Annotated in this window: 59 protein-coding genes; 25 read left to right on the plus strand and 34 right to left on the minus strand. The window is 66.3% G+C overall.

Annotated features, from left to right (window positions below):
• Window positions 1-119 precede the first annotated feature (119 nt).
• The gene (locus NFC73_RS18775) at window positions 120-446 is read right to left on the minus strand and encodes an MmcQ/YjbR family DNA-binding protein (protein ID WP_254752708.1); all 327 of its coding nucleotides are present in this window, start codon (window positions 444-446) and stop codon (window positions 120-122) included.
• A gap of 5 nt (window positions 447-451) precedes the next feature.
• Window positions 452-1,231 (minus strand): phosphatase PAP2 family protein, encoded by a 780-nt coding sequence (locus NFC73_RS18780; RefSeq protein WP_254752710.1) that lies wholly within the window; start codon window positions 1,229-1,231, stop codon window positions 452-454.
• Window positions 1,232-1,382: 151 nt separating this feature from the next.
• Here NFC73_RS18780 and NFC73_RS18785 point away from each other — a divergent pair, with 151 nt between their 5' ends.
• The 3 genes from NFC73_RS18785 (at window position 1,383) to NFC73_RS21105 (ending at window position 4,255) form a co-directional block, all read left to right on the plus strand.
• Complete coding sequence (locus NFC73_RS18785; RefSeq protein ID WP_254752712.1) at window positions 1,383-2,504, plus strand: DNA alkylation repair protein; 1,122 nt, start codon at window positions 1,383-1,385, stop codon at window positions 2,502-2,504.
• A 119-nt stretch (window positions 2,505-2,623) separates the two neighbouring features.
• Window positions 2,624-3,661: a zinc-dependent alcohol dehydrogenase family protein gene (locus NFC73_RS18790; protein WP_254752714.1), complete on the plus strand. Its 1,038-nt coding sequence runs from the start codon at window positions 2,624-2,626 to the stop codon at window positions 3,659-3,661.
• 45 nt (window positions 3,662-3,706) lie between these two features.
• A complete protein-coding gene (locus tag NFC73_RS21105; RefSeq protein WP_504967625.1) occupies window positions 3,707-4,255 on the plus strand; it encodes an SDR family NAD(P)-dependent oxidoreductase in 549 nt (182 codons plus the stop codon).
• A gap of 334 nt (window positions 4,256-4,589) precedes the next feature.
• Here the strand turns inward: NFC73_RS21105 and NFC73_RS18800 are convergent, their stop codons facing one another.
• The 7 genes from NFC73_RS18800 to NFC73_RS18830 form a co-directional block, all read right to left on the minus strand.
• Window positions 4,590-5,498, minus strand: coding sequence for a helix-turn-helix transcriptional regulator (locus NFC73_RS18800; RefSeq protein WP_254752716.1), 909 nt, complete (start codon window positions 5,496-5,498; stop codon window positions 4,590-4,592).
• Between the two features lie 148 nt (window positions 5,499-5,646).
• Window positions 5,647-6,630 carry a sugar kinase gene (locus NFC73_RS18805; protein ID WP_254752718.1) on the minus strand — a complete coding sequence of 328 codons (984 nt, stop codon included), beginning with the start codon at window positions 6,628-6,630 and terminating at the stop codon, window positions 5,647-5,649.
• Window positions 6,627-7,349, minus strand: coding sequence for a bifunctional 4-hydroxy-2-oxoglutarate aldolase/2-dehydro-3-deoxy-phosphogluconate aldolase (locus NFC73_RS18810; RefSeq protein WP_254752720.1), 723 nt, complete (start codon window positions 7,347-7,349; stop codon window positions 6,627-6,629). Before NFC73_RS18810 ends, NFC73_RS18805 begins: the two co-directional genes overlap by 4 nt.
• Before the next feature lie 5 nt (window positions 7,350-7,354).
• Entirely contained in the window at window positions 7,355-8,503 is a 1,149-nt protein-coding gene (dgoD, locus tag NFC73_RS18815) for a galactonate dehydratase (protein WP_254752722.1), read from the minus strand.
• Between the two features lie 7 nt (window positions 8,504-8,510).
• Window positions 8,511-9,428 carry a carbohydrate ABC transporter permease gene (locus tag NFC73_RS18820; RefSeq protein ID WP_254752724.1) on the minus strand — a complete coding sequence of 306 codons (918 nt, stop codon included), beginning with the start codon at window positions 9,426-9,428 and terminating at the stop codon, window positions 8,511-8,513.
• Window positions 9,425-10,366: a carbohydrate ABC transporter permease gene (locus NFC73_RS18825; RefSeq protein ID WP_254752726.1), complete on the minus strand. Its 942-nt coding sequence runs from the start codon at window positions 10,364-10,366 to the stop codon at window positions 9,425-9,427. Before NFC73_RS18825 ends, NFC73_RS18820 begins: the two co-directional genes overlap by 4 nt.
• A 132-nt stretch (window positions 10,367-10,498) precedes the next feature.
• Complete coding sequence (locus tag NFC73_RS18830; protein WP_254752728.1) at window positions 10,499-11,794, minus strand: ABC transporter substrate-binding protein; 1,296 nt, start codon at window positions 11,792-11,794, stop codon at window positions 10,499-10,501.
• A gap of 135 nt (window positions 11,795-11,929) precedes the next feature.
• On the opposite strand from NFC73_RS18830, the gene NFC73_RS18835 reads away from it, so the two are divergent.
• Entirely contained in the window at window positions 11,930-12,763 is an 834-nt protein-coding gene (locus tag NFC73_RS18835; protein WP_254752730.1) for a FadR/GntR family transcriptional regulator, read from the plus strand.
• Here NFC73_RS18835 and NFC73_RS18840 read toward each other — a convergent pair.
• The 7 genes from NFC73_RS18840 to NFC73_RS18870 all read right to left on the minus strand — a co-directional run bounded on the left by NFC73_RS18840 (window position 12,760) and on the right by NFC73_RS18870 (window position 19,601).
• Window positions 12,760-14,613 carry a S8 family serine peptidase gene (locus NFC73_RS18840; RefSeq protein ID WP_254752732.1) on the minus strand — a complete coding sequence of 618 codons (1,854 nt, stop codon included), beginning with the start codon at window positions 14,611-14,613 and terminating at the stop codon, window positions 12,760-12,762. The genes NFC73_RS18835 and NFC73_RS18840 overlap by 4 nt on opposite strands.
• A gap of 191 nt (window positions 14,614-14,804) precedes the next feature.
• Window positions 14,805-15,677, minus strand: coding sequence for an NAD-dependent epimerase/dehydratase family protein (locus NFC73_RS18845; RefSeq protein WP_254752734.1), 873 nt, complete (start codon window positions 15,675-15,677; stop codon window positions 14,805-14,807).
• Complete coding sequence (locus tag NFC73_RS18850) at window positions 15,674-16,264, minus strand: adenylate kinase (protein ID WP_254752736.1); 591 nt, start codon at window positions 16,262-16,264, stop codon at window positions 15,674-15,676. Before NFC73_RS18850 ends, NFC73_RS18845 begins: the two co-directional genes overlap by 4 nt.
• 145 nt (window positions 16,265-16,409) lie before the next feature.
• On the minus strand, window positions 16,410-17,696 hold the full coding sequence (locus NFC73_RS18855; RefSeq protein ID WP_254752738.1) for a hypothetical protein: 1,287 nt from the start codon (window positions 17,694-17,696) through the stop codon (window positions 16,410-16,412).
• Window positions 17,693-18,205, minus strand: coding sequence for a hypothetical protein (locus NFC73_RS18860; protein ID WP_254752740.1), 513 nt, complete (start codon window positions 18,203-18,205; stop codon window positions 17,693-17,695). The genes NFC73_RS18855 and NFC73_RS18860 overlap by 4 nt, the downstream gene beginning before the upstream one ends.
• A gap of 1 nt (window position 18,206) precedes the next feature.
• Window positions 18,207-19,049: a hypothetical protein gene (locus NFC73_RS18865; RefSeq protein ID WP_254752742.1), complete on the minus strand. Its 843-nt coding sequence runs from the start codon at window positions 19,047-19,049 to the stop codon at window positions 18,207-18,209.
• Window positions 19,050-19,142: 93 nt separating this feature from the next.
• Complete coding sequence (locus NFC73_RS18870) at window positions 19,143-19,601, minus strand: hypothetical protein (RefSeq protein ID WP_254752743.1); 459 nt, start codon at window positions 19,599-19,601, stop codon at window positions 19,143-19,145.
• 542 nt (window positions 19,602-20,143) lie between these two features.
• Between NFC73_RS18870 and NFC73_RS18875 the strand changes: the two genes are divergently transcribed.
• The 4 genes from NFC73_RS18875 to NFC73_RS18890 all read left to right on the plus strand — a co-directional run bounded on the left by NFC73_RS18875 (window position 20,144) and on the right by NFC73_RS18890 (window position 23,667).
• Complete coding sequence (locus NFC73_RS18875; protein WP_254752817.1) at window positions 20,144-20,887, plus strand: ANTAR domain-containing protein; 744 nt, start codon at window positions 20,144-20,146, stop codon at window positions 20,885-20,887.
• A gap of 134 nt (window positions 20,888-21,021) precedes the next feature.
• The gene (locus NFC73_RS18880) at window positions 21,022-21,429 is read left to right on the plus strand and encodes a response regulator transcription factor (RefSeq protein WP_254752745.1); all 408 of its coding nucleotides are present in this window, start codon (window positions 21,022-21,024) and stop codon (window positions 21,427-21,429) included.
• Window positions 21,430-21,577: 148 nt separating this feature from the next.
• Window positions 21,578-22,570, plus strand: a complete 993-nt coding sequence (locus tag NFC73_RS18885) for a phosphodiester glycosidase family protein (protein ID WP_254752749.1) — start codon at window positions 21,578-21,580, stop codon at window positions 22,568-22,570.
• Window positions 22,567-23,667: a GtrA family protein gene (locus NFC73_RS18890; RefSeq protein WP_254752751.1), complete on the plus strand. Its 1,101-nt coding sequence runs from the start codon at window positions 22,567-22,569 to the stop codon at window positions 23,665-23,667. Before NFC73_RS18885 ends, NFC73_RS18890 begins: the two co-directional genes overlap by 4 nt.
• 8 nt (window positions 23,668-23,675) lie before the next feature.
• Here NFC73_RS18890 and NFC73_RS18895 read toward each other — a convergent pair whose 3' ends face one another.
• Window positions 23,676-24,428, minus strand: a complete 753-nt coding sequence (locus tag NFC73_RS18895) for a lytic transglycosylase domain-containing protein (protein WP_254752753.1) — start codon at window positions 24,426-24,428, stop codon at window positions 23,676-23,678.
• A 179-nt stretch (window positions 24,429-24,607) separates the two neighbouring features.
• Here NFC73_RS18895 and NFC73_RS18900 point away from each other — a divergent pair, with 179 nt between their 5' ends.
• From NFC73_RS18900 to NFC73_RS18920, 5 genes are all read left to right on the plus strand, one after another.
• Complete coding sequence (locus NFC73_RS18900) at window positions 24,608-25,342, plus strand: DUF4956 domain-containing protein (protein WP_254752755.1); 735 nt, start codon at window positions 24,608-24,610, stop codon at window positions 25,340-25,342.
• 23 nt (window positions 25,343-25,365) lie between these two features.
• The gene (locus NFC73_RS18905) at window positions 25,366-26,127 is read left to right on the plus strand and encodes a polyphosphate polymerase domain-containing protein (RefSeq protein ID WP_254752757.1); all 762 of its coding nucleotides are present in this window, start codon (window positions 25,366-25,368) and stop codon (window positions 26,125-26,127) included.
• Window positions 26,128-26,160: 33 nt separating this feature from the next.
• Window positions 26,161-27,759: a carbohydrate-binding domain-containing protein gene (locus NFC73_RS18910; protein ID WP_254752759.1), complete on the plus strand. Its 1,599-nt coding sequence runs from the start codon at window positions 26,161-26,163 to the stop codon at window positions 27,757-27,759.
• A gap of 186 nt (window positions 27,760-27,945) precedes the next feature.
• The gene (locus tag NFC73_RS18915) at window positions 27,946-28,143 is read left to right on the plus strand and encodes a hypothetical protein (RefSeq protein WP_254752761.1); all 198 of its coding nucleotides are present in this window, start codon (window positions 27,946-27,948) and stop codon (window positions 28,141-28,143) included.
• 106 nt (window positions 28,144-28,249) lie between these two features.
• A complete protein-coding gene (locus NFC73_RS18920) occupies window positions 28,250-29,095 on the plus strand; it encodes an alpha/beta fold hydrolase (protein WP_254752763.1) in 846 nt (281 codons plus the stop codon).
• Between the two features lie 63 nt (window positions 29,096-29,158).
• Here the strand turns inward: NFC73_RS18920 and NFC73_RS18925 are convergent, their stop codons facing one another.
• The 4 genes from NFC73_RS18925 to NFC73_RS18940 all read right to left on the minus strand — a co-directional run bounded on the left by NFC73_RS18925 (window position 29,159) and on the right by NFC73_RS18940 (window position 32,928).
• On the minus strand, window positions 29,159-30,343 hold the full coding sequence (locus tag NFC73_RS18925; protein WP_254752765.1) for a fatty acid desaturase family protein: 1,185 nt from the start codon (window positions 30,341-30,343) through the stop codon (window positions 29,159-29,161).
• Window positions 30,344-30,356: 13 nt separating this feature from the next.
• Window positions 30,357-31,454: a ferredoxin reductase gene (locus tag NFC73_RS18930; RefSeq protein WP_058931257.1), complete on the minus strand. Its 1,098-nt coding sequence runs from the start codon at window positions 31,452-31,454 to the stop codon at window positions 30,357-30,359.
• Window positions 31,455-31,587: 133 nt separating this feature from the next.
• Window positions 31,588-31,791 carry a hypothetical protein gene (locus NFC73_RS18935; protein ID WP_141141640.1) on the minus strand — a complete coding sequence of 68 codons (204 nt, stop codon included), beginning with the start codon at window positions 31,789-31,791 and terminating at the stop codon, window positions 31,588-31,590.
• A 102-nt stretch (window positions 31,792-31,893) separates the two neighbouring features.
• On the minus strand, window positions 31,894-32,928 hold the full coding sequence (locus NFC73_RS18940) for an LLM class flavin-dependent oxidoreductase (protein WP_254752767.1): 1,035 nt from the start codon (window positions 32,926-32,928) through the stop codon (window positions 31,894-31,896).
• A 75-nt stretch (window positions 32,929-33,003) separates the two neighbouring features.
• Between NFC73_RS18940 and NFC73_RS18945 the strand changes: the two genes are divergently transcribed.
• The 4 genes from NFC73_RS18945 (at window position 33,004) to NFC73_RS18960 (ending at window position 35,112) form a co-directional block, all read left to right on the plus strand.
• On the plus strand, window positions 33,004-33,342 hold the full coding sequence (locus tag NFC73_RS18945; protein WP_252570602.1) for a YnfA family protein: 339 nt from the start codon (window positions 33,004-33,006) through the stop codon (window positions 33,340-33,342).
• 103 nt (window positions 33,343-33,445) lie between these two features.
• Window positions 33,446-34,339 (plus strand): hypothetical protein, encoded by an 894-nt coding sequence (locus NFC73_RS18950; RefSeq protein WP_254752771.1) that lies wholly within the window; start codon window positions 33,446-33,448, stop codon window positions 34,337-34,339.
• 22 nt (window positions 34,340-34,361) lie between these two features.
• Window positions 34,362-34,766, plus strand: coding sequence for a YidH family protein (locus NFC73_RS18955; RefSeq protein WP_254752773.1), 405 nt, complete (start codon window positions 34,362-34,364; stop codon window positions 34,764-34,766).
• Window positions 34,767-34,770: 4 nt separating this feature from the next.
• Window positions 34,771-35,112, plus strand: a complete 342-nt coding sequence (locus NFC73_RS18960; RefSeq protein ID WP_254752775.1) for a DUF202 domain-containing protein — start codon at window positions 34,771-34,773, stop codon at window positions 35,110-35,112.
• A gap of 15 nt (window positions 35,113-35,127) precedes the next feature.
• Here NFC73_RS18960 and NFC73_RS18965 read toward each other — a convergent pair whose 3' ends face one another.
• Together NFC73_RS18965 and NFC73_RS18970 are read right to left on the minus strand one after the other, a co-directional pair.
• Window positions 35,128-35,526 (minus strand): DUF3592 domain-containing protein, encoded by a 399-nt coding sequence (locus NFC73_RS18965; RefSeq protein ID WP_254752777.1) that lies wholly within the window; start codon window positions 35,524-35,526, stop codon window positions 35,128-35,130.
• Window positions 35,527-35,579: 53 nt separating this feature from the next.
• The gene (locus NFC73_RS18970; RefSeq protein WP_254752779.1) at window positions 35,580-36,266 is read right to left on the minus strand and encodes a DUF2848 domain-containing protein; all 687 of its coding nucleotides are present in this window, start codon (window positions 36,264-36,266) and stop codon (window positions 35,580-35,582) included.
• A 150-nt stretch (window positions 36,267-36,416) separates the two neighbouring features.
• On the opposite strand from NFC73_RS18970, the gene NFC73_RS18975 reads away from it, so the two are divergent.
• On the plus strand, window positions 36,417-37,808 hold the full coding sequence (locus NFC73_RS18975) for an MFS transporter (protein WP_254752781.1): 1,392 nt from the start codon (window positions 36,417-36,419) through the stop codon (window positions 37,806-37,808).
• Between the two features lie 90 nt (window positions 37,809-37,898).
• Here the strand turns inward: NFC73_RS18975 and NFC73_RS18980 are convergent, their stop codons facing one another.
• Window positions 37,899-38,555: a GntR family transcriptional regulator gene (locus NFC73_RS18980; protein WP_254752783.1), complete on the minus strand. Its 657-nt coding sequence runs from the start codon at window positions 38,553-38,555 to the stop codon at window positions 37,899-37,901.
• Window positions 38,556-38,587: 32 nt separating this feature from the next.
• Between NFC73_RS18980 and NFC73_RS18985 the strand changes: the two genes are divergently transcribed.
• On the plus strand, window positions 38,588-39,382 hold the full coding sequence (locus tag NFC73_RS18985; RefSeq protein WP_254752785.1) for a carbon-nitrogen hydrolase family protein: 795 nt from the start codon (window positions 38,588-38,590) through the stop codon (window positions 39,380-39,382).
• A 62-nt stretch (window positions 39,383-39,444) separates the two neighbouring features.
• Here the strand turns inward: NFC73_RS18985 and NFC73_RS18990 are convergent, their stop codons facing one another.
• Complete coding sequence (locus NFC73_RS18990) at window positions 39,445-40,239, minus strand: alpha/beta fold hydrolase (protein ID WP_254752787.1); 795 nt, start codon at window positions 40,237-40,239, stop codon at window positions 39,445-39,447.
• Window positions 40,240-40,592: 353 nt separating this feature from the next.
• On the opposite strand from NFC73_RS18990, the gene NFC73_RS18995 reads away from it, so the two are divergent.
• The gene (locus NFC73_RS18995; RefSeq protein WP_254752789.1) at window positions 40,593-41,894 is read left to right on the plus strand and encodes an ammonium transporter; all 1,302 of its coding nucleotides are present in this window, start codon (window positions 40,593-40,595) and stop codon (window positions 41,892-41,894) included.
• Window positions 41,895-41,916: 22 nt separating this feature from the next.
• Here NFC73_RS18995 and NFC73_RS19000 read toward each other — a convergent pair whose 3' ends face one another.
• Window positions 41,917-42,558 (minus strand): PadR family transcriptional regulator, encoded by a 642-nt coding sequence (locus tag NFC73_RS19000; protein WP_254752791.1) that lies wholly within the window; start codon window positions 42,556-42,558, stop codon window positions 41,917-41,919.
• Window positions 42,559-42,788: 230 nt separating this feature from the next.
• Here NFC73_RS19000 and NFC73_RS19005 point away from each other — a divergent pair, with 230 nt between their 5' ends.
• Window positions 42,789-45,146, plus strand: coding sequence for a transglycosylase domain-containing protein (locus tag NFC73_RS19005; protein WP_254752793.1), 2,358 nt, complete (start codon window positions 42,789-42,791; stop codon window positions 45,144-45,146).
• 88 nt (window positions 45,147-45,234) lie between these two features.
• Here NFC73_RS19005 and NFC73_RS19010 read toward each other — a convergent pair whose 3' ends face one another.
• Both NFC73_RS19010 and NFC73_RS19015 read right to left on the minus strand, forming a co-directional pair.
• Window positions 45,235-45,828, minus strand: a complete 594-nt coding sequence (locus NFC73_RS19010; RefSeq protein WP_254752795.1) for a DnaJ family domain-containing protein — start codon at window positions 45,826-45,828, stop codon at window positions 45,235-45,237.
• A gap of 105 nt (window positions 45,829-45,933) precedes the next feature.
• On the minus strand, window positions 45,934-46,971 hold the full coding sequence (locus NFC73_RS19015; RefSeq protein ID WP_254752819.1) for an Lrp/AsnC family transcriptional regulator: 1,038 nt from the start codon (window positions 46,969-46,971) through the stop codon (window positions 45,934-45,936).
• A 145-nt stretch (window positions 46,972-47,116) separates the two neighbouring features.
• Here NFC73_RS19015 and NFC73_RS19020 point away from each other — a divergent pair, with 145 nt between their 5' ends.
• Window positions 47,117-48,337 (plus strand): M20 metallopeptidase family protein, encoded by a 1,221-nt coding sequence (locus tag NFC73_RS19020; protein ID WP_254752797.1) that lies wholly within the window; start codon window positions 47,117-47,119, stop codon window positions 48,335-48,337.
• A 26-nt stretch (window positions 48,338-48,363) separates the two neighbouring features.
• Window positions 48,364-49,656, plus strand: coding sequence for an MFS transporter (locus NFC73_RS19025; RefSeq protein ID WP_254752799.1), 1,293 nt, complete (start codon window positions 48,364-48,366; stop codon window positions 49,654-49,656).
• Between the two features lie 121 nt (window positions 49,657-49,777).
• Here the strand turns inward: NFC73_RS19025 and NFC73_RS19030 are convergent, their stop codons facing one another.
• Complete coding sequence (locus NFC73_RS19030) at window positions 49,778-50,275, minus strand: SRPBCC family protein (RefSeq protein WP_254752801.1); 498 nt, start codon at window positions 50,273-50,275, stop codon at window positions 49,778-49,780.
• A 12-nt stretch (window positions 50,276-50,287) separates the two neighbouring features.
• A complete protein-coding gene (locus NFC73_RS19035; protein ID WP_254752803.1) occupies window positions 50,288-50,620 on the minus strand; it encodes an ArsR/SmtB family transcription factor in 333 nt (110 codons plus the stop codon).
• Window positions 50,621-50,716: 96 nt separating this feature from the next.
• Between NFC73_RS19035 and NFC73_RS19040 the strand changes: the two genes are divergently transcribed.
• Both NFC73_RS19040 and NFC73_RS19045 read left to right on the plus strand, forming a co-directional pair.
• Window positions 50,717-51,259, plus strand: coding sequence for a TspO/MBR family protein (locus NFC73_RS19040; protein WP_254752805.1), 543 nt, complete (start codon window positions 50,717-50,719; stop codon window positions 51,257-51,259).
• A 185-nt stretch (window positions 51,260-51,444) separates the two neighbouring features.
• Window positions 51,445-51,642: a hypothetical protein gene (locus tag NFC73_RS19045; RefSeq protein ID WP_254752807.1), complete on the plus strand. Its 198-nt coding sequence runs from the start codon at window positions 51,445-51,447 to the stop codon at window positions 51,640-51,642.
• 85 nt (window positions 51,643-51,727) lie between these two features.
• On the opposite strand, the gene NFC73_RS19050 is transcribed toward NFC73_RS19045, so the two are convergent.
• The 4 genes from NFC73_RS19050 to NFC73_RS19065 form a co-directional block, all read right to left on the minus strand.
• Window positions 51,728-52,411 (minus strand): DNA alkylation repair protein, encoded by a 684-nt coding sequence (locus tag NFC73_RS19050; RefSeq protein WP_254752809.1) that lies wholly within the window; start codon window positions 52,409-52,411, stop codon window positions 51,728-51,730.
• 63 nt (window positions 52,412-52,474) lie between these two features.
• Window positions 52,475-53,044 (minus strand): GNAT family N-acetyltransferase, encoded by a 570-nt coding sequence (locus NFC73_RS19055; RefSeq protein WP_254752811.1) that lies wholly within the window; start codon window positions 53,042-53,044, stop codon window positions 52,475-52,477.
• Between the two features lie 64 nt (window positions 53,045-53,108).
• Window positions 53,109-53,288: a hypothetical protein gene (locus NFC73_RS19060; RefSeq protein ID WP_160674609.1), complete on the minus strand. Its 180-nt coding sequence runs from the start codon at window positions 53,286-53,288 to the stop codon at window positions 53,109-53,111.
• A 44-nt stretch (window positions 53,289-53,332) separates the two neighbouring features.
• Entirely contained in the window at window positions 53,333-54,106 is a 774-nt protein-coding gene (locus tag NFC73_RS19065; protein WP_254752813.1) for an oxygenase MpaB family protein, read from the minus strand.
• Window positions 54,107-54,116 lie beyond the last annotated feature (10 nt).

A 54,116-nucleotide genomic window follows, 5' to 3' on the forward strand; every position in this document is an offset into this window, starting at 1 on the left:
CTCCCCGACGTAATTCTCCAGCTCGACCCGCAGCCCAGTCTCTTCCATTCCCACGCAACGAAATTAACAGGTCAGGCCCGCGATTAAAAGCCCCTCGCCGAAAACCTAACAAAGTACTACTAGTGTCCTGCTGCTCGTGCGGATCCATGCCCGCCCGCCAGCCGGTAGGACTCCTCCAGCAGTTCTCCGAGTTCCTCTGTGCCGACTCGGGCCAGCCGGACGAGCACCAGCTGCGGCGACCGCTCATGGTGCGGGGTCCAGAAATACGTGTCGGGTTCCGTGCCGGCCAGCGCTTCCCGCTCGGCGCTCTTCACCGTCAGCACGCCGTCCTCCCAGATGCGCGCCATCAGGGTTTTCGCGAACCAGGCGGGCTGGTCCCAGCTGCTGCGTTCGGTGACACCGGGCAGGGCGAGGCACATGCTGCGGACCTCCGACTCGGTTGCCATCGCGGCTAGTCCCCCGGCGCGTCCGCTTTGGAGAGCTCGCCCGTGATCCGTTCGCCGGGGATCCGGGCGGTCCGCCACGTATCCAGGGCGATGACGGCACCGAGGATCAGCAGAGAGAGGGAGACAGAAGCCATGGCGTCGCTGAGCCAGTGGTAGCCGAGGTACAGGCGGCTCAGCGCGGCCAGGGCAACGCCACTGCCCGCACCCACGAAGGCGAAGACGGCCGACCTCGGATTTTTCCGCCGCGAGAACACCAGGAAGGTGGTCACCAGCAGAAAGTCACAGGCACCCAGCACGTGGCCGGACGGAAATGAGTACGTGTGGTCGGCGCCGAACAGCATCAGTTCCACCGGCGGCCGCGAGCGCTGGACGATCGCCAGGATGATCTGGGATATCACGACGCCGGTGAGCATCGCGGCGGCGAGCACGATGGGCCGCCAGGCGTGCTTCGCCGCGAACCCCCAGAGCACCGTCACCACCAGCACGATGATGGGCAGGGCCACGGGACCGAAGACCACCGCGAGGAAGATCATCACGGCAGTGAGGGTCTCAGACCGCAGCGAGAGCAGCCAGTCGCGGATGGGTTCGTCGGCACCCCACGGGCCGGTGTTGCTCTGCAGGACGCCCACCAGCATCGCGATAAACAGCAGGGCTCCCACGGCGACAAGGACCAGCGCCGTCCGGTAGAGAGCCGTGCGTGCGGCCGGTTCCATGAAGCGTTCCTCCACCACGAACTTGTCATGGAAGGTCCGCCAAAGACTGTTCTTGCCTGCCTGCTCTGCCATTGTGTGTCCGTCCGTGCGCCGTTGCGGAGTGCTTAGGGTGAAGATTATCCCTTGTGGGCGGAGTTGGCCGTGCTCCGCACGGCGTTCGCGCCGCTCTTCCCGGCGTTGGCCCGCCCCCGGGCATGTCAGTCCGCCGGGGTAGCCTGACTCAATGGGCGCGATGAATGAGCTGATCAACCGGCAGGGCGTGGACGCACTGGCCCGGATCCTGGCTGAGGCCGCTACGGGAACGGACTGGCCGCACGTCGCCGCTGCCGCGTCAGACTTGGACGATTTGAGCCTGCGCGGCCGGACAGATGCGGTGAGCAGCGCACTGCTGGCGGACGTGCGGCAGCTTCCGGATCCGGGATATCCGACGGCGGCGCGCATCTTCCGGAGCGCCCTTTCCGGCGTCGGTTTCACGGGGTGGATCCTCTGGCCGGTGTCCGAGACCGCCGTCACGCTGGCTCTGGAACCAGGCTCCGGATCCGATCCCGGCCCCGACTTTGAAGACTGCCTGGCCCTCCTGGCCGAACTGACCCCCAGGCTCACCCGCGAGTTCGCCATCCGCCGTCTGCTGGCGGCGGACCTGGCGCGTTCCCTCGGGATCATCCAGGGCTGGACCGGGCATCCGGACGAGCATGTCCGCCGCCTGGCCTCCGAAGGCACCCGGCCGTACCTCCCCTGGGCGGTGCGGGTACCCGCCGTCGTGCTTCACCCCGAGGCGTCCCTCCCGATTCTGGACGCCCTGTACCGCGACCCTTCGGAGTACGTGCGGCGCTCGGTGGCAAACCACCTCAACGACGTGGCGCGGCACGCGCCCGCCCTGGTGGTGGCAACGGCGGCTCGCTGGCTGGCCGCGCCGGACGCCAACACCTCATGGGTGGTCAGGCATGGCCTGCGGACCCTGATCAAGAAGGCGCACCCCGGTGCGCTCGCATTGCAGGGGTTCACACCGGCGTCGGTGGCTGTCACGGGGCCCACGCTGGACCGGAACTCGGTGGCCATACCGGGTGAACTGGCTTTCGACTTCGCGATCGCCAACACCGGGAACTACGATGCCAAGCTCGCCGTGGACTACGTGGTCCACTACGTCAAAGCCAACGGCACGCAATCGGCCAAGGTCTTCAAGATCGCGGCGCTCACCCTCGCCGCCGGTGAGACCCGCACACTCTCGAAGCGCCATGCCTTCCGGCAGATGACCACCCGGGTGCATCACCCGGGCGTCCACGCCCTGGAGCTGCAGATCAACGGGATCCGGCACGGACACACGGAGTTTGAGCTGCACGTCTGAGCTGGGGGGCACTGCGGGTACCTGTATCAACAGCCACTCCCACACATGGGGAATGTGCGGTTGGCTAATAAAAGGAACACCCGGGCTCCGGCCCCTGACGAAGTGATGAGGAAACGAAAATGCGAGCAACCATGATGTATGGCGCCGGCGACGTGCGCGTGGAGAACGTGCCCGACCCCGTCATCCAGAATCCGACCGACGCCATCGTGCGGATCGTCAATTCCTGTATCTGCGGCTCCGACCTGCACCCCTACCACGGCATGCCCGCGTCCCGGCAGGGCAGCCCCATGGGCCACGAGTTCATCGGCGTCGTCGAGGAAACGGGCAGGGACGTGTCCACCCTGAAGAAGGGCGACTTCGTCATCGCCCCGTTTGCCTGGTCCGACGGTACCTGCGATTTCTGCCGTGAGGGCCTGCAGACGTCCTGCCGCCACGGCGGGTTCTGGGCCTCCGGCGGAATCGGCGGCGCCCAGGCCGAGGCCGTCCGCGTCCCGTTCGCCGACGGCACCCTGGTCAAGGCCCCCGTGGGTGAGGACAGCGAGCTGCTGCCGTCGCTGCTGACCCTCTCCGACGTCTATGGCACCGGCTACCACGCCGCGATCAAGGCCGGCGTCAACGCCCGGACCACAGTCACGGTCATCGGTGACGGCGCCGTCGGGCTGATGGCGGTGCTGTCCGCCAAGCAGCTCGGTGCCGAGCAGATCATCCTGATGGGCCGGCACAAAGCCCGCACCGACCTGGGCATCGAATACGGCGCCACCGACGTCGTCGCCGAACGCGGTGAGGCCGGCATCGAGAAGGTGCGCGAGCTCAGCGGCGGCGACGGAACCCACACCGTCCTTGAGTGCGTGGGGCACCGGCCGGCGTACGACCAGGCCCTCGGCGTCATCCGTCCCGGCGGCGTTATCAGCCGCGTGGGCGTCCCCCAGTACGAGGACGCTCCGATCGGCTTCGGCTCCATGTTCGGCCCGAACATCACACTCACCGGCGGCCCGGCCCCGGTGCGCGCCTACATCGAGACATTGCTGCCCGGCGTCCTTGACGGCAGCGTAAACCCCGGCAAGGTCTTCGACCGCACCATCAGCCTGAACGACGTGCCCGACGGCTACCGCGCCATGGATTCCCGCGAAGCCCTGAAAGTCCTCGTCCGCCCGTAGCGCCACTTTCGAAAGGCCTGCCATGGCTACCTGGCTCATCACAGGGTGCTCCACCGGACTCGGCCGCGCACTCGCCCAAACCGTGCTGGCGCACGGCCACAACGCCGTCGTCACAGCACGAAGCGTCACCGCTGTGGAAGACATCGCGGCCGCCTACCCGGACACCGGATCTCACCGGCCGGATCCGGATACTACCCCGCAAGCAAGGCAGCGCTGGAGTGCCTGTCCGGATCCCTCCACAAGGAACTGCAGCCAGTCGGGATCAACGTCACCGTCATCGAACCCGGCGCGTTCCGGACCGACTTCGCCGGCCGCTCACTGACCCAGTCTGCGACGCCGATCGAGGACTACGCTGAGACAGCCGGGAAACGCCGCAAGGAGAACGACACCATGCACGGCACGCAGCCGGGCGACCCGGCCAAGGCGGGGGATGCCATCCTGGCGGTCGCCGAAAGCCCCAACCCGCCGTCCTTCCTGGTGCTCGGCAGCGACGCCTTCAACGCATTTGCCGCCGTAGCCAATGCACAGCGCACCGAACTGGACCAATGGCGGGACGTCAGCCTCAGCACGGACAGCGGAGGAGAACGACCATGAGCACGCAGAGGCAACCGAAAACTCCCACCGTCAAAGGACCCGAGGAGTGGTTTACCGGCGACGTCTACTTCAACGCGTACTACTCCGGCCAGCAACCGTCCCGTGCCCGGCTAAATCTGGTTCGCTTCGCCCCCGGCGCGCACACCGCCTGGCACAAGCACGCCGTCGGTCAGACCCTGCACGTCACGGAAGGCATCGGTTATGTGCAATCGCGTGGGGAAGAGCTTTCACCTGCTGACGGGGCGCATAATGGCAGGCTTGGGTGCGTCGGATGCGCAAGAAGAAACCCCGGCAAGCAGCATGCCCGCAACCATGTAAGACACTTTCGGCTTGTTCATTCCGTTGACCTCCCTGGCTGCGGGTGCTTTGCCGTTGGTCCCGGTTCGGCGAACTCGTCATCGTGCGTGGCAGCCCAGGAGGCCAAAAGCTGCAAGGCATCAGCCGTCGGGGAGCCCGCAGGCGCGGTGTACACGTTCAGCACCAGGCCCGGCTCACTGGGCAGCTCCATGGACTGGTAGTTCAAGTCGAGGTCACCCACCACCGGATGATGCAGCCGCTTGAGCCCGCTGCGGTGGAAGACGACGTCCCGGGAAGCCCACCGGTCCCTGAACAGCTCGCTTTGCGTCGACAGCTCGCCAACGAGCCGGATCAGGTCGGGATCGTGCGGATGGCGGCCTGCTTCAAGCCGCAGCATCGCCGCGGCATCGTTGGCGATCTGATCGTAATCGCGCCAGAACTCCCGGGCCGCCGGGTCAAGGTACGTAAACCGGGTGGTGTTCACGGGCCGGTGCGCGCTTTTGAACACGGGTGCGTAAAGGGCCCTGCCCATCCGGTTGGCCGCCAGGATGTCATGGCGGCCGTTGCGGACCCACGCCGGCGCGTCAGCCATTGCATCGAGGACCTGCTGGACTTCGGGCCGGACAGTACCGGACGGCTTGCTGCGGTTCCTGCGCGCCGGCCCGGCGGCGCGGGCGAGGTCAAAAAGATGCTCCCGCTCGGCTTCGTCCAGCTTCAGCGTGCGTGCGAGCGCATCCAGCACGCTTTCGGACGCCCCTGCAAGGTTGCCGCGCTCCAGGCGGACATAGTAGTCCACTGACACACCGGCCAGCATCGCCACTTCCTCACGGCGCAGGCCGGCGACCCGCCGGTTCCCGCCGTACGCAGGCAACCCGGCTTCCTCGGGCGAAATCCGCGCCCGCCTGGAACTTAGGAACTCCTTGATGTCCGCGCGCACGTCTCCCATACCCCTACGGTAAGCGCCAGCGGTCCCGGGCGGCAGGCACTGTCAGTACCTGCCTGCCCGGCGCCCAAGGAATGGAGGCCCAGGAATGCACGCCCAGACGCCGGGTTTCGACAGGCTCAACCACCGGGAGCAGTCTCAACCACCGGCGCTACCGCTGGGTGGTTCCGCTGGCGGTGGCGCCCAGCATGGCGAGTTCGGCCCGGCTGGGCAGGCCCTCCCAGTCACCGGCCGTGCTGACGGCGAAGGCCCCCGTAACGGCGCCGCGCTGCAGGCGGCCGGCAACGTCCTCGCCGTCGAGCAGTGCGGAGAGGTAGCCGGCGGTGAAGGCGTCCCCCGCGCCCACGGTATCAATGCTGGTCACCGCGACGGCGGGCGCCTCGAACCGTCCGGAGGCGGTGTGGACGCCGGCGCCGGCGGATCCCCGCTTGACCACGACTTCCCCAACCCCCTGCTCCAGCAACGAGGCAGCGAGCGCTGTTTCGGCGTCGTCGTACGCCAGGGAATCGGAGCCACTCAAGGCGGCGGACGCCACGAGGTCCAGTTCGTCGTCGGACGCTATCAGGATGCTGGCGTGCCGCGCGATGGGGCCCAGCACGGCGCGGGCCTCGTCCCGGGTCCAGAGCCGTCCGCGGTAATTGACGTCGAGGGAGACCGCCACTCCGTCGGCTGCGGCGCGCTCGGCAGCGTATTCAAACGCCTTCCGGGCTTCCGGGCTGAGCGCGGGGGTGATGCCGGTCAGGTGCAGCACGCGCGGGCCGGCAGCGAGGGCACTGTCCACGTCGTCCCGGCTGACGGTGGAACCGGCCGAACCGGCGCGGTAGTAGAAGGCCCGGGTGACGTCCGCGGTCCGCTGTTCGAGGAACATCACGCCCGTGCTGCGGGACGGATCCACCCGGCACTGCGTCCCGATGCCCTCGGAGCGGAGCTGGCGCAGGATGAATTCGCCGTGCGGATCGGCGCCAACCGCACCGGCCCACGTGACGGTGTGGCCCAGCCGCGCGACCCCCACGGCGACGTTCGATTCGGCACCGGCCACGTGCATGGCCAGGCTTCCGCCGGCGGACAGCGGCCCGGCGGACCGCAGCGACACCATGGATTCGCCGAAGGTCAGAAGGTCGACGGCGGCGCTCACCGCACGCCCGCGGCGGCGGTTGCTGCGGCGGTCGCTACGGTCGCCGCGGCCGTCCGGCGGGCAAAGGAGTCCGCCAGGTCCACAAACGCGCGGGCACGCCCGCGCATCGGGGCCAGGTCACCGCCGGAGCCGGCATCGCCGAACAGCGGTCCGCCGAGTCCGACGGCGATCGCGCCGGCTTCCCAGTAGCCCGCGGCTTCGTCGAGGCCCACGCCGCCCACGGCGATGAACGGGATCCCGGGGAAGGGATCGCGCAGCGCCTTGAGGTAGCCGGGGCCTCCGATGGAGGCGGGGAACAGCTTGATGGCTGTGGCCCCGCGGTTCATCGCTTCATACGCCTCGCTGGGCGTCAGGGCACCGGCCAGCACCGGGATTCCCCGCCGCGCCGATTCCTGGATGGATGCGGCCAGGGACGGCGTGACCATAAACTGGCCGCCGGCCTCGGCGACGTTGTCCACGTCCTGCACCGTCAGGACGGTTCCGCCGCCGACGTAGCAGCCCGCCGGCGCGGCGGCACGGACCTCGCGGATGGCATCCAGCGCCCCCGGCGTGGTCAGGGCGATCTCGACGAACGTGAACCCTTCCGCCATCGCGGCGAGGGCGGCCTGCGCCGCGGCCTTGCCGTCGGTGCCGCGCACGATTCCCACGAGCCGCGACTCCCGGATTCCGGCCAGCAGGCTTTCGGGCGTGATGTCAGCGCTGTCAGAAACGTCAGTCATGTTGTTTACCATTCTGCAAATGCTCCGTCTGCGTGGCGCCAGACCGGCCCGCGCCAGGCGTGGCCGCGCTTGTCCGCCGCGCGGACCACGGCCTCGTCGATTTCAATGCCGAGGCCGGGACCGGTCAGCCGTTCGATGTGGCCGTCCACGAACTTCAGCGGGGACTTGTCCACCACGTAGTCCAGGACTTCGGCGCCCTTGTTGTAGTGGATGCCGATGCTCTGTTCCTGGATCAGGAAGTTGGGCGTCGCGAAGCCCACCTGCAGGCACGCTGCCAGGGCGAGCGGCCCCAGCGGGCAGTGCGGGGCCAGCTGGACGTCGTAGATCTCCGCCAACGAGGCGATCTTGCGGACCTCGGTGATGCCGCCGGCGTGTGACAGGTCAGGTTGGGCCACGGCAATGCCGGCCTGCAGGGCGGGAAGGAATTCCTGCCGGCTGTAGAGCCGCTCACCGGTGGAAACCGGTGTCGTGGTTGAAGAGGTGAATTCGCGCAGCAGGTGCGTGTTTTCCGGAACCACCGGTTCTTCGAGGAAGAACGGCCGGTACGGTTCCAGCAGCGGCGCCACCCGGCGGGCGTTGGCCAGGCTGAAGCGGCCATGGAAGTCCACCGCGACGTCGCGGTGGTCCCCCAGCACCTCGCGGGCCGCGGCAACACGGCGGACGACGCCGTCGATCTCGGCCACCGAGGCGACGGGGCTCATCCGGCCGCTGGCATTCATCTTGACGGCGGTCAGGCCCACCTCGAGCTGGGCGCTGATCTGGTCCGCCACCTCGTTCGGCTCGTCCCCGCCCACCCAGCCGTACATCCGGATCCTGTCGCGGACGTGGCCGCCCAGGAGCTGGTGTACGGGGGTGTTGAAGTGCTTGCCGGCGATGTCCCAGAGGGCCTGGTCCAGCCCGGAGACGGCACTGGCCAGGATGGGTCCGCCGCGGTAGAAGGAACCCTTGGTCATGACCTGCCAGTGGTCTTCGATCCGGAGCGCGTCGTTGCCGATCAGCAGCTCCGAAAGCTGGCCGACGGCGGTGCGGACCGTTTCGCTGCGCCCCTCGCAGGTCGCCTCGCCCCAGCCCACTATCCCGCTCTCGGTCTCGATGCGGACGAACAGCCAGCGCGGCGCGACGAGGAAGGTTTCAATTCTGCTGATGAGTGTCATGCCGGACCTAGCCCTTGGTAGCTCCGGCGGTCATGCCGGAGACGATGTACTTCTGCGTGAAGAGCGCAATGATCATGATGGGGATGGTCACGACGGTGGCGGCCGCCATCAGCCCGCCCCAGTCGATGCTGGCGTAGGAGACGAAGTCGAAGATGGCCACCGGCAGCGTCTTGGTCTTGGACCCGGAGAGCACCAGGGCAAACATGAAGTTGTTCCACGAGAAGATGAAGGACAGGATGCCTGCGGTGGCCATGCCGGCCACGGACAGCGGCAGCGTGATGCGCTGGAACGCGCCGATGGGCGTTAGCCCGTCCACCTGTGCCGATTCCTCCAGCTCCAGCGGAAGCGAATCGAAGTAGCTCATCATGATGTAGACGATCAGCGGCAGGGCAACGAACATGTGGCTCAGGATCAGTACCTCGAACCCGCCCACCATTTTCAGGTTGGAGAACACGTAGTACCAGGGCACCAGCAGGGAGACACCCGGGATGACGCGGGCCATCAGGACCACCAGGGCCGAGCGGTGCATGGTGAAGCGGCTCATGGCGTACGCGGCCGGGACACCGAGCACCAGCGAGAGGGCCGTGGAGACAAAGGCCACCCAGAAGCTGTTGAAGATGAACACGAAGTAGTTGTTGCGCTGCAGCACGTTGGCGTAGTTCTCGAACGTGGGGCTGAAGATGAACGATTTGGCGGTGTCGTAGATGTCAACGTTGGTCTTCAGCGAGGCCAGCAGCATCCAGAACAGCGGTGCCACCAGGAACAGCACCACGGCGATCAGGGCGGCGACGCGGAAGACCTTGTAGGCGCGGGTGCCGAGGGGCTTCTTCGGGCGCCGGACCGGCAAGGACTGCCGGGGCTGCCCGGCGGACGTTTGGGTTTCGGTGTTTTCTGTGTTTTCTGTGTTTTCTGACAGAACGGTCATTTGCTTACCGCTTTCTTGCGCATGGTCAGCAGCCACATGGAGCCGATGATGATCATGAAGAACAGGATCAGCACCGCGGAGGACAGCCCGTACTGGTTGTAGTCGAAGCTGAGGCCGTAGGCGTAGACGTTCAGGGTCTCCACCTCGTGGAAGGACCCGCCGCCCTTGCCCTTGGTGGCGTACAGGATGTCGAAGGTCTTCAGGGCGTCGATGCCCCGGAGCAGGATGGCCACAATCACGGTGGGCATCATCAGGGGCAGCGTGACGAAGAAGAAACGCTGGAACGCGTTGGCGCCGTCCATGCGTGCCGCCTCGTCGGGCTCCTCGGAGAGGGAGGTCAGGCCCGCGAGCAGGATCAGGACCACCATGGGGGTCCACTGCCACACGTCCATGAAGATGGTGGTGCCGAGCGCGGTGTCCTGGCCGGAGAGCCAGGGCTGGGCGGGGATGCCCACAGCGGCGAGCAGCTGGTTCGCGAACCCGATGTTGGGGTCGAAGATCAGCCGCCACATCATGCCGACGGCTACCGGGGTTGCCACGAGCGGCAGCAGGATGGCCACGCGGACCCACTTTTCGCCGCGGAAGGGCCGCCACAGCAGCAGGGCGATGCCCATGCCGAGCGCCACTTCGCAGACCAGGGCAATGCCGGTGAAGGTGAGTGTGCGGCCCACAGCGGGCCAGAAGCGTTCGACGTCGGACAGGACCGTCAGGTAGTTTTCCAGGCCGATGAATTCGGTGGCTGCGCGGACGGAGCCCTGCGAATCGGTGAGGCTCAGGTACAGCGTCCAGGCCAGCGGGAAGATGATCAGGACGCCGACGAAGGCCATCGCCGGGGCTGCGAACAGCCATTTGCGGTGCCGGTTGGCCCAGTCAGAGAATTTTTCGCGGGCACCGGGAGCACGGCCTGCGTTCCGGGCTGCGCTGCGGGGAGGAGTCATGACAGACATGGTTCACCTAAGGAGTCGGGGGGGTGAAGAATGGCCGGGGCGGGACGGCAGCGTCACTGCCGTCCCGCCGGGGCTGTTGCGTGCACCGGGCCTCATTGGCTGAGACCCGGTGCGCCGCGTGCGTTACTTCTTTTCGCTGTCCAGGAACTTCTGGAAGGCCACGTGGGCCGAGTCTGCTGCGGCGGACGCGTCGGCGCCGGTGATGCTGGCGACGATGGGCTCGCCCACGATTTCGCGGGCCTTGCCAACGGTGACTACCTCGGGACGGTCGTGGCCCACACCGTTTTTGGCGCTGGCGGCAATGGCCTCGGCCAGGTCCTTCGGGTAGGTGGAGGTTCCCGCGGAGTCAGCCCAGACGGAGGCGCGGGGTCCGGGGACGCCGGCCTTCTGCGCAGCCAGGGTGCGTTCCTTGCTGGTGGCCCACTGGATGAACTTCCAGCCGTTGTCCTGGTTGCCCGAGGCCTCGTTCACTGCCAGGCCCCAGGACGGGATGTTGTACGGCTTGGAACCGGCGGGACCGGCGGGCAGGGTGGCGAACCCGACAGTCTCGGCCACCTTGGACTTGGCCGGATCGGTGGCGTTCTTGTAGAGCGAGTCCGCCTCGGTGTAGAAGGCGGCCTTGCCCTGTGTGAAGATGGCCATCGCCTCGGGCCAGCTCATGTCGGTGCTGACGTTGGCGGGGCCGTAGTTCTTGATCAGGCCGCCGTAGTACGCGTAGGCCTTTTTGGCAGCGTCCGAGTTGACGGTGGACTTGCCGCTGGAATCGGTGAAGTCGCCGCCGAAGCTGTACAGGAAGCTGGAGAACTGGGTGACGGCGGCGGACTTGCCGGTGCGGGCCACAAAGCCGGCGGTCTCCGGGTTGGATTCCTTGATGGCCTTGGCGGCCGCCTCAAGCTCCTCCATGGTCTTGGGGACCTCAAGGCCGGCGGCCTTCAGCAGGTCCTTGCGGTAGTAGAGGACTTCGCGCTCGGTGATGATGGGGACGCCCACAACCTTGCCGTCAGCGGTGGTGGCCTTGACCGGGCCCTCCTGGTAGTCCTTCCAGTCCCAGCCGGAATCCGCGGAGACCTTGCTGGTCAGGTCCGCGAGGTAGCCGTTCTTCGCGAACGCCCTGCCTTCCTGGAGCGGGCGGTACATCATCACGTCGATCTCGTCGCTGCCTGCGTTGAGCTTGACGTTGTACTGGTCCGAGAGCTGGTCTTCGCCGAGCTGGGTCAGTTCCACCTTGAGCCCCGAGGATTTCTCGAATTCCGGGATGGCGGCCTTGATGCCTTCGGTCCAGACGTGGTTTGCGAGAGTTACCCGGACGATGCCGGATTCCTTGGCGTCGCTGCTGCCGCTGCCGCCGCCGCAGGCGGTGAGCCCCATGGAAAGTGCCGCGGCGACTGCCGCGTACTTCATTACTGAACGTCGCTTCATGACGACTCCCTTGCTTCCAGGCTGACGTCACTGTCCAGCCATCTACAAATGCATCTTTACATCTGCTCTGGAAGAGAGCATAGGTAAATAAGGCAGACTTAAACAACCCCTTTTGGCAACCAGTATGATTTATCTATGAAAACCCCAAAGGCGGAGTCCCCTACTGACCGGCATACTGCGTTGGTCCAGAGGCTGGGACTCGCCATTGCGGAGGGGTCCCTCGCGCCGAATTCGGTAGTGCGGCTGGACGAGCTGGAGGCGCAGCACAAGGTCTCCCGCTCCGTGGTCCGGGAAGCCGCCCGGGTTCTGTCGTCCAAAGGCATGCTGGCATCCCGCAGGCGGTTCGGCACCGTGGTGCAGCCCGAAGAGGCCTGGAACCTTTACGATCCCCAGGTGATCCGCTGGCGGCTGGCCTCGTCCCGGCGTCTGGAGCAGCTGCAGGCCCTCAACGAGCTCCGTGGCGCGATCGAACCGCAGGCTGCCCGGCTCGCCGCCGAACGGGCGTCATGGGATGCCGGCAGCGATCTTGTCTCACTGGCTGCGCGGTTGTGGGCCGCGGGCCAGCGCGGAGCGCAGGAGGAATTCCTCCTGCTGGACGTGGAGTTCCATGCCGCCGTCCTCAACGCATCAGGCAACGCCATGTTTGCGCAGTTCCAGTCACTTGTGACAGAGGTCCTCACCGGCCGGACGGAGCACGGCCTGATGCCACACCTGCCCCACCACGAAGCACTACAGCTGCACGTTGACGTGGCCAGCGCCATCCAGCGCGGTGAGGCCGGCGCCGCCCATGCCGCCATGAGCAGGATCGTGGAACAGTTCGCTGAGGAAGTTGGCTATATCTGGTCCGAGCACAACCATGGCGAGTCGCCGGATGCTTCCCCTCAGCACACAACCCCGCGGCACACACCAGAGGCCGACGGCGCCCCCCAATTGCCGCCGTCGGCCTCCCTTTCCACAACCGACGGCTAGAACGAACCCGTGGTGAACTGCCACGTCTTGGTGGCCAACTGATTGCCTGCGAGGTCGCGGACGGACGTCCCGCCGCCGGTTACGGTCACCGTGTATTTCGTCTTCGCCGCCAGGGTGTTCTGCGGGTCCAGGATCCACTGATTGGTGGTGCCGTTGCGGAAGACGGCGGCTGTGACCACGGCCCCGGTGGCGGCGTTCTTCACCGTGAACGTGGCGGCGCTGACGCCCTGGACCGGCTCACTGAAGGTCACCGAAAGGTTATTGTTCCGCCTGACCAGTTGGGAGTTGCTGCCCGGGGTGAACCCTGTGACTGTAGGCGCCGGGCCGGTGGTGAACGTCCAGCTCGTGCTGGCCAAAGGCGTGCCTGCGGTGTCGCGGATGGCGGTGGCGCCGCCCACCAGCGTCGCCGTGAAGGTGGCATCCACGGGCAGGTTGGCGGACGGATCGAGGGTGGCCGTGTTCGTTGTCGCGTTGTAGCTGACCGTTGCCGGGATGGCCGTGCCGGCGGCGTTCCGGAGCACAAATGTTCCGGCACCAACACCCTGGACGGCCTTGCTGAACGTGGCCGTCACGTTGCTGGCCACGGGTACCGCCATCGACTGTGCTGCGGGTGATTTGGCCGTAACTGTGGGGGCAGGCGCCACGGGAGACGGTGCGGGAGCCGGTGCGGGCGCAGGTGCCGGAGCCGCGGCGTACAGCAGGCGGTTCGGCGTGCCGGTTCCGATGCCGGTGATGGCGCCAGTTGTGGCGTTCGAGGTCAGCGCCGCGGCAACCTGGGCGGGCGTGAGCGCTGGGTTCTGGGACAGCAGCAGCGCCGCGGCGCCGGCCGTGTGGGGCGCTGCCATGGACGTGCCGGACATGGAGGCCGTTGCGGTGGCCGAGCTGTAAGACGCGGAGACAATACCGACGCCGGGTGCATACAGATCCACGCAGGAACCGAAGTTGGAGAAGGAGGCCTGACGGTCGGCGGAATCGCTGGCTGCCACCGTTACCGCTGCCGGGAGCCGCGCCGGCGAGCTCCCGCAGGCGTCCGCGGCAGAGTTGCCGGCGGCAACCACTGCAGCAACGCCGTCGTTAATGACACCCTGGAGCGCCGAATCCACTGCCGCGCTGGCCACTCCGCCCAGGCTCATGTTCACCACGGCGGGAGTTCCCGCGGCGTGGTTGGCGGCGATCCAGTCCAGGCCGGCAACGACGTCGGAGTTGAAGCCGGAGCCGGAGCAGTCCAGCACCCGGACGGGGACGATCGTCGCCGCCTTGGCCACGCCGTACGTGGTCCCGGCCACCGTTCCAGCCACGTGGGTGCCGTGGCCGTTGCAGTCGCCGGCGCCGCGGCCATCGGCCACGGCCGTCCAGCCTGCTGCCACGCGGCCGGCAAACTCTGAGTGTGAGGCGAGCACGCCGGTGTCCACCACGTACGCGTTGACTCCGGCGCCGGCGGCGGTCCAGGTGTAGGAACCCGAAAGGGGCAGGGGCCGCTGGTCCACGCGGTCCAACCCCCATGGCGCGGGCTGCTGCGTTGCGGAGAGCGTGATGGGCGCATCCACCTCTACCGACGCGACGCCCGCCGAGCGGGACAATGCCGCGGCTTGCGCCGGCGTCGCCGTGACCACGGCGCCGCGCAGGGCGTGCGAAAAGGAACGGCCGACGCCGATGCCCTGCGTTTTCAGTCGCGCCGCCTCGGCGGGGACGTCCGTTTCGGCGGCGAAGCGCACCAGGTAGCGGACGCTTGCGTCCTGGCCGCCCGGGGCAAGGGGCGGTGCAGCGGCGGCGGGCAGGCCCGAGGCGGTCAGTGCCACCGCCGAAATCAGCATGCTGGCAGCGGTCAGCACAAAACGGAAGGTGCGCATGGCGGGGTCCTCGTGTGACGGTCTGGATTGATGCTGGCGGCAACAAATCCCCGCCTATCACCAGATTAGGAGCCCGCCACGCGCCGCGGCCGGGAATTGGGCTGATCCTGCGCCAACCTTTCGGCGCCTGCGGAATTCTTGAGGGACCGCCCTCCTCAGAGGCCCGCTTGTCGGGTTCAGCCTTCCGCGATTCAGTCTTCCGTGGGCGTGGTCCTGTTGGAGTGGTAGGTCCGCCACGTGTGTTCAGGTTCGTAGCCCAACAGGCGCCGGGCCTTGTCGATGGACAGCATAGTCTCGTGTTCGCCCAACTCCTTGGTCACGGTGACGTTGGGGAACACCTCCGCTGCGAGGCTGGCGCTGGAACGCGTCATGACAGTGTCCGCGTTCGCGATGATGAAAGCCTGGAACCCGGGCTGGCCGTTTTCCAGCGCACGCGCCACGGCCTGCGCGCCGTCGCGCCCGTCGATGTAGCCCCAGAGGTTCCACTTCCGCGCACTGGCGTCCGAATCGAACGACGGGAACCGTTCGTAGTCCTCAGGATCCATGACGTTGGAGAACCGCAGGCCCGCAATGCTCAGCTCCGGATCCCAGCGCGTCAGCTGGATCGCCAGCTGCTCCTCGAGGTGCTTCACGAGTGAGTACGTGCTCTCCGGCCGGGCCGGGTATTCCTCATCCACCGGGATGTAGGGAGGGTCGACGTCGAACGGCAGTCCCAGCACCGTCTCGCTGGAGGCGTAAACCACCTTTTTGATGCCGGCGCGCCGCGCCGCCTGGAAGACGTTGTAGGTCGAGAGCATGTTGTTCTCGAAGGTGGCGGCATCCGGGATGATGCCGGGCGCCGGAATGGCTCCCAGATGGACGATTGCGTCGAAGCCGTCATGCCGGTCGTCGAGACCGAGGAACACGTCAAGGACCTGGCCATAGTTACGCAGGTCCACGATTGCCAACCCGCGGTGCCGCTCCCCCGCCCGGTCCAGGTTCAGCACCTGGTGGCCGTCGTCGGTCAGCCTGCGGACCACATGCCGTCCCAGTTTTCCGCTGCCGCCGGTCACTGCAATTCTCATGGCGACACCCGGGTGGCCAGGAACTTTTCGACGGCGGCAATGGCACGTGTGGTGATGGCGCTTGGGTCACCGCTGCCATCCACCGAAACCAGTATGCCCCGGCCGGCGTAGACCGCCACGACCTCGTGGGTTTCGCGGTGGTAGAGGTCCAGCCGGTGCCGGAACACATCGATGGTGTCGTCCTTCCGGCCTTGTTCCTTGGCCCGCCGCAGCATCCGTTGCTCCAGTTCGGAATCCGGTGCGCGGAGTTCCACCACGGCGTCGAGGCGGTGGCCCTGGGACGCCAGTATGTTGTCCAGTTCCATGACCTGGGGAGCTGTCCTGGGGTATCCGTCCAGCAGGAAACCGGGCTGCAGATCGGCGTCGAGGAGCCGGTCCTTGACCAGGGCGTTGGTGAGATGGTCCGGGACAAAAGCGCCGTCGTCGAGATACCTGGCGGCCTCTACGCCCAGCGGCGTCTCGTGGCTGACGTTGTTCCGGAAGATTTCGCCCGTGGATACGGTCGGAATGCGGAAGTGCGTGGCGATCTGCACCGCTTGGGTGCCTTTCCCCGAGCCCGGCGGCCCGATGATGAGGAGTCTGGTCATGTTCCTGTCCCTCCACGGCGTCCCTGCCGGCTGGTCTCGGGTCCACTGTCGGCAGCGCCAACGTGTGCTTCATTCTGCCCACAAGTCGCAGCACAACGCCAGCCTCCGGGAAGGGAGCCGGAGGCTGGCGCTGGTTTGAGGGGTGTTAGAAGTTAGACGCCGCGCCCAGTATCGGCGAGAGAGAGATCGGATTTCCGTTTGCGTCTTTGGGCCCTTCAACAGATGTGAACGTCGACTGCACAGCCCCGGACACTACCGCCCTGGTAGCACCGCTGTCCGGCCCGAGGGTGATCGTCAAGGTACTCGAAGTGGCGGTGCTGGTCCACGCTAGCGCGGTAGCGTTGTTTCCTCCTCCGGCAAACACGAGATCAGTGGTTCCGGTGGAGAACGCCCCGCCTAATACCGCGGTCCCCAAGGTGAAAGTCGGGCAGACCGTCGAAGGCACGACGACCTTGAGGGTCCTGTTCGGCTCGATCCTGACCTGGATTCCGGCGTTCTTCAGAACCGCCGGCGTTGGGCTGGTCCATGCGCTGCAGATCGACGCCGGATTCATGGGTTCGGAGAAAGTGATGATGATCTGGTCGTCCTGATCCGCCCGACCGGCAACGTTTTTTTGAGCCACCGGGCCTGTCTGGAGCCTGAAGCTGGCTGTCGGCGCCACCGTGTCCTTTGTCGACGTTGCGGCGCCTGGAGTGCTCTCGTTGCCGGCAGCGTCTGTGGCCATTGCCGTGTACGCGATGGTTCCGTTGCTAAACGTGGAGAGGTTGAAGCTAATCGTCTGAACGGAGCCATTAGCCGTCAGGTTCTGGGTGAGTGTCTGTTGCGGTGTCCCAACCGGCGGCGCATCGGCAACTGTAACCCTCACGGACGCCCCTGCCTCAGCGGTGACGTCGACGTTGACGTTGCTTACGTTCAACGTGTTCACGATCCCCGGAGCGCTTACCGTTGGCGCAATCGGCGCAGCCGAATCCCCGGCCACTCCGCCGCTGCGGGCAGACTCCGGCCCCGCCCATGCTGCGAGCACAGGGGTCACGGTGTAGTACCAGGTGCCGGCGGGCAGTGCAGCCTCGCTGCAGCCCAAAGCCGCAACGGTTCCCGCGCAGCCGCCCCCGGCGGCAACTTTGGTGCCGCCGGTCGTTGAGGAGTAGCGGGCAACGGTGTAACCGGAGACCGGCCGGCCCGCCGCCGTCGTGCTTTGGGCCCAACTGACGGAGGCGGCATCTGCCGAAGCGGACGCTGTCGGTGCGGCCACGGCAAGGATGGCATCGGCCCTGGCGCCGCCGTTGTTGCTGCTGAGGGTCTGCCAGTAGGCGTTGGCCGCCGGGGCGCCCCAGGAAATGATGAGTGCCGCAGCCATAACGCTGGCAATGCGGGCCTTCCGGCGCGTCCGCGGCGGCTGCACGTGGGGCAGGATCTGGATGGGGCGGTTCATTTCCGTGCCTCCAACGTGACGGGCAGACTGAACGTCGCGCCCTGGCAGCCTGACAACGACGCCGTGGACATGGCGGCGGCGCCCGGCAGGGTGATCAGCACGGACGAATTCGCCGGAATACTCACTGTCGGTGCCAGCGGAACGGCAGGTTCAACGAAAGTCACGCCGGTTCCGGCGGCGGGGCAGCCCGCGGGGTTGCCGACCGCCGTCACAGCCCCGTTGCCGCGGATGGCGTAGACCTGCACGGCGTGGCCGTTGGGGTTGTGTGCCCGGACGGCAACATCGGCGGTGCCGCCCGGGACAAGGGTGTTCTGCGGGCTGTCGCCCGCCACGAGGGCCTCCACGGTGACGGTGACCATGGTGCCGTTGGCGGCGGCACCGGATCCGGCACCCACCGTGGCCCAGTAGGCGTACGCTCCGCCCACTCCCGTGGCGAGGCAGAGGGTGATGGTTGCTGCCGCAGTCTTGGCAGCCAGCCGTCGGGACGTCTTTTCCGGTGTGGCGGTCATGTCAGTTCCCCTCCCCTGCTCCGGAGTAGGCGAGCTGGAGCGTGGCGCCCTTGCAGCCGTCCTGGTTCAGTGCCGTATCCAGCATGGCGATTTGGGGCCACTGTGCCGAATCCGGGTTGAGCGATTGGAGCGTTTTGGACCCCACAGGAACCGTGAGCGGATAGGCCCCGCTGTAATTGGTCACCACGTAGTCCGCCGTTGTACAGGGGAGCCCCGCCGCAACGGCAGCCTGCGTCCGGGTGATGCCGGTGATGGCGACGGACAGGCTGGACAGTGCCAGGCCCTTGTTGTTGGGGTTGGAGAAGGAAAGATTCAGCGGAATCTTGGCGCCCGGCGTGAGCTGCGTGCCCAGATTCCCGGAAATGCTGAAGGTCTTTTTGGACGACTGGACAAAGAGCTGGACCACGACGCCGGCAGCCTGGCTTGCGCCGGCCGCGGTGGCAATAATCAGGTCCGACTTGCCCTCCGGTGTGGTGGCCGACGTCGTTACGGTGAGCACCACTGTGGCGGTTTTACCGGAACCCAGCGTCACCGACGCCGGGGCGAAGGCCGCCGTCGTACTGGCCGGCAGTCCCGAAACAGTGGGGGTGACGCCACCGCTGAAACCGTTGGTGGAGGTCAGGGACACCGAATAGCTGACCGGGTCGCCCCGGTCAACCGTCCGGCTGGAGGGATTCACCTGGATGGTGACGCCCTTGGTGTTGTTGCCCTGGCTCCCGCCCTGGCTGGCCGCGAAGATGGTGCCCGCCGAAACGAGCATCACCACAAGACCCACCAGCAGCACCTTCGCTGCGGTGGTGGTTCTTCGCATGACTGTGCGGAAGTACCCAGAATATTTCTGCACGTTCAGCCCTTCTGGCCTGTTCTGCAATGGGCGGGAGGAGGTGGAATTCGCCGGCGGGGAGGTTCTGCTCCTCCCCGCCGGCGAAGACTGTATTTAGACGCTGCCGACGGTGATGGTGACGACGGAGCCCTTGCAGGCGCTCTGGTCCTCCGTTGCGCTGTCCTTGAACGTAAGGGTTCCGCTGCCCACAGAGGTGCCGGCCGAGTCCGCGTCCACAGTGGTGTTGCTGGTTTCCGCGGTGACGTCGAACCAGGCCGGAAGGCAGCCCGCGACGTCCGTGGTCACACTGGCGGTCAGGACCCCCACCTTGGTGCTGGTGTTCGGGTCGGCGTTGTCAGCCGTGTACGAAACCGAGCGGACGTCTCCGGGGGTGAGGCCGCCGTCGAAGTCGGCGTGCAGGGTGACGGTGCCGCCGCCTTCCGAGTTGGTCGCTTCGCCTGAGCCCTCACCGGTGGTGGTCCAGTAGGCGTAGGCGGCGCCGCCGCCGCCTGCTACCAGTGCCAGGGCACCGGCTGCTGCCAGGACCTTGTTCTTCTTGGTCATTTTGCGCATGAGTGAGACTCCTTTGGGCTGGGGGTTAAGACCGTTTGCTGAGACGCACAGCCATCGGGAACCACTAAGGGACCTTGCTTCCGGCTGATCGATGACGCCCATACTTCCCGGCGCGGGTGATCCCAACAACGCGTAGCAGTACTGGACTTTTGCGGGTCTCCCCGGCCACGACCTCTTGGATGAGGGGCAGGGTACTCAGTTTTGGCCGACGAGGCGTGAGGTGTCCGATGCGCAGGGACTGTTCGTGCGGGCGCTCGGGAACCCGTCCCACTCCTTGGAGTTTCAAGCCCAGAGGCCTCACTGCCGGATCCTCCGGCGGTGCCACCCGCACAATAAGCAGGTAGTCCTTGAGTCCTCCCTGGCCTGGCCGCCTGGTGGCGCTTCCCAAGGCTCTGGCCTGTATATACTTCTGGATATCGGTTTAGCAGCAGGCCGTTGGACAGTTCGTCGATCCAGCGACCGTCGCCACCCTTTTGCCACTGCGGCAGGGTGATGCGGAGGGTTACCGGTTCGTTTGACCTGAGCGAATGGCACTAAGAACCGTGGCCAGCGAGTCAACAGCAAAAACAGCTACATCAATCACCGAGCACCTGCACGAAGAACTCCTCAACAGCTCCGACGTGGAGGAGTTCCTGGATGAGCTTGCCCGGGTGTCGGCCAGCACCCTTTCCGAACCCGGCGACGAAGTGCTGTGCGGCATCACTCTCCTGCGTCAGCGCAAGGCGGCCACCATTGCCAGCAGCGGCGCCGCTGCCCGCGCTGTCGGCCAGATTGAATGCCAGTCCGAGCAAAGCCCGGGCATGGCTGCCTCGCTGGAGCAGGTGACGGTCCATGTCGCTGACGTGAAAGACGAAGCGCGCTGGCCCGAATACTGCGAAGCCGTCCTGGACCAAGGCATCCGGTCAGTCCTGGCCATCCCGTTCCGGCTGGAGGGGGAAACCAAAGCCACCCTGCACCTCTACTCCCACCGGGCCTCCCGCTTCGAAGGCCGCGTCCTGACGGCTGCCGAGGACTTCGTCCGCCAGACCTCCCTGGCCCTGCGGCTTGCGGTGCGTTTCGCGCATTACAGCGAGACTGCGGCGCATCTGCGTGCCACCCTCGAATCACGAACGGTGATCGACATGGCGGTGGGCATCATCATGGCCCAGAACCGGTGCAGCCAGCAGGACGCGTTCGAGCTCCTCAAAGCGGCGTCCAGCACCCGTAATTCCAAGCTGCATATCGTCGCCGCAGCCGTGGTGAATGCGCTGGACCAGGGGCCGGCCCGGACGCACTACGACGGCTGAACCGGCCCGCTGCAGTGGGGCTCAACGAGGTGTCCGCTGACGTGGCCGGCGTGCGGTTTACGGCGTGCGTCATAATGACGCTCCTCGCCCCACTCGCCCCGTACACTGGTGGCAAAGCTGGCTGAGGGGCTTTCATGGAAACAAAACGCATTTGTCTTGTCATCGAGGACAACGACGACATCCGCGGCCTGGTCACCGTGGTCCTGACCAGCGCAGGCTTTTCCGTTCGTTCGGTCGCCAACGGCGCCGAAGGAATTGCCGCGGCCACTGAACCCTCGGTTGCGCTGATCACCCTGGACCTTGGCCTGCCGGACATGGACGGGCACGTCGTAGCCCGGGCAATCCGTGCCTTGAGCACTGCTCCCATGCTGTTCCTCACGGCCAGGTCCGAGGAGGACGACATCCTGGCCGGAATGGCCTCCGGCGCTGCCGCCTACCTGACCAAGCCGTTCCACCCCAAGGAACTGCAGGAGCTCGCACTGCGGCTCTGCCCGGCGGATGCCCCCGCCCGCCAGCAGTCGACACCGCAACGGCGGCAGTAAGCCGTACCCTCGCGCCGGCCCGCGCCGGCGCTAATTGCCGGCCCAGGCGTCTGGAGGCACGTGGCCGTAGAGAAGGTCAGTCCCCTTTCACAGGCGAAGCACACCTTCGCCAAATCGAAGCGATAGCTTGGCTGCCTACACATGAGGCATGACTCCTCTCAAGAACAAACAACGCAAGGGCAGCCGTGTCCGGCGCGCCGTCGTCGCCGGGGCCGTGGCCCTGACGCTTTCCGCAGGAGGTGCCACGGCCTGGGCGCTGGACCGCTTTGTGATCCAGCACGTGGAAATCTCGGACGTCTCGGCGTACCAGGCAAGCCAAACAGGCACCAGCCAGAGCACGACGGCGGACACCACCCCTGATTCCGCCGCCACCGCGGTCACCACGGACACGTCCTACGTGTCTGACAGCTCCAACATCAGCATCTCCACGGTGACCACCGGCAGCGACGACAGCACCATCACCTACTATGTCGCCGACGTCGTCCTCGACGACGCCACCACCCTCCAGTCCGCGTTCGCCAACAACAGCTTCGGCGAAAACATCACCGAAACCACGTCGGACATCGCCGAAGCCAACAACGCGATCTTCGCCATCAACGGCGACTACTACGGCTTCCGCGACACCGGCATCGTGATCCGCAACGGCGTGGTGTTCCGCGACGAGGGCGCCCGCCAGGGCCTGGCCTTCTACCGCGACGGCACCGTCAAGGTCTACGACGAAACCGCCACCACCGCCGAGCAGCTGCTGGCCGACGGCGTCTGGAACACCCTCTCCTTCGGGCCCTCCCTGCTGGACAACGGCGAAGTGGCCGCCGGCATCGAGGACGTGGAGGTGGACACCAACTTCGGCAACCACTCCATCCAGGGCGAACAGCCGCGCACCGCCGTCGGGATCATCGACGAAAACCACCTGGTGTTTGTGGTGGTGGACGGCCGCAGCCCCGGCTACAGCGCCGGCGTGACCATGACCGGGCTGGCCGAAATCATGCAAGGCCTCGGTGCCACCACCGCGTACAACCTCGACGGCGGCGGATCCTCCACCATGTACTTCAACGGCGAGCTCGTGAACAACCCGCTGGGCGAGAACAAGGAACGCGGCACCTCCGACATCCTCTACATCGCGGAAGAGGGTCGGCCATGATCATCCTGATCCCGGCCTACGAGCCGGACCAGCAGTTGCCCGCCCTGATCCGTTCCATCCGCGACGCCGAGCCGTGGGCCACTGTGGTGGTGGTTGATGACGGCAGCGGGCCGGAGTACAAGGCCGTGTTCGACGGCGTCAAGGCCCTTGGGTGCCACGTCATCGGGTATTCCTGCAATCAGGGAAAGGGCTTCGCACTGAAGACCGGGTTCGGATTCATCGCCGACCACTTCCCGGGCAGGACCGTGGTGTGTGCCGACAGCGACGGCCAGCACACCATGGTGGACATCCTCCGCGTGGCGGCGGCGGTACAGCCCGGATCTCCCGCCATGGTGCTGGGTACGCGGAACTTCACCGGCAACGTCCCGGCCCGCAGCAAATTCGGCAACAGCGCCACCCGGCTGCTGTTCAGGCTGGCCACCGGCGAGCGCATTTCCGACACCCAGACAGGCCTCCGCGGTTACCCGGCAGCCATGCTTCCGTGGCTGCGGTCCGTCCGCGGCGACCGCTACGAGTACGAACTGAACCTGCTGCTCGAAGCCAAGCAGGCCGGCTATGCGATCACCACCGTGGACATCGCCACGGTCTATCTGGACCACAATTCGGGGTCCCATTTCCGGCCGGTGGCGGATTCGGTCCGGATCTATGCCCCGCTGCTGAAGTTCCTGGCGTCCTCCTTCACCGCGTTCCTCGCGGACACCGCGGTGTTCCTGCTCCTGACCATGGTGACCGACTCACTGCTGCTGGCCGTGGTGGGGGCCCGGGCCGTGAGCTCCGCGGTGAACTTCCTGGTCAACCGGTGCATGGTGTTCCAGCACGGCCGGGACAGGCCTGCCGCGGCTGCCGGGCTGCGCTATTTCGGCCTGGTTCTTGTTCTCCTCGCCGCCAATTATGGCCTCATCTCGGCCGTGGACTCACTCTCCGTGGCCGCCCTGCCAGCAAAGATCCTTGCTGAAATCGCCCTCCTGACCGTCAGCTACGTGGTGCAGCAGCGCTTTCTCTTTTCCCGGCGCACGGCCAGGCGCGCCGGACGGGAGGCTGAGGATCAGGCTCTGGACCCGAGCCGCGGCCACCAGCCCGGGACGTTGCGCCGGTAGCCGAGGCCTTATCCGGTGGTGCCCGTCTTCTCGGCGTAGGAGGTGGCCTGGTGGCGCACCTGGTCCACGTAGGAATCGGACTGGTTGTAGGAGTAGATGGCATCAACCCATCCGTTCGCGGCGGTGAGGTCGCGGCCATGGGCGCATAAGTACCCGGCCGCGCTGAGGGCGGCATCGTCGATGTTGAAGGGATCCGCTTCACCGTCACCGTTCCCGTCAAGTCCCGCAAGCTCCCAGGTGGAGGGAATGAACTGCATGGGTCCTACGGCGCGGTCCCAGCGAGCGTCGCCGTCCAGGACGCCGTCGTCTGTATCAGCGATGGCGGCAAATCCGTTACCGTCCAGGCTCGGGCCCATGATTGGCCCGCTCGCCTGCCCTGCGGGAGACAGGCTCCCGCCGCCATAGGCTCCGTGGGCGGACTCCACGAAGCCGATCGCCGCCACCGTATTCCAGCCGATCCCGCATCCCGGAGCGGAGTGATTGGCCGCGCCGGCCGCACCCACGTATGCCCGAAGCGCACGGGCGGGTATGCCGGTTAGTGCGGCGGCCTGGATGAGCCACTCGGCGTCCGCGTTCCGGGTGACATTCACGGCAGTAGTGAGGCCGGCGGGCGGCGCTTCGAGTTTCGCCTCTGACCGGGGCGGCGGAAGGAGAACTCCCCGGGCGTCCGCGCCGGACTGTCCGCGTGCCCAGAATGCCAACGCGGTGACGACGCAGATCGCGAACACGCAGAAAACCGCAAGGCGTTTGAGTCGGAGCACGGGTTTGATCCTATCGATCGAAATCCGCCAGGAGGAACGGCGGCTGCATGACGCCCCGGGAAAATACTGTGGAGCGCCCGGCCGGCACTCATATTCGGACCTGGGTTCCGTCACAGCACCTGCACAGTATCGCCCGGGACGGTAGAGAACAGCCCACCAACAGATTCCGGAGAATCCCGATGACTTCCCTCATTTTCATCGCCGCAGACCTCGCGGCCATCAGCATCCTCACGTTCGTCCTCTACCTCCGCCGCCACCGCCGCCGCGACCTGGTGGTCTCGTACCTGGGCATGAACGTGGGCGTCCTGGCCGTGGCCACCGCCCTGTCCGGCTCAGCTGCCGGACTCGGCCTGGGACTTGGCCTCTTCGGCGTCCTGTCCATCATCCGGCTCCGCTCCACCGAGCTGGCCCAGCACGAGGTGGCCTACTACTTCTCGGCCCTGGCGCTGGGCCTCATCGCGGGCCTCGGCATCGAGCCCGTGTGGCTCACCGCCTCCCTGATGGGCCTGATCCTGCTGGTGATGTTCGTCGGCGACCACCCCCGTGTGCTGCCCGCGCACCGGCACCAGACGGTCATCCTGGACCGGGCCCTGGCGGAGGACGGCGACCTGTACGCCCGGCTCGAGGAAGTCCTGCACGGCAAGGTCCACTCCGCCACTGTCCAGGAGCTTGACCTCGTCAACGACAAAACCATCGTGGACGTCCGCTACGCCTACAGCCCCCGCGTCGTCCAGCCCGCAGCCCACGCCACCATCTCAACCATCACGACGGCGGCACCCCGGCACGCAGTACCGGCACCTTACGCGTCATCCCAGCCGCTGCCGCAGGTACCCGCACCTGTGGTGACAACCGATGCCGACGGAACCGAACCGGCGTCGTCCGCTCCCATCCACGCCTCGGCAGGTGCTGCCTGAACGCCCCCGCAGGCGCCGGCGTCGTGAACAGCCTGAGCGGACTGCCGGCCGTGGGGCTGGAGGAACTGAACGCCGAAGCCGCGCTGCAGACCCGGGTGGACCGCAAATACGTGGTCCCCGAGGACCTGGCCCAGGAGCTCCTGGCCGCGTTCGACGCCGAGGTCCGGGTCCTGGAGATGGACGGCTCCCACTGCTTCGCCTACGACTCCGTCTACTTCGACACCGCACAGCTGGACAGCTACCTCCTCGCCGCCCACGGCCGGCGCCGCCGCTACAAGGTCCGCACCAGGACCTACGTTGACAGCGCCATCAGCTTCCTGGAGGTCAAAACCGAAGGCGCCCGCGAAGCCACCGTCAAGGAACGCATCCCCTACGAGCTCGCGGACAGGTCCCGGCTGACGGCGGAAGGCCTGGACTACGTCCAAGAAACCCTTGCGACGGCCGTGGGCGGAGCGCCCGCCGGATCCCTCGGGCCGGTCCTCGAAACCCGCTACCACCGCACCACGCTCTACCTGCCGGAATCCGGCAGCCGGGCCACCATCGACACCAACGTCACCTGGCAGCGCCCTGGCGAACAGGCCTGGGTCCTGGACGGCGCGGTGATCCTCGAAACCAAGTCCGGCTCGGCGTCCGGCCCGCTGGACCGGCACCTCTGGGCCCACGGCATCCGGCCCTCCAGGATCTCCAAGTTCGCCACCGGCATGGCGGCACTCTGCCCGGACCTGCCCGCCAACCGCTGGAACCGGACCCTCCGCCGCACCATGAACCTCCGCCCCGCCGCCTGACCCACTCCCCCACAAATTTCGAAGGAACACACCATGAACCGCTTCCGCACCGCCCTGTCCGTCACCGCCCTCGCCCTCGCCGTGGGCCTGGCCGGCTGCTCCGCCGCCGGCACCAGCACGTCCATCACCGGAACCACCTCCAACTCGTCCGGCAGTTCCAACTCATCCACCACGTCCGGAACCGCCCAGGCCGCGGTGTCGCTGGACACCCTCGCCGCCGACACGCACTACGACGCCGACGACCTCACCTGGGACGCGGCCGCCGAAGTAGCCGTCACACTGGCGGACGGCGCCAGCAAAGTAGCCTCCGGCTCGTCGTCGGACGCTGTAACGGTCGACGGCGACACCGTCACCATCAGCGCGGCCGGCACCTACCGCCTGAGCGGATCGCTGTCCGACGGCCAGGTGATGGTGGCCGCCGGCGAGGAAGACGTGGTGCGCATCATCCTGGACGGTGCCGACATTTCCAGCTCCACCGGCTCGCCGTTTGTGGTGCAAAACGCCAACGAGGCCATCGTGTTCCTGGAGGACGGCACGTCCAACTCCCTGAGCGACGACTCCACCTACACGGACACCGCCGAGGACGCCCCGAACGCCGCCTTCTACTCCCAGGCAGACCTGACCATCGCCGGCACCGGCTCTCTGACCGTGGACGGCAACTTCAACGACGGCATCTCCTCCAAGGACGGCCTCGTGCTGGCCGCCGGCAACGTCACCGTGGACGCCACGGACGACGGCATCGTGGGCAAGGACTACGCGGTCCTGCTCGACGGCGCCTACCAGGTCACCGCCGGCGACGACGGCTTCACGTCCGACAACGAGGAGGACGAAGGCCGCGGCTGGGTCCTCATCAACGGCGGAACCCTCAACGTCAGCGCGGCCGACGACGGCATCAAGGCCTTCAACACCCTCACCATCGCCGGCGGCGTCACCACCGTGGAGGAGTCTGAGGAAGGCCTGGAAGCCCAGCACATCGTGATGTCCGGCGGCACAGCCAACGTCACGGCGAACGACGACGGCGTGAACGCCTCGGGCGGGTCCACCACCTCCACTTCCGGTGCCGGGATGGGCGGTGGCGGCGAGATGGCCGTCGGCGACTACACCGTGGACGTCACCGGCGGCTCGCTGACCATCAACTCCCAGGGCGACGGGCTGGACTCCAACGGCAACGCCAGCATCTCCGGCGGCACCGTGGTGGTCAACGGCCCCACCAACTCCGGCAACGGGGCGCTGGACGTCAACGGCGAGCTGACCGTCACCGGCGGCACTGTTGCTGCGGCCGGAAGCGTGGGCATGGTGGTCACGCCGGGCACCTCCTCGACGCAGTCCGGCGTGCAGGTGACGCTCGGCTCAGCCGTTCCGGCGGGCACAGTGGTGCAGATCGCTGACTCCAGCGGCACTGTGGTGGGTGCCTTCGTGACCACCAAGACGACGGCGTCGCTCGTGTTCTCCTCGGCAGCGATCACCGAGGGTGAGGAGTACACCGTCTACACCGGCGGCACGGCCACGGTCAGCGCCGGGGTGGGCCAGGGTTCCCTGGACGGCGCCGATGAGGTGGGCACCGTGACGGCCGGCGAGTACACCGCAGCACAGGGCCCGGGCGGCGGAGGCGGCTTCGGCGCCCGCCCCTAGCCCCACCCCTAGCCCCGTCCAGACGCTCTCTCACTTAACGCAGGAATACCTGGGACGCTCTCTCACTCTCCTCAAGAAAGTGAGAGAGCGATCCGGATTAGGCGACATTAAGTGAGAGAGCGTCCTGTCTGGATTCGGGTTATCGGCGCATACTTGAACGCACAGGCCACGCCATGGGAGGACACCATGAAGTTTCTCGGAGCACTGATTGTCATCTGGCTGATCATCGGAGGAATCGCCGCCTGGCAGCGCGGCTATTTCGGCGGGGCTCCAGGGTCCTGCGCCGCGGCGGGAACGGTGGCCGTGACCATCGTCGCCGGGCCCTTGAACTACATGGGCGTCAACCCGCAGGTCGGCTGCGAGCTGCCCCAACCCTCCCAGTAGCCAGATCCTTGGTGCCCCGGCGGGCGGTCCCTAGAGTAGGGAATGCCGGGTGCTGCCTTTTGCTTGCGCCCGAAACTGATCCCGAAGATTCGAAAGGACCGCCGAGATGGCATTCGTCACCGTTGGAACCGAGAACAGCACCGATACCGAGCTCTACTACGAAGACCACGGGAGCGGCCAGCCCGTTGTCCTGATCCACGGCTACCCGCTGGACGGATCGTCCTGGGAAAAGCAGACCACTGCCCTTCTGGAGGCCGGCTACCGCGTGATCACCTACGACCGCCGCGGCTTTGGCAAGTCCAGCAAGACCACCAGCGGCTACGACTACGACACGTTCGCCGCCGACCTCAAAACCCTCCTGGAATCGCTGGACGTCAACAGCGCCGTGCTGGTGGGCTTCTCCATGGGTACCGGCGAGGTTGCCCGCTACCTGAGCACGTATGGCTCCGCCCGGGTGGCCCGCGCAGTGTTCCTCGGATCGCTGGAACCGTTCGTCCTGAAAACCGGGGACAACCCGGAAGGCGTACCCCAGGACGTTTTTGACGGGCTCACCGAAGCCGTCACCGCGGACCGGTACGCGTTCTTCACGCAATTCTTCAAGAACTTCTACAACTCGGACACGTTCCTGGGCACGCCGCGGCTCAGCCAGGAAGTCCTGGACGCCAGCTGGAAAATCGCCGCAGGAGCCGGCGCCGCCGCATCAGTCGCCGCGCAGCCCACCTGGCTGACCGACTTCCGCGGCGACATCCCCCGGATCGATGTCCCCGCGCTGATTGTCCACGGCACGGAGGACAACATTCTCCCCATCGACGTCACCGGCCGCCGGTTCGCCAAGGCCCTGCCGTCAGCGGAGTACGTGGAGATCGACGGCGCCCCGCACGGGTTGCTGTGGACGCACGCTGCGGAAGTCAACGAAGCCCTGCTCGCCTTCCTGAAGAAGCAGACCGGATAACAAAAAAGAGTGGAAGGGCCAGGGGTTTTTGCCTGGCCCTTCCACTCTTAAGGCTCAGTCAGCTCAACCCTTGGCGGCCTTGCCCGGCAGCGCCAGCTTGAAGACCTTCGCCCAGGACGATCCCACCTGCTTCAGCAGCGGACCCGTGGTGTACTTCAGGCCATAACGCTGGCAGATCTCGCGGACCCGCGGAGCAACCTCGGCGTACCGGTTGGACGGCAGGTCCGGGAAGAGGTGGTGCTCGATCTGGTGCGACAGGTTGCCGGTCATCAGGTGCATGAACTTGGAACCGGAGATGTTGGCGGAACCGATCATCTGGCGGACGTACCAGTCACCGCGGGTTTCGCCTTCCACCATTTCCTCGGTGAAGGTGTCGGTGCCTTCCGGGAAGTGGCCGCAGAAGATCACGGCGTGTGCCCACACGTTGCGGACGGCGTTGGCGGTCAGGGTGCCGTAGAGCGCCTGCTTGCCGGAACCGGTCAGCATGGCGACGGCCGGAGTGGCGGCGTAGTCCTTGGTGAACTGGGTGACCACCTTGCGGCCCAAAGCCTTGAGGTCCTTGACGAGCGCTTCCTTGGACTTCTTGCCTGCCTGGTACTCGGCAAGCTCAAGGTCGTAGATGGCGATGCCCCATTCGAAGAGCGGGGAAAGGATGGCGTTGTACAGCGGGTTGCCCAGGTTGTGGGGCTGCCACGGCTGGTTCTCGTCCATGCGGAGGAGGTTGTACCCGACGTCGTTGTCCTTGCCTACGACGTTGGTCCAGCGGTGGTGGAGGTCATTGTGCGTGTGCTGCCAGGCGCGCGACGGGGTGACGAAGTCCCACTCCCACGTGGTGGAGTGGATGTCAGGATCCCGCATCCAGTCCCACTGCCCGTGGAGGATGTTGTGGCCGAGTTCCATGTTTTCCAGGATCTTGGCGAAGCTCAGCAGCGTAGTGCCGGTGACCCAGGCTGCCTTGTTCTTGCTGACCAGCAGTGCCGCGCGGCCGGAGATCTCCAGCCCGCGCTGGATCTTGATCATGCGGCGGATGTAGGCGGCGTCGGAGGCGCCGCGCTTGGCCAGGATTTCGTCGCGGATCGCGTCGAGTTCGCGGCCCAGCTCAGCCACCTGTTCGTCAGTAAGGTGCGCGGCGGCAGGAGGGCGGACCAGGGGGCTGCCGGACTCGGCCAGCGCTCCGGGGCGCGTCTTTGCCGCTCCGGTGGGGGCGGTGCTTTCTGAGACTTTCTTGCTTTCTGAAACTACTGACATGCGGTATTGCTCCTCAGAGTTCGAGGTTGACGGGTCCGGCGGCTGCCGAGACACACGTTTGGATTAGTTGGCCGGGTTCGCCGTGGACCTCATTCGTGCGAAGGTCACGGACCTGTCCGGCCAGGAGCGGAGTCAGGCAACTGTGGCAGATTCCCATCCGGCAGCCGCTGGGCATCAGCACCCCGGCGTCTTCGCCGACGTCGAGCAGCGGAGTATCGCCGTCGGCGTCAACTTCCCGGTCCGACGCCTCAAAGGTGACCAGGCCGCCGTCGTGCCCAACACCCCCGGCGAAGGTGGTGTTGAACCGCTCAATCATGAGGTTGCCGGGATCGCCGGCGAGCGCAACATCGGAGCCGGGGGCACCGGCGGTGAGGGACGCCTGCTTCCACAGGGCCTCGGCGTCGTCCAGGAAACTGTCCGGGCCGCACGCGTAAGCGGCCCGTTCCTTCCAGTCCGGGCAGATCTCATCGAGCTCGGCCGTGTTGGTCAGGTCCATCCGGCCCTGTTCGCCGGTGTACCAGTGGGCCAGCCGGAAGTTGGGGAACTGGTCAGCCAGTTCGGCGAGTTCCTCGCGGAAGAGGCTGTCGCCGGGGGTGCGGGCTGAATGCACCAGGACGACGTCGGCATCCGGGCGGCGGGGAACAAGCGTGCGGATCATGGACATCACCGGAGTGATGCCGCTGCCGGCGGTGACCATCAGGAGCGGCCTGGGGTGCTCAGGCAGGACGAAGTCGCCTTGCGGGGGTGCCAGGAAAAGGACGTCGCCCGGTTTCGTGGTCCGGACCAGGGTTCCGGAAACAGCGCCGACGTCGGTGACGGTGATGGCCGGGTCCTTGCCGGCGGGGGCGCTCAGCGAATAAGAGCGCCAGTGGCGGACGCCGTCCAGCTCAACACCGATGCGCGCCCACTGACCAGCCAGGTGGGAATGCCAGCCGCGGCCGGGACGGAAGAAGATGGTGGCCGACTGTGCCGTTTCCTGGACCACACGGGTCACCACTCCACGCAGCTGGCGCGCGGAGAAAACAGGATTAAAGAGCGCCAGAATGTCTTCCGGTGCCAATGGCGTTGTCAGTACGGAAGCCGCCTGTGCCAGCTGACGTAGCCGGATCATGCAGTCAAACCTAAAGCGGCGCGAGCCATATTTCTCTCTCCTGACCGTTCCGCAGTCACGCAGTAATGTTGGGGCCTTAGCCCCCCAAGCCCGCTACAAGCCTAACGGCTGTGGCTTGCGGATGGTTCCCGGGTCAGCGGCTGTCCCGATCTTCGAATTCCTCATCGAGGTCGTGGTGCCTGAACTCCGTCTCCGGGTTCGGCTCCCCCTCGGCCACGTACTCATAGTCCAGTTGACGCTGCACCTGGCTGTCCAGAACCTGCAGTTCCCGGTCCGGAACGGTGGAAAGATCTTCCGGGAACTCATCTTCCGGTGTCAGGTGGAGCTTTTCGGACATGGTAAGCCTCTCTAGGCCGTGACAAATAGCCGGGCCACCGCGGCCCGTACCTTCTCAGGATATTCCCTTCCGGGCGGATCACCCAGCGGAAATTACGCCGAATCAGGAATGGGCCGGGGTCCAGCCGACGGCGGGCGCAATGTACCGGGCGATGTTTCCCAGCATTTTGGCATTGAAGTCAACGCCCAGCTGGTTGGGCACTGTCACCAGCAGGGTGTCCGCGGCCTGGACCGCGGCATCGGCTGCCAACTGGTCGGCCAGGACATCCGGAGCACCCGCATAGGTCTTGCCAAAGCGTGCCGTCAGGCCGTCGATGACGCCCACCTGGTCCCGGCTGTCCCGCAGCGCACTGCCCGCAAAATACCTGCTGTCCTCGTCGTCCACGATTGGCAGGATGCTCCGGCTGACGGAGACCCGCGGCTGGTGGCTGTGGCCTGCCGCTGCCCAGGCGTCCCAGAAGAGTTGGATTTGCTCCGCCTGCAGCTGGTCGAAGGGGACGCCGGTGTCCTCGGTGAGCAGGGTGGAGCTCATCAGGTTCATGCCCAGGCCGGCCGCCCACACGGCGGTGCTGCGGCTTCCGGCGCCCCACCAGATCCGCTCTGCGAGGCCCGGCGACTGTGGCTGGACCGGCAACAGGCCGATGGCTCCCCCGGCGTAACGCGGGTCCGCCTCGGCCACGCCGGCGCCGCTGATGGCGTGCCGGAACTGGGCTGTGTGCCGGCGGGCCATGTCTGCGGCGGTCTCCGCTTCCGCCGGTTGGTGGCCGAAGGCGGCGGCCCCGTTCCGGGCGGGCTCGGGTGAACCACGGCTGATGCCCAGCTGCAGCCTGCCGCCGCTGATCAGATCCGTGGCGGCGGCTTCCTCGGCCATGTACAGCGGATTTTCGTAGCGCATGTCGATCACGCCCGTGCCCATCTCTATCCGGCTGGTCCGGGCCGCGATGGCTGCCAGCAGCGGGAAGGGGGATGCCTGCTGACGGGCGAAGTGGTGCACCCGGAAGAAGGCGCCGTCGATGCCGAGTTCCTCGGCGGCCACCGCCAGCTCAATGCCCTGGCGGAGGGCCTCGCCGGCGGTTCTGGTGCGGGAGCCCCGGCCGGGGCCCCAGTGGCCGAAGGAAAGGAATCCGATGCGTTGCATGTAAGGCCCAACCTCACGCCGGGTGGCCGCATTCCCGGCTGGCATGATGAGCCTGTGAGTATTCCTGCTGAAACCGTGGCGATCGCCAAAACGACTGTGCTGTTCGTCCTGGCCGCTGCTGCCGAGATCGGCGGCGCGTGGCTCGTGTGGCAGTCAGTCCGTGAGGGCAAGGACTGGTGGTGGGCAGGGCTGGGCGTGATTGCCCTGGGCCTCTACGGTTTTGTGGCCACCCTCCAGCCAGACGCCCATTTCGGCCGGATTCTGGCCGCCTACGGCGGCGTGTTTGTGGCTGGTTCGCTGGCGTGGGGAATGATCTTCGACGGTTTCCGGCCGGACCGGTGGGACATCGCGGGTTCCGTCATCTGCCTGGTCGGGGTGGCTGTGATCATGTTTGCCCCGCGAAACGCGGGCTGACCCTGGCGACGTGACAGCGTTCGCAAACGCCCAGCGGAGGTAGCCCGTACCCGCGGTTGGGAGCACAATTGATCCATCCTTTGGATGTGGATGGTGATCAGCGATGGCCACAATAGTTGTGGTGGGGTCCGCCCTTTTTCTGCTCCTTGGCCTGCTGGTGGTGGTGCTGTGGGGAGGCCGCAGCATCCGTGAGCCATCCGCCTCACGACCCCACCCCTCCAAGGGCACCGGCGGGCAAGAGTTCCGGACTGACCTGAAACTGAGCGCGCTGCGCCGGTTCTTCTGGTGGGCAAACGTCGTGTCCTTTTCCGCACTGGTCTCGGCGTTGCTTGCCGCCTGGCCCGGTGGGCGGCTGGTCATGCGCATTTTGGCGGACACATCCCCCGCTTCCGCACAGGGCCGGCTAACGGAGGCCCAGGCATTCGTGGGAATTCCCAGCGTTGGGGGGACCATGGCCCTGCTGTTCTTCGGTGGCCTGCCGGCCGGCTTCCTTGCCGCGATCCTGTTCCCCCTCGTGCGCCGCTGGCTTCCACGCGGACGTCTCGCCGGACCGATGTTCGGTTTGCTCCTCCTCGTGTGGGTAGGGTCCTTGATGGATCCGCTGCGCGCGGACAACATCGATTTCAACATTGTTGGACCCGGCTGGCTGTCGGTGGCACTGTATGCCGGACTTGCCCTCCTTCACGGCTCCGTCGTCGCTGCCGCGGCGGGTTGGTGGAGTGAGCGCCTTCCGCTGTGGGGCCCCGAAGCGGCTAAATTCTATGTTCCGTTGCTCGCTGGTACCATCTTGTTTCCACCGTTCGCAGTCCTCGTCGTCCTTGGGACCCTCCTCGTGTTCCTCTGGCTGAGCGTCGTTCCGGTTTCCTGGCTGAGATCCGCGCGGCCCCGCCGGACAGTGCCGGCTTGGGTGGGTGCCGGGGCGATAGTGCTGATCAGTGCCGCCGCGCTTCCGGTTTTCATCAGCGCCGTGGTTTCGATCTCGTCCAGGACCGGCTGACGCCAAAGGCTAAACTGGCCCCGTGCCCAGCAACCAGACGCCGCCCAACGACCCCGTGCCGCCGTCGCGCGGAAAAATCGCGGAACGGCTGCTGCCCGGCGGCACCGAGCCGGACCCTCGCTTCACGCTGGCCAATGAACGAACCTTCCTCGCGTGGATCCGCACGGCGCTGGCGCTTCTGGCCGGCGGCATCGCCATCGAGGCCTTCACCTCGGACCTGTTCCCGGAACCGGTCCGCAAGAGCCTGGCGGTACTGCTCCTGCTCCTGGGCATGCTGCTGAGCGCCGGCGCCGCAGGGCGCTGGATCCGCGTCGAACGGAGCATGCGCAGCAAGACTCCCCTCCCGCTGCCGCTCATTGTGCCGCTGCTGGCCGGCGCGGGGGCACTGGCTGCCGCCGTCGTCCTGGTCTTTATCCTCTGGCGTTAGCCCGGTGGTCCGCACCAGGCTTCCGGACCCCGGGCCGCACGGGGATCCCGGGCTCCAGCCCGAGCGGACCACGCTGGCGTGGGGCCGGACCATGATGGCGCTGGTGACGGTCAGCGCCATCTTCCTGCGCTGGCTGCCCCACCACGGCTTCCCCATCCTGCTGCTTTTCGCCGTATCCGTGGCCGCAGCGGCGGCCATCTACCTGACTCAGCGCCGGCGGTACGGCGCCAGCGCGCGGGGAATTTCGCGCGAAAAGGTCGACGCCGATACGTCCGCGGTGCTCTGGACCGCCTTTGCGGGTGTTGCGCTGGGCGCGCTCGGCATCGGCGTGGTGCTGGCCGGCTGATTCAGCCGCACTACGTCAGAACATCGGCAGCAGGAAGCCCGCGATGAACGCCGCGGCACCGATCCCGGTGAGCACGCGGCCAAGCACGACGGCGGTCCGCCCCACCGGTTCGGGCGCTGCGGTCTGCCACTGCGTGGGGCGCTTGGGGTGGTAGTAGATCGGCAGCGTGTCGCCCACGGCCAGGTCCTTGATGTCGTAGGGCGACATCGGCGCGTGGTGGACCTGGAACTTGCGGTCAAACCAGCGGAAGCCCGTTCCGGTAGCGTCCGCGTAGACCACCGCTTCCGCTACGTTCCAGGGGTGCACAAACCGCCGAAGGATGCCCGAGTAGAACAACAGGGCAAGCCCCGGCGGAAGGCACAGCCAGGTCATCATCTCCAGGATGGGACCTGCCATTTCAAGCGCAGTGGGCATAGCAATGATGCTACCGGGAGTTGCGATCCCCAGCGTGCCCCCGCCCGGCGGAATCAGCCGATGGGCTCGGCCATCTGCTCCACCACGTACCGGGCATCCACGGTGGATCCGGTCACGGGATCTGTCATCTCCACTTTCCAGCTGCGGGCGAACTGGTTCACGCCGCTGGTCATGGCCACGGTGCCGGAAATGAGGACCGTCCCCGGCTCATTCAGGCCGCGCTCGGTCAGCACGTCGAGCCAGTAATCCGGCGTCAGCAGGGCTTCCAGCGAGCTGTCCTGAATCAGCGTGTCAGGGGTGTCACCCTCCCCCACCCAGCCCTTCAACGTGATCTGGTCCAGGTGGCCGCGCACGTCCTCCAGGCGCCACGCCTTGCGGCCGAGGACGTCCGGGCTGGCGTTCTTGCTCCAGGCCACGCCATGGACCTCAAGCTCGCGGTCCGTGTGGTCGCATGCGACCGTCAGCAGCACGCCGTCGTCCGTGATGACCAGCGCCCATTCGGCTTCCCCGGAGGTGCGGGCATGCTGCACGCGGACTTCGGAAACCTGCTGCGCCAGGTACGGCGAGACCGGGTAGAGCGCCGGCGTGGTGGCGGGGCCCGGAACGCCCAGTTCAGCCAGTTCGGCAATGTGTGCCTGCACTTCCTCCTGCTCCCGCCCCGCATATCCGGCGTTCAGGAGGTGCCTGACCTGGACTGTCCGGGTGCTGCCGTCGGGAAGTTCGAAGCTCAGAGTCGTCATGTTCTGTCCATCCTTTTGCATGTCCTGCTGGAGAAATTTACAAACTGGAAACCGGAAACGGTGGCCAATGTACATCCAGTATGCGTAATGTATACATTTAACGCCAGCGTGACAGGCGTCACCGTAAACATCTCGTGGAGGACAACACCCATGGCTAACGTCCCAGTTCCGGCTTCCGGCACAGCGCCACGTCCGGACAAGCCGATTCACCCCAAGGGCCTGTACAAGGCCTTCGCCGCCAGCCTGACCGGCACCGCCCTAGAGTGGTACGACTTCGCCGTCTACTCGGCTGCGGCCGCCGTCGTATTTCCCCTCGTGTTCTTCCCTTCATCCGATCCGCTGACGGGCACCATCCTGGCCTTCTCCACCTATGCGGTGGGCTACGTGTCCCGGCCTGTTGGTGGCATCATATTCGGCCGCCTGGGTGACCGGATCGGACGCAAGAAGGTGCTGGTGACCACCCTGATGATCATCGGCGTGGCCACCGTCCTGATCGGCGTGCTGCCAGGCTACGCAACCATCGGCATCGCTGCCCCGATCATCCTGGTGCTGCTGCGGTTCGCCCAGGGCGTGGGAGTCGGCGGCGAATGGGGCGGCGCCGTGCTGCTTTCCAGCGAATACGGCGACCCCCACCGGCGCGGCTTCTGGGCGTCTGCAGCCCAGGTGGGCCCGCCCGCCGGCAACCTGATGGCCAACGGCGCCCTGGCTGTCCTGACCCTCGCCCTGACCGAGGAACAGTTCATCGGTTTCGGCTGGCGCATCGCGTTCCTGGTCTCGGCCGTGCTGGTCGGTTTCGGCCTCTGGATCCGCCTGAAGCTGGAAGACACCCCCATCTTCAAGGCCATCGAGGCCCACGGCGAACAGCCCCACGCCCCTGTTCGTGAGGTCTTCAGCACGGAGCTCCGGCCCCTCATTGCCGCCACGCTGTGCCGGGTGGGCCCGGACGTGCTCTACGCCCTGTTCACCGTTTTCACCCTCACCTACGGAATCCAGACACTCGGCTACGAACGCAGCCAGGTGCTCACGGCAGTCCTGATCGGCTCCGCGTTCCAGCTCTTTATGATCCCGCTGGCAGGCGCTGTGTCCGACCGCTTCAACCGACGCCTGGTCTACGGCACCGCGGCTGTAGTGGGCGCCGTGTGGACGTTCATCTTCTTCGGCGTCCTAGGCGGCGACAACGAGCCGATGCTCATTGCCGGCATTGTGCTGGGCCTCATGGCGCACTCGTTTATGTACGGCCCGCAGGCTGCCTTCATCGTCGAGCAGTTCTCACCGAGGCTCCGGTCCACGGGCAGCTCCCTGGCCTACACGTTCGCCGGTGTGATCGGCGGCGCCATCGCCCCGCTGATGTTCACATTGCTGCTGGCGCAGTTCGGCACCTGGATTCCGGTGGCCATCTACGTGGCAGTCGCTGCAGGCGTCACCGCCGTGGGCCTGGCCCTCGGCCGCGATTCCAACACTGTCGAGGACGAGGACTACCGCCTGCTGCTGGAAGGATCCGCACTCGAGCGCCAGCAGGTTGCCCACAGCAAAGGCAACTGACGATTCCCCACTCACCAGACCTGAGTTTTTGTCCACATAATGCACCCAAAACGACGGCTTCCAACTCGCATTATGTGGACAAAAACTCCCTCAGGTGCGGAGCAGGATATCCCGGGTGATAGCCAGGTGATGGTCAATGGCCTCCTGCGCCTTCGCGGCGTCGCCGGACATCAGGGCATCGAGGATGTCCTGGTGTTCGGCGCACACCTGTCCGCGCCGGTCTCCGGTGCGGAACAAGGCCGAGACGCCCACCAGGATCTGCCGGACATGGAGCTTGCTGTAGGTTCGGGAGATGAGCTCATTGCCGGCGGCGTCGATCAGCGCCTGATGGAAAAGGGTGTCCAGCCGGATGAACTCCTGCGCAGCCTCCGCAGTCAGTTGCTCGGGAAGCCGGGCCTGCAGGTCCAGGGTGTCCTGCATCGTCTTCGCAGGAACGCGGTTCTGTTCGATAACCAGGCGGGCGGCATGGCTTTCCAGCACACCCCGGAGTTCCATCAGTTCCGACATTTCACGGCCCGTCACCGGCGGAACATAGGCCCCGCGCTGCGGAATCAGTTCCACCAGGCCGTCGGAGACGAGCAGCAGGAGCGCCTCCCGGACCGGAGTTCGCGAGACGCCGATCTCGGCGGCCAGCTCCTGCTCATTCAGGAACTTCCCCTGCACCGCCGGGTCAACCAGGATATTTTCGCGCAGGTACGCGTACGCCTTCTCGCGGCCGGACGCCGCCGTCCCCGAACTTTTTCGCATACTTTATGTATACAACAGACTGGAGTAATTTCATGCGTTTAGCAGTGGCCCAAATCATCACCGGAGCCGACCTGGCCGCCAACCTGGAGCTCATCAGAGACTACGCCACGCGGGCCAAAGCCGCCGGAGCGGAGCTCGTGGTGTTCCCGGAAGCCGCCATGCGCGCCTTCGGCAACAGCCTGAAGGACATTGCCGAGCCGCTGGACGGGCCGTGGGCTGCCGCCGTCCGCAGCATTGCCCAAGAGCTGGACATCGCGGTGGTGGCGGGCATGTTCACCCCGGGCGACGGCGGCCGGGTGCGGAACACGCTGCTGGTCACCGGCCCCGGCGTCGAGACGTCCTACGACAAGATCCACCTCTTTGATGCATTCGGATTCGCCGAGTCCGATACCGTGGACGCCGGAACAGCCCCCGTGACCTTCGAAGTGAACGGCACCACGTTCGGCCTGGCGACCTGCTATGACGTGCGCTTCCCGGCACTGTTTACGGCCAACGCCAAAGCCGGCGCCCAGGTCAACATTGTCTGCGCCTCGTGGGGCGCCGGCGAGGGCAAGGCAGAGCAGTGGGACCTCCTGGTCCGGGCCCGCGCCCTGGACAGCACCACCTTTGTAGTGGCCTGCGGACAAGGCGACCCGGCAAGCGTCGGCATCGCCTCTGCCGGCAAGGCTCCCACCGGCGTCGGCCACAGCGCCGTCATCTCTCCCCTGGGTGCCGCCCTGGTGGCCCTCGGCGGCGAACCGGAACTCGCCGTCGTCGACATTGACCCGGCCGTCGTTGCCGAGGTCCGAGTCCAACTGCCCGTCCTGGCCAACGCCCGGACCTTCTGACCCGGCGGGGCCAGCCCCGCGGATTCTCCCCGCGGGGTGGGGGCGCGGGGGCTGGCCCGCGCTCAGGAAAGCACAAATCCCCTGAGCGCAGCCAGCCACGGCCCAAAGCAGTCCAGGTGCGCATCATGCGAGGCCCCCGTGAGATCCATCCGCGTTACGTTCCTGCCCCGCCGGACAAACTCAGCCTTGGCCGCTTCATCAAACAGGCCCTCCTGCCCATAAACCACCAGCGTGGGGGCGGACACCCGCTCCCACTCAGTCCGCCGCGGCACACGCACCGGGCCAATGGCCGCCACCATCACGCCGGCGTCGAACCGTGGCCAGAACCCATCATCGCGCTCCTCCAAGTCCGCCGCCCAGGCCTGCGCCAGCGGCGCGTCGCCAAGGAAGGCAGAGGCAGCGGCCCGGCTGCTGAACGGCACGGGCCAGGACCGGAAATAATCCCCCATGGCTTCGTGGTCTTCGCTGCGTCCTCCACCGGCATCAACCTCCAGCAGCACCAACTGTGTTACGAGGTCCGGCCGGGAGGCGGTCACCAGCATGGCCGTGTGGCCGCCCATCGACTGCCCCACCAGGACCACTGGCGGGCCTACTTCCTCAATGACGCGGACGACGTCGGCCACGTAGGCTTCCCGCGAAACATCGGCCGGGTGCCGCGTGCTGCCCCCATGGCCGCGCAGATCCATCAGGACCGTCCGCCGTTCGGGGAGCGCTGCCGCCGTTGGTAGGAACTCGCGGGCACTTCCGGCGAGGCCGTGAAGGAACAGAACGGCGGGCCCTCTGCCGCCCGCGACGTAGCAGCGGAGCTCCACGCCGCGAGCTCCGCGCACCGTAAATTCCCGGACCGCCTGATGCACTCCCCCACGCTACGTCAAAGCGGCGCCCTGCGGCGGTGAGCCGCCGTTCATGTTCAGGAAACGTTGCCCTTTCAGCGCCCGACGGCGGCTTCTCACCACCTGCGCGGACCGGCGCCCGCCGTCGTTGGCATCGGAGTCCCAGGGCTTCCCGTCCCCGCGCCGTTCAACAGGTCCCGTTTACACGCCGGAAACATCACCGTCATGCGATCTTCACGTAGGCCGCCGGGCCGTAACGTATCCGCAACTTAGCGAAGCGCAAACGGAAACACGCGGCGACAAATATTGATCGGGGGGAATTGCGCGGGCCAGGTAGGAAAGTCCCCGTATTCAGGATCAATGGAAGGAACCCACCGGTGGAGATCACTGCGCAACACGTCTGGATGATGATCGCGGCGGCGATGGTGCTGCTTATGACACCCGGGCTCGGTCTCTTCTACGGCGGCATGACGCGCGCCAAGGCAGCGCTGAACATGATCATGATGAGCTTCATCTCCGCCGGCATCGTGGGAGTTGTGTGGGTCCTGTGGGGATACTCGATGACCACCGGCGAGGGAATCCTGGGCATCTTCGGCAACCCCTTCGCCAACTTCGGGCTGCAGAACCTCATGGGCTCCCCTGACCTCATCAAGGCCGGCTTCAGCGCCACCTTCGCCATCATCACGGTGGCCCTCATCAGCGGGGCCATCGCCGACCGCGCCAAGTTCAGCGCCTGGGCAGTGTTCGTGCCGCTGTGGGTCACGCTGGTTTATTGCCCCTTGGCCTACATGATCTGGGGCGGCGGGCTTATGAGCGCCGGCGGCGCCATCACCGAGACCTTCGGGCAGGTCATCGACTTCGCCGGCGGTGCAGTGGTGGAAATCAGCTCCGGGACGGCCGCCCTCGTCCTTGCCCTGGTGGTTGGCCAGCGCCACGGCTTCGCCAAGGATCCCAGCCACCGCCCGCACAATGTCCCCTTCATCATGCTCGGCGCGGCCATCCTGTGGTTCGGCTGGTTCGGGTTCAATGGCGGCGCCGCCACCACCGCGGAGCAGGCCGGCCTGGTCTGGATCAACACCCTGGTCACCCCGGCCGCGGCCATGCTCAGCTGGCTGCTGGTGGAGAAGATCCGCCACGGCCATCCCACGTCCCTGGGCGCAGCCTCCGGTGTTGTGGCCGGCCTGGTGGCCATCACACCGTCCTGCGCCAACATCAGCCCAGTGGCCGCCATCGGCCTGGGCCTGGTGGCCGGTGCAGCCTGCGGCGTGTTTGTTGACCTGAAGTACCGGTTCGGGCTGGACGACTCCCTGGACGTGGTGGGAGTCCACCTCGGCGCCGGGCTCATCGGCACGCTCGCCCTGGGCTTCGTCGCCCTCCCCGTGGACGGCCAGGGCGGCGGCCTCTTCTATGGCGGCGGCCTCCAGCAACTGACGGCACAGACCGTGGCGGTCGTGATCACCGTAGCCCTGTCCGGCGGCGTGACCCTGGTGATCGGCCGGGCCATCAACAGGACCATCGGGTTCCGGGTGAGCCACGAGGCCGAGATGGCGGGGGTGGATCTCTCCGAGCATGCCGAGACCGCCTACGCCTTCGGCGGGCTGGGCAGCCACTTCAACCCGCTGGGCCGCGGCGTCACGGCCCCGGCTGCCGCTCCCGCCAAGGAAGACACGTTCGCCTGAGGCCACAGGGTTCCAACAGCGCTCAGTCGGCCAGGATCCGGTAGAGCGCGCGGCGGGTTTCGTCCAGTTTTTCCACGGCAGCATTGCGCTGTTCTTCCGTAGCTGCCGTGCGGAACTGATGAATGACCCCCATCAGCTTGCCCACACTCTGGTGGAAGGCGGGTCCGGATCCTTCCGCATCGCTGTTCCACGCGTTCTCCAGTTCCTCCGCATGCTCGGCCACGTAGGCCTTGCCGGCGTCGGTGAGGGTGAAGTCGGTCCGCCGGCCCTCGCTGAGGGGCGCAATGAGGTCCTCGTCCACCAACTGCTGGAGTGTGGGGTAGATCGACCCGGGGCTGGGCCGCCATGCGCCGGATGTTTTCTCCGCGATGGTCTTGATCAGGCCATAACCGTTGGACGGGGCCTCTGCCAGCAGCGACAGGATAGCCCACCGGACGTCCCCCCTGCTTGCCCGCCGGGGACCGGGCCCAAAGCCGGGACCGAACCCTCCGCCCGGTCCAAAACCGGGACCAAATCCGCCCCGTGGGCCAAAGCCCGGGCCAAACCCTCCCCCGCGGTGCCCGTGCGGTCCGCGGCGGCCCCTGCCGCGCTCAAACCGTCCCCGCCCAAACTGTCCCCGCCCGAACGGCGGTTCCAAAAACTTGTCTTCGTGAATGCCTTTCATGGTGGCATCGTCCCTTCACTGTCTTTTTGAATGCTTCTTGGCCTTTGTTGAGTGGTTATCGGTCAACTACTCACCGACACTTAACGATATATCGGTATGTATCGCGTGACAAGGCCCGGAACGGACGTAAGGGACGGAAAGTACCGGCTTGGCATCAGTTCCTCCAGCATATGGATGCTGCAGGTGCAGCGGCGTATTCTGTTCACACGTCGCGAGCTTGGGGCTGAACAATGGCGCAGCAAAAGAAACGCAGGCACCGGTTGGCCGCCACCCTGGGAAGGGTCATCGGGTTCTTTGCTGCGAGCGCCATGTGCGGCGTCCTGGCCGCAAGCCTGGTGGTCCCCGCTGTTGCGACTGTCGGCTACGGAGTCACCACCTCCATCAGCTACTTTGAAAATCTGCCCTCGGAACTGATCGTCGCGCCGCCGTCGCAATCCACCAAAGTCCTCACCTCCGACGGCCAGCCGATCGCCACGTTCTATACCGAGAACCGGATCAGGATCCCCCTGGACCGGATATCGCCTTTTGTCCGGGATGCCATCGTGGCCATCGAGGACAGCCGCTTTTACGAGCACCCGGGCATCGACCCGCAGGGGATCGTCCGGGCTGCGATCTTTAACCTGACGAATGAGGGCAGGCAGGGCGCCTCCACTATTACCCAGCAGTACGTCACCAACGTGATCAACGAGTCCTTCGTGTCCCAGGACAAAACCGACGAGGTGATCCTCAGCGGCCAGAAGAGCATCGGGGACAAGCTCCGGGAGATGAAGCTGGCCATCGCGCTGGAGAAAAAGTTCAGCAAGGACCAGATCCTCGAGGGCTACCTGAACATCGTGTTCTTCAACCGCGAGGCGTACGGAATCGAGGCTGCGGCACGGTATTTCTTCAGCACCACGGCCGCCGATCTCAACCTGCCGCAGGCGGCCCTCCTGGCCGGGCTGGTCAACAGCCCCAGCTACTACAATCCCGCGGTCAACCCGGAGCAGGCCACAGCCCGCCGGAACCAGGTTCTTGCGGAGATGCTGGCCACGGGCAAAATCAGCCAGGCGGACCATGACGCCGCCGCGGCCGCGCCCATCGAGCTTAATCTCAGTCCCGGGAAGCAGGGCTGCGCCCACGCCCAGATGGCGCCGTACTTCTGCGACTACATTTCGCACCTGATCCTCAACAACCCGGCCTACGGAACCACCCTGATCGAGCGCGAGCGGAAGCTGTACCGCGGCGGGCTCACCATCGTCACAACGCTGGACAGCCGGCTCCAGGCGGCGGCCCAGGCGCAGGTGGACGGCACCGCCGGGGCGAATCCTGACCGCTGGGGCGCCTCCCTCGTGACGGTGCAGCCGGGCACCGGAAAAATCCTGGCCATGGCGCAGAACACGGTGTTCCTGCCGGCCGAGGGCAGGTTCGATACCCAGCTGAACTTCAACGTGGACTCCCGCGATCCGCAAGGCAACGACCTCAACGGGGCGGGCGGTTTCCAGCCCGGCTCCACCATGAAGCCCTTCACGTTCGCAGAGTGGCTGAACGAGGGCAAGCCGCTGACCGGGGTGGTGGACGCCTCCCGCCGGGTGTATCCGCTGGGCTTCCCGTGGCGTTCCAGCTGCGGACGGGTGCTGGGCGCCTACAGCACGGCCCAGAACAACCCTGAGCTGGGCGCCGCCGATGACCTGCAGAATGCCGATCAGGGCTACTACCGCCCCATGCCCGTGAACTACGGGCTGTACAACTCGATCAACACGGCCACCTTCGCCTCGGCTACGCAGCTTGATTTCTGCGGCATCCAGAAGATGGTGGACAGCGTGGGGCTGCACAGCGGACTCGATGGCGCGCAGATCAACATGCATCAGCTCGGCAATCTCCTCGGCGCCATCGGCGTCGCCCCGGTCCACCTGGCCAATGCCTTCGCCACCTTTGCCAACGACGGCCGGTACTGCGCCCCCATTGCCGTGCTTGAGGTGACGGACATGTCGGGCGGGAAACTCCCGGGCCAAACCAGCGAGTGCCGTGACGCCGTCAAACCGGAGGTCGCCCGAGGCGTCAACGCAGTGCTCCAGGATGTGTTGAAGGTGGGCTCCGGCGTATGGATCAACCCCAAAATCCACACGCTGATGCCGGTGGCCGCCAAGACCGGCACGTCCAACAACAACGGCTCCACGTGGGTGGTGGGTTATACGTCGGGGCTGGCCACAGCGTCCTTCTTCGGCGACGCGTTGGAGGGCCAAAACCGTCCGGGCCAGAACGTCACCATTAACGGCCAGTTCTACCCCCGCCTTGACGGGTACATGATCGCCGGGCCGCAATGGGTCAACTACATGCTCCAGGCTGCCCCGCTCTACCCGGCAAACCCGTTCCCGGCCCCGCCGGCATCCATGATTGCTCCGCCGAAACCGACTCCCGCACCGGCCGCGCCGAGGCCTGTACCCGCCCCGGCTCCCGCACCAGCACCCGCTCCCCCGCCGGCTCCCGCGCCGGCTCCCGCGCCAGAGCCACCTCCTGCTCCCGCACCCGTCCCGCCGCCCGCGCCCGTCCCGCCGCCCGAGATTCCGGGCATTCCGCCTCAGAACGGCTTCCCGGGCGGAAGGCGCTAGGAGCCGACGACCCTGAGAGCCAACGACGGCGCGAGGCGCCGCCGTCGTCCGTTGCCCCCCGACCGCTCAGCTACTCTCGTCCGCTCAGCTAGGTGGTGCCGCGCCAGAGCCGCTGCCACCAGGAGCGGTGCGGCTCCGGTTCAGGCCGGGCGTCCTGTGAGCGGGCGGCGCGGCGTTCGTGCCAGCGTGCCACCTCGGCGTCGACATCCCGCGTTTTGGTGACGACGGGAGGGCCGCCCTGGAGCTGGCGGCGGGCGTCGACCACCCGGGCATTGAAGTCGGCGAGGATGTCGCGGACCTGCTTTTCGGTGAACTGGGCATCAAGGCGGCCGTCCAGTTCGGCGTCTTCGGTGCGGATCAGGATGGCTTCGGGGCCCAGCCCGCTGATGTTTTCGCGCTGGATCAGGCCCTTGACCCACCAGTCAGGATCGTAGGCCTCGCCCAGCCCGGGGATGGGCTTGCCGGCGTATTTGAGGTTGTCGAATTTGCCCTGTGCCATGGCGTCCCGGATCAGGTACTCCGCCCGCCGCGCATCGTCGACCTTCTTGCGTTGGTCCCGTTCCGTGGCCTCGGCCGCCTCGAGTTCGGCCTCTTCCTCGGCACTGATGCCGGCTCCCCGGTAGGAGCGCACTTCCGCAGCCCGTTCGAGCCGGCGCTTGAAGGCACTGTCGCCGCCGCCCATAACCCCTTCACCGCCTCCTTGCCCGTCCCGACCCATCAGACTTCCAGTATTCAGACGTGGACCGCAGGTTTCAACGGAGCAGACACCGGCGGCGGGCACCACTGCTCATTGGAGCCCCAAAGTCGGCAGCTCCGTGCCGGAGACCACCACCGCGCCGCTCGCTGTCGAATCCGGGTTCAGCATCCAGCCCACCCGCTTGGCGGTGTTCAGGATCACTACGCTCTCCACGAGTTCGATCTGCGGGATGCGTTGCTGGAGGGCCAACTCGGCGTTCATCACATCGGCCAGCGAATGCAACCACATGAGGATGACAAAATTTGTGCTCCCCGTAGTGGACGCGCTGAGCCGGACTGTGCGGAGGCTGCGGAGTTCAGCGGCAGCGGCCTCGTGCTGGCCCGCCGGCACGTTGGCGAACCACTGGCAGCTCACGGGATAGCCGGAGAGCTTCTGGGCAATTTCACAACGGAAGGACAGCAGCCCGCTGGCCAGCACCCTGTTTAGCTGCCGCTGGACTGTCGCCGGGCTCCTGCCCAGGCTCCGGGCGATGTCCGCGGCGCCCGCGCGCCCGTCCCGCGCAAGGAACGGGATCAGATCCAGGTGGCTGGGCGGCAGTGGAGCTCCGGTCATCGGGGACGCCGAACCGGTGGACTCGGGTCCGGCTAAGGCATGAAGCGCCTTTTGCTTCGCCTTGTCCAAAATGTTGAGCCGCCAGGTATAGCCACCGGAGTGCAGGCGGGTGCACAACGAGGTCCGGTACTTCAGCACTCCGGGGATCTCTTTGAACTGAGGAAGCACCTCCTCCGTGAACCGGGCCAAGGTGGGCGCAATGACTGTCAGCATGAGGTCCCGGTTGCTTGCAGCTTCCTCAACTGTGACCACTTCCGGGATCGCGGCGAGCGCCGCTGTCACGTCGTCCCGCAGCCGCATTTCGCAGTCCACGTCCACCAACGCCAGGCACATCTGCTTGGGATCGCCGATCAGGTGGGCCGTCGTCCAGGCCGCCCCGGACAACCTCAGCCGATCCCAGCGTGCGGCCAGCGTCGTGGCGTGCACTCCCAGCACGGTGGCCGCATCGGACCAGCTGATCCGCGGTGCAATCTGCAGCGCGTTGATCAGGGCCAGGTCTTCCTCGCTGAGCACCACCTCGCCACTCCCCACGTTTCAGTGAATGAATCCTGCCATTTCCATCATACTTTTGATTTTTTCCAGCTATTTCGCCGCTTGTGAACCGCATCACTTCAGAATGGAACCGGGTCACTGACCAAACGTTCAGAAATAAGGAGAGCAGATGTCGATCACCACCGACGCCAAGGAACTGCAGGGCGAGATCGCCCGGTTCCGCCACGAGCTGCATCAGGAGCCGGAGATCGGACTGGACCTCCCCCGGACCCAGGAAAAAGTCCTCAAGGCCCTCGACGGCCTACCGTTCGAAATCACCCTGGGCAAGAACACGACGTCGGTCACCGCGGTCTTGCGCGGATCCGCACCGCACGCATCTGCAACCAAACCAGCGGTCCTCCTGCGTGCCGACATGGACGGCCTCCCTGTCCAGGAGCGGACCGGTGCCCAGTTCTCATCGAAGATCGACGGCGCCATGCACGCCTGCGGCCACGACCTCCACACCGCCATGCTCGCCGGAGCAGCCACGCTTTTGGCGGAGCGCCGGGAGCAGCTGGCCGGCGACGTTGTGCTGATGTTCCAGCCGGGCGAGGAAGGTTTTGACGGAGCAGGCCACATGATCCGCGAGGGCGTGCTGGAGGCGGCCGGGCGCCGGGTTGATGCCGCCTATGGGATGCACGTCTTTTCCGCCTTGGAGCCGCATGGCCGGTTCTGCACCAAACCAGGGGTGATGCTGAGCGCTTCGGATGCCCTGACTGTCACGGTTCTTGGCGCCGGCGGCCACGGCTCGGCCCCGCACACAGCCAAGGACCCGGTCACGGCGGCCGCAGAAATGGTGACTGCCCTGCAGGTCATGATCACCCGCCAGTTCAACATGTTCGATCCAGTGGTCCTGACCGTGGGCGTCCTCCAGGCCGGCACAAAACGCAACATCATTCCTGAAACGGCGCGCATGGAAGCCACCATCCGGACCTTCTCGGACGCCGCCAGGGAACGGATGATGATCGCCGTTCCCACGCTGTTGAAGGGCATTGCCGCTGCCCACGGCCTCGAGGTGGACGTCGATTACCGTCACGAGTACCCACTCACCGTCAACAACGACGACGAGACACGCACCGCGGAGAAGACCATCGAAGACCTCTTTGGAACCTCTCGGCTCACCCGCTGGGCCACCCCGCTCAGTGGCTCTGAAGATTTTTCGAGGGTGCTGGCGGAGGTACCCGGGACGTTTATCGGGCTCAGCGCCGTCGCCCCCGGCGCCGACCACACCGAAACCTCCTTCAACCACTCCCCGTACGCAGCCTTTGACGACGGAGTGCTGTCCGACGGAACCGCACTCTACGCAGAACTGGCCGTCTCCCGCATCGCGGCCCTGGCCTCGACCAACTAAACTTCCCTCACTTCATGGAGCACACGATGACCACTACTGCAGGCGTCCCAGCCGACGTCCAGGTTCACAAATCCCACCTGCGCACCCTCGTCGGCACCGGCATCGGCAACGCCGTTGAATGGTACGACTGGGCCATCTATGCCACGTTCTCGCCGTTCATCGCAAGCGCACTGTTCAGCAAGGCGGATCCGACGTCGGCCTTCCTCGCCACCCTGGCGATCTTCGCCGTCGGCTTTGTCGCCCGTCCGTTCGGCGGCTTCGTGTTCGGCTGGATCGGTGACCGGATCGGCCGCAAGACGTCCATGACGTTCGCGGTGGGCCTCGCCGCCCTGGGCAGCCTGATCATCGGCGTCGCCCCCACTTTCGAGGCCGTGGGGGCCTTCGCCTCGGTCCTGCTGCTGGTGGCCCGGCTTATCCAGGGCCTTGCCCACGGCGGAGAGCTGCCGTCGTCTCAGACCTACCTCTCGGAGATGGCGCCCAAGGAACAGCGCGGCTTCTGGGCAACGCTCATTTATACGTCCGGCACGGTTGGCATCCTGGCCGGAACCATGCTCGGCGCCACCCTGTCCAACGTCTTGAGCACGGCCGACATGAACACCTGGGGCTGGCGGGTGCCATTCCTTATCGGCGGCGCCATGGGCCTCTATGCCCTGTTTATGCGGGCCCGCATGAAGGAAACGGCGGCGTTCGAGGCAGAATCGCCCAAGGAAAAGCACGAGCCGATGTGGCCACAGATCTACCAGCACCGCAAACAGGCCCTGCAGGTGATTGGCCTGACCGTCGGCCTGACTGTGACCTACTACATCTGGGGCGTCGTGACTCCCAGCTATGCCTCGTCGGTCCTCAAGATGGACCGTGGAGAGGCCCTCTGGGCCAGCGTGATCGCCAACGTGCTGTTCATCGCCGCGCTGCCGTTCTGGGGCAAACTCTCGGACCGTATCGGCCGCAAGCCCGTCATGATCATGAGCGCCGCCGGCGCCGCGCTGTTCCACTTCCCCATGACCTGGCTGCTGAAGGACTCTCCGTGGCAACTCGCGGTCACCATGTCCGTCATGCTGTTCTTCATCGCCGGCAGCGCAGCAATCGTCCCGGCGGTATACGCCGAACTGTTCCCCACCAAGATCCGCACGGTCGGGGTGGGCGTCCCGTATTCCATCTGCGTCGCAGTCTTCGGGGGTACCGCACCGTACCTTCAGGCCTGGCTTGGCTCCATCGGACAGGGCAACTTCTTCAACGTGTACGCCGTGGTCCTGCTGGCCGTCAGCATCGCGTTTGTGTTCACCATCCCGGAGACGAAGGGCAAGGACCTGACGCACTAACCGGCAGCGCCGCCTCCGTAGGAGCGACCACCACCAAGCGCGGAAGGACACTTGAGGCCCCGGATCCTGGGGCCTCAAGTGTCCGTCCGCGCTCGCCTTTGCGTGAGAACCGTCAGCGTTATCAGGCGCGGGCGTGTTCCGCGAGCAATGCGTCGATCTGGCCGGCAGCCTCCTTCATGCCTTCCTCCATGCCCATCTTGACCATTTCTTCCATCTGCTCTTCGGAGTCGAACGTGGACATGATGGTCATCCGGGTGCGGCCACCGAGATCCTCGAGGTCAACGGCGGCATGGGCACTGCCCATGGCATCCACGGGCGCTCCGGTTTCGTCAGCGAAGCCGTCATCAAATTCGAGCTTGCGCGGCGCCTCGATGGTTCTGAATTTCCACCAGCCTCGGGGCTTTTCGCCTTCGGGCGTGGTCATGTAATAGTCGGCCTTCCCGCCGGGCCGGAAGTCGAACCGGTCAAACGTGGCCGGATAGTTGGGCGGACCCCACCAGCGCTCCAGCTGGCGGGGGTCCTCCCAGATCTGCCAGACCTGCTCGACGGCGGCGTCGAACTCGGCCACGAGGGTGAAGCTGAGCGCTTCGAGATTCTTGGTGGAACTGATAACAGGCATTGCAAAACCTTCCTATCCTTCAGCCAGAATGTCCGCGATCCGTCCGGCACGCTGCCGCCAGATCGCCTCATACTCATCGAGCAGCCGGCGGGCCTTCTGCAGTCCTTCGTGGTCGCCCCGCACGATCTGCTCCCTTCCGCGCTTCTCCTTCGTTACCAGGGAAGCCCGTTCCAACACCGCCACATGCTTCTGGACGGCGGCGAAACTCATGGCGTAGAGGTCGGCCAGGCCGGAGACGGAAGACTCCCCGGCCGTCACCCGCCGGATGATGTCCCTCCGGGTGGTGTCCGCGAGCGCCTGGAACAGGCGGTCCACGTCCGCGTCTCTCAGCTGATCTACAACCATTTGGTTGTACGATACGCCCGGGGAAGGAGGGCGTCAAGGGCCCCTCCGCCGCCGGCCGGTTTGACGCGGGTACCCGCCATTGTCCACAGTGGGTCAGTGCCTGACACTGTCCCCACCGAAGCGCAAGGTCCGGCAGTCCCGGACGGGCCGTCCCGACGGCGGCAGGTTGCCGTCCTGGTCGGCTTCCTCGCGCTTTCCTGGACCGTGTCGTTCGTGGGATCACTCCCGATCCGAACGGCTGCCGGCGGCTGGTACGCCCTGGCGGACAAAGCCCCCTGGACGCCTCCCGGGCTGATGTTCACGTCGGTCTGGCTGGTCCTTTACGCGGCAATGGCCGTGGCGGCCTGGCTGGTGTGGCGGCAGCGGCGCCACCCGCGCCGCCGCGCACTCAGGCTCTATGGGCTCCAACTGGCCCTGAACCTGCTCTGGCCCATGACGTTCTTCGGGCTGTACCCCATATTGGGGACCGCGGCGCTCTGGCTGGCCCTGGCCGTCCTCGCCGCCCTCCTCCTCACAGCGGCCCTGACAGTTCTGCGCTTTGGACCCATCAGCCCAACGGCCGGACTGCTGATGCTGCCGAACGTCTCGTGGCTGGTGTTTTCGGCGTCCCTGAACCTTTACGCCGCCGTCAGTAACTAAAGCCGGCGCGAGCGTGTAATCGCTCACACTTTGGCCATTTCTGTTGCAAATCTTGGCGGCCAGCATGAACCATGAGATCGGGACCCCGTTCCCGCACTACCAAGATCAGCAATCCTCACCGACGAGGATGCGGCCCCCTCAAGGACGACGCGGAGCCGTTAACTGCATGAGCGAAAGTACTGACAATGACGTTTGAGAACACTGACTCCATCACGCTGAAAATCTGGGACCGGTCTGCCGTTGAGCACACCCTTGAGAGCATCGTGCACGACCTCTCGGTCAAGGCAAACACCACCAAATGCCGCATCGCGGTCCAGTGCAGCGGCCCCAACACTTTCACGGTCAGCGTCCGTGGCCAGGAACGCCGGCTCGCCACCGTCTGATCGGTTCACAGCCAAAAACTGAAGCGGACGACGGCGGGAAGTTCCCGGCGTCGTCCGCTTCAGTTTTGCTTCCAGGCTGACAGCCTTACGCGGTGGCCTGGCGGCTCACCATCTCGTTGATCCAGATGGGCGCGAACGGTGACGTGCAGTTCGGGGGCGTCGGGTAGTCCTTGAGGACCTCAAGCCGTTCGCCGATATCGAGGGCCCGGGCTCGGTGCTCGGGATGCTCGATCCCCATGAAGGCCAGCGTGTGGTTCATGGCCCACTGCAGCCGGTCCGGGGCGTCCTTCATCTGGGCCTCGATAATATCCAGCAGCCCAGGGAGGTGGAGCCCCGCGGGCGTTTTCGCCACCCGTTCGCTGGTCAGGGCCCAGCCGGCGCTGGCGACCACCGGATCCGGGTCCGCCATCCAGGCCACGCGCAGGTCCTCCGCGTGCAGGCTCTTCTTCACGGCGTAATTCACGAGCCAGTCGTGCACTTTGGGGGCGCGCGCCTCGCGGAGCATGATGTCCAGTTCGTCGCGTTCGAAGGCCTTTGGCCGGCAGATCAGCAGCGCCACCAACCTGGCCGGAGTGTCGTTCGTGGCCCAGAGCCCGCGCGCGAGTTCCTGCTGCGTCTTCAGCCGCTTCGCGACCGCGCGCAGTTTGGACAGGTTCACGCCGTGGTCGTCGCCGCGCTTCTCGTTTGCCTCGCGCATCCTCGGGTCCTCAAGCACGGCCAGCTCGGCCATCACTTCACCCAGCAGCCCAGCCGTCATCGTTTCCGACATGCCACCCTTTCGGTCACCCTCTTGTCGGTTCCAGCCTACGGCTGCCGGCGGGTTTGCAGCAGATTACCGGCCGCCGGTGGCCACCCAGGAACCCGGCGGCGCGTCCGCCACTTCCGTGTCCGCGTCCTCGGTCCCGCAGGGCTCAAAGCCTCGCGCCTGGTAGTTTGCCAGGGCCGCGGGACCGTCCAGCGTGCAGGTGTGGACCCAGACGCGGGACACTTGCGGGAGGTCGAAGCGTTGTGCCAGTGACCATGCCGCCGTGATCCCGCGTTCCAGCAGCCGGCCGCCGAGGCCCCGCCCAATGGCCTGCTCTGAAAGGCCGAAGTACCGGATCTCGACGTGCGTGGCATCCCCTGTAACGACCGGCTGAAGGTGGACATACCCCCAGGGCACGCCCTCCCCATAGAGGACCCAGAATTCCGTTCCCGGCACGGCGAGCTCCTCGGCCCACTGCTGCCGTGTCCACTCGAGCCGATCCGTCCAGTGCCACGGTCCGCCCACCAGGCCATAGAGGAAACGGGCATACTCCGGGGTGACCCCGACAGCCCGGTCCAGCCGCGCCTCATCGGGCAACGGGCGGGCCGGCCAGGCTGGCGGAAGGAGCATCTGGAGCGTGGTGGTGGTGACCTTCATGGACAGCCCAAAACCTTTCGATCAGATCGTCGGTCAATCGTATTTGAGACCGAAAGCAGGGCGTCTACTCTTCGCCGGTGTCCCGCGCCTCCAGGTGTTTGGCCATGGCCTCGCAGGCCTGGTTCCAGCGCGCCGTGAGCGCCTGCCGGTTCAACGGTTCGAACATGCTGTTCAGGACTTTCTCCACTGCATCGTATGCGGCGTCACGAACCCGTTCCTGCGCCGCTGGGCTGTAATAGTTCATGACAGGGATTCGTCACCGGGGTGCCGGAAGATGGTGTTTCAGGGCTACGACGTGCGGAGCCGGCCGAGGCAGTAGTTCTTGACGCAGTGCCGGACCGGCCGCGGCAGCCGGGGATAGACCAGGGCAGACCACCGGGTGGCCATGTCGAACAGGCGGCTGTGGCGGTCGCTCCAGGGCAGCCCGAAGCCGGCGCGCAGGTGGTCCGGCAGCTGCCCGGCGGTGATGAACCGGATCAGCGGCATACTCATCCGCAGCCAGAGTGGCCCGGCTGGCGGGTACAGGAGGTCACGGCCGACGCCGGCGGTGACGGCGTCCAGCTCCAGTGTCAGCAGGGACGTGTCCCAGTATGTCCTGAAGGCTGCGCGGTCGGCCGGCCACAGGTTCGCCGGCAGTTGCAGGACGGTACCGATTCTTGCGTAATCGCTGTACATGAGGTCCGCAGCTTCGTCGTCGAGCGGGCCGTAGATTTTCTCGTAAATGGTGATGGCGGTGTCGTACAGGGTTGCCACCACCCATAATTGCGCCTGGGCATCGAACGCACTGTACCCGCGGGAGCCGGCGTCGGGCTTGCGGCGGACCGCGGAGTGGGCCCGGTTAACGCTGCGGCGAACGGCCGCAACCTGGGCCTCGGTTCCGTAAACCACAGCGTAGACGTAGGTGACGGTGGCGCGGAAACGGTCCAGCGGCCGGGCTATGAAGTCGCTGTGTTCGGCGACGCCATGGCCCACTGCAGGGTTCGCGATCTGCAGCAGAATGGCGCGGCCGGCCCCGGCGAGCAATACGCCTTCAGCTCCGATATCGGCCAGGTTCCGCACCATGGACCCACGA

It is taken from the genome of Pseudarthrobacter humi, assembly GCF_024294965.1.
Lineage (GTDB): Bacteria > Actinomycetota > Actinomycetes > Actinomycetales > Micrococcaceae > Arthrobacter > Arthrobacter humi.

Excerpts from the sequence above, each read along its gene's own strand:
- NFC73_RS18840 (WP_254752732.1), bottom strand. The coding sequence starts at position 14,613 with ATGCGCACCTTCCGTTTTGTGCTGACCGCTGCCAGCATGCTGATTTCG.
- NFC73_RS18850 (WP_254752736.1), bottom strand. The coding sequence starts at position 16,264 with ATGACCAGACTCCTCATCATCGGGCCGCCGGGCTCGGGGAAAGGCACC.
- NFC73_RS18860 (WP_254752740.1), bottom strand. The coding sequence starts at position 18,205 with ATGACCGCCACACCGGAAAAGACGTCCCGACGGCTGGCTGCCAAGACT.
- NFC73_RS19035 (WP_254752803.1), bottom strand. The coding sequence starts at position 50,620 with ATGGTTGTAGATCAGCTGAGAGACGCGGACGTGGACCGCCTGTTCCAG.
- NFC73_RS18890 (WP_254752751.1), top strand. The coding sequence starts at position 22,567 with ATGATCATCCTGATCCCGGCCTACGAGCCGGACCAGCAGTTGCCCGCC.
- NFC73_RS18880 (WP_254752745.1), top strand. The coding sequence starts at position 21,022 with ATGGAAACAAAACGCATTTGTCTTGTCATCGAGGACAACGACGACATC.
- NFC73_RS18965 (WP_254752777.1), bottom strand. The coding sequence starts at position 35,526 with ATGCCCACTGCGCTTGAAATGGCAGGTCCCATCCTGGAGATGATGACC.
- NFC73_RS18870 (WP_254752743.1), bottom strand. The coding sequence starts at position 19,601 with ATGCGCAAAATGACCAAGAAGAACAAGGTCCTGGCAGCAGCCGGTGCC.
- NFC73_RS18940 (WP_254752767.1), bottom strand. The coding sequence starts at position 32,928 with ATGCAACGCATCGGATTCCTTTCCTTCGGCCACTGGGGCCCCGGCCGG.
- NFC73_RS19005 (WP_254752793.1), top strand. The coding sequence starts at position 42,789 with ATGGCGCAGCAAAAGAAACGCAGGCACCGGTTGGCCGCCACCCTGGGA.
- NFC73_RS18980 (WP_254752783.1), bottom strand. The coding sequence starts at position 38,555 with ATGCGAAAAAGTTCGGGGACGGCGGCGTCCGGCCGCGAGAAGGCGTAC.
- dgoD (WP_254752722.1), bottom strand. The coding sequence starts at position 8,503 with ATGACACTCATCAGCAGAATTGAAACCTTCCTCGTCGCGCCGCGCTGG.
- NFC73_RS18885 (WP_254752749.1), top strand. The coding sequence starts at position 21,578 with ATGACTCCTCTCAAGAACAAACAACGCAAGGGCAGCCGTGTCCGGCGC.
- NFC73_RS19060 (WP_160674609.1), bottom strand. The coding sequence starts at position 53,288 with ATGAACTATTACAGCCCAGCGGCGCAGGAACGGGTTCGTGACGCCGCA.
- NFC73_RS19050 (WP_254752809.1), bottom strand. The coding sequence starts at position 52,411 with ATGTCGGAAACGATGACGGCTGGGCTGCTGGGTGAAGTGATGGCCGAG.
- NFC73_RS18975 (WP_254752781.1), top strand. The coding sequence starts at position 36,417 with ATGGCTAACGTCCCAGTTCCGGCTTCCGGCACAGCGCCACGTCCGGAC.
- NFC73_RS19030 (WP_254752801.1), bottom strand. The coding sequence starts at position 50,275 with ATGCCTGTTATCAGTTCCACCAAGAATCTCGAAGCGCTCAGCTTCACC.
- NFC73_RS18950 (WP_254752771.1), top strand. The coding sequence starts at position 33,446 with ATGGCCACAATAGTTGTGGTGGGGTCCGCCCTTTTTCTGCTCCTTGGC.
- NFC73_RS18785 (WP_254752712.1), top strand. The coding sequence starts at position 1,383 with ATGGGCGCGATGAATGAGCTGATCAACCGGCAGGGCGTGGACGCACTG.
- NFC73_RS19020 (WP_254752797.1), top strand. The coding sequence starts at position 47,117 with ATGTCGATCACCACCGACGCCAAGGAACTGCAGGGCGAGATCGCCCGG.
- NFC73_RS19065 (WP_254752813.1), bottom strand. The coding sequence starts at position 54,106 with ATGGTGCGGAACCTGGCCGATATCGGAGCTGAAGGCGTATTGCTCGCC.
- NFC73_RS19000 (WP_254752791.1), bottom strand. The coding sequence starts at position 42,558 with ATGAAAGGCATTCACGAAGACAAGTTTTTGGAACCGCCGTTCGGGCGG.
- NFC73_RS18845 (WP_254752734.1), bottom strand. The coding sequence starts at position 15,677 with ATGAGAATTGCAGTGACCGGCGGCAGCGGAAAACTGGGACGGCATGTG.
- NFC73_RS18830 (WP_254752728.1), bottom strand. The coding sequence starts at position 11,794 with ATGAAGCGACGTTCAGTAATGAAGTACGCGGCAGTCGCCGCGGCACTT.
- NFC73_RS19045 (WP_254752807.1), top strand. The coding sequence starts at position 51,445 with ATGACGTTTGAGAACACTGACTCCATCACGCTGAAAATCTGGGACCGG.
- NFC73_RS18920 (WP_254752763.1), top strand. The coding sequence starts at position 28,250 with ATGGCATTCGTCACCGTTGGAACCGAGAACAGCACCGATACCGAGCTC.
- NFC73_RS18925 (WP_254752765.1), bottom strand. The coding sequence starts at position 30,343 with ATGTCAGTAGTTTCAGAAAGCAAGAAAGTCTCAGAAAGCACCGCCCCC.
- NFC73_RS19010 (WP_254752795.1), bottom strand. The coding sequence starts at position 45,828 with ATGGGCGGCGGCGACAGTGCCTTCAAGCGCCGGCTCGAACGGGCTGCG.
- NFC73_RS18810 (WP_254752720.1), bottom strand. The coding sequence starts at position 7,349 with ATGACTGACGTTTCTGACAGCGCTGACATCACGCCCGAAAGCCTGCTG.
- NFC73_RS18935 (WP_141141640.1), bottom strand. The coding sequence starts at position 31,791 with ATGTCCGAAAAGCTCCACCTGACACCGGAAGATGAGTTCCCGGAAGAT.
- NFC73_RS18800 (WP_254752716.1), bottom strand. The coding sequence starts at position 5,498 with ATGGGAGACGTGCGCGCGGACATCAAGGAGTTCCTAAGTTCCAGGCGG.
- NFC73_RS18930 (WP_058931257.1), bottom strand. The coding sequence starts at position 31,454 with ATGATCCGGCTACGTCAGCTGGCACAGGCGGCTTCCGTACTGACAACG.
- NFC73_RS18855 (WP_254752738.1), bottom strand. The coding sequence starts at position 17,696 with ATGAACCGCCCCATCCAGATCCTGCCCCACGTGCAGCCGCCGCGGACG.
- NFC73_RS18835 (WP_254752730.1), top strand. The coding sequence starts at position 11,930 with ATGAAAACCCCAAAGGCGGAGTCCCCTACTGACCGGCATACTGCGTTG.
- NFC73_RS18775 (WP_254752708.1), bottom strand. The coding sequence starts at position 446 with ATGGCAACCGAGTCGGAGGTCCGCAGCATGTGCCTCGCCCTGCCCGGT.
- NFC73_RS18915 (WP_254752761.1), top strand. The coding sequence starts at position 27,946 with ATGAAGTTTCTCGGAGCACTGATTGTCATCTGGCTGATCATCGGAGGA.
- NFC73_RS18790 (WP_254752714.1), top strand. The coding sequence starts at position 2,624 with ATGCGAGCAACCATGATGTATGGCGCCGGCGACGTGCGCGTGGAGAAC.
- NFC73_RS19055 (WP_254752811.1), bottom strand. The coding sequence starts at position 53,044 with ATGAAGGTCACCACCACCACGCTCCAGATGCTCCTTCCGCCAGCCTGG.
- NFC73_RS18900 (WP_254752755.1), top strand. The coding sequence starts at position 24,608 with ATGACTTCCCTCATTTTCATCGCCGCAGACCTCGCGGCCATCAGCATC.
- NFC73_RS18910 (WP_254752759.1), top strand. The coding sequence starts at position 26,161 with ATGAACCGCTTCCGCACCGCCCTGTCCGTCACCGCCCTCGCCCTCGCC.
- NFC73_RS19025 (WP_254752799.1), top strand. The coding sequence starts at position 48,364 with ATGACCACTACTGCAGGCGTCCCAGCCGACGTCCAGGTTCACAAATCC.
- NFC73_RS18970 (WP_254752779.1), bottom strand. The coding sequence starts at position 36,266 with ATGACGACTCTGAGCTTCGAACTTCCCGACGGCAGCACCCGGACAGTC.
- NFC73_RS18820 (WP_254752724.1), bottom strand. The coding sequence starts at position 9,428 with ATGACCGTTCTGTCAGAAAACACAGAAAACACAGAAAACACCGAAACC.
- NFC73_RS18825 (WP_254752726.1), bottom strand. The coding sequence starts at position 10,366 with ATGACTCCTCCCCGCAGCGCAGCCCGGAACGCAGGCCGTGCTCCCGGT.
- NFC73_RS18985 (WP_254752785.1), top strand. The coding sequence starts at position 38,588 with ATGCGTTTAGCAGTGGCCCAAATCATCACCGGAGCCGACCTGGCCGCC.
- NFC73_RS18780 (WP_254752710.1), bottom strand. The coding sequence starts at position 1,231 with ATGGCAGAGCAGGCAGGCAAGAACAGTCTTTGGCGGACCTTCCATGAC.